Consider the following 57,671-nt stretch of genomic DNA (forward strand, 5'->3'; position numbering starts at 1 on the left):
GTTGTATCGTGGAAACGAGACACACGGTCCGAACCATTGCCAAGGAATTTGGCGTATCGAAGAGCACAGTGCATAAGGATTTGACCGAACGTTTGCCGGAAATCAATCCCGATCTGGCTGATCAGGTTAAGCACATTCTTGAATACCACAAATCGATCCGTCATCTCCGGGGAGGCGAAGCGACCAAGATTAAGTATAAAAAGACCAGCGGGAAAAAACGGGAAGCCGTTGCTTCCGCCAAAGCCTGACCATCTGGGCTTCCGGGCCCGGTTCATATGATCTTGCGGCAGGGCACACCTGTGCCCATTGTATCCCTCCCCTGAAGTATGATATGTTAAAAGATGGTATAAGGTCGACAAATGTGATCCCTTTTTCCCAAAAATACATAACTTCCTGCCACATCCTGTCGAAATGGGACTTCGATAAGCGGTAACAGGGACTCTTTTACCATAAAATAATACTTTGGGGGCTCTTTTCATGATGTTTAGCAAGGATATTGGAATTGATCTTGGCACAGCCAACGTGCTGATTCATGTCAAAGGGAGGGGGGTTGTACTTAACGAGCCTTCCGTCGTGACGATCGAAAGCGACACCAAAAGAGTCCTTGCCGTCGGGGAAGAAGCCCGGAGAATGGTTGGCCGCACGCCTGGCAATATCGTGGCGATTCGTCCGCTGCGCGACGGGGTCATTGCGGATTTTGCGATTACGGAAGCGATGTTGAAGTACTTCATCAGCAGTGTGGGAGGACGCAGCTGGAGCAGCCGGCCGCGGATTCTGATCTGCGCGCCTACGAATATTACCTCTGTTGAACAGAAGGCCATCCGGGAAGCCGCCGAGCGAAGCGGAGCTAAGGATGTATTTCTGGAAGAAGAACCGAAAGCCGCAGCCATTGGCGCGGGTATGGATATTTATCAGCCAAGCGGCAATATGGTCGTCGATATCGGCGGCGGAACGACGGATGTAGCCGTCCTGTCCATGGGCGACGTCGTTACCGCCTCTTCTATTAAAATGGCGGGGGACAAGTTCGACGAGGCCATCGTGAAATATATTAAAAATAAGTACAAGCTCCTGATCGGTGAACGCACCTCGGAGGATATCAAGATCAAGGTAGGCACCGTCCGTCCGGGCGGACGCCAGGATGAGATCGATATCCGCGGGCGCGATATGGTCAGCGGACTGCCGCTTACCGTGACGGTCTCTTCGAACGAAGTTCAGGAAGCACTGTGGGAGCCGGTCTCGATGATCGTGGCCGCTGCCAAGTCGGTGCTGGAACGGACGCCTCCCGAGCTGTCCGCCGACATTATCGACCGCGGCGTCATTCTCACCGGCGGTGGCGCTTTGCTTGACGGATTGGACGAGCTGCTCGCCGAAGAGCTGCACGTGCCGGTATTAATCGCGGAAGACCCGATGCACTGTGTCGTGAAAGGCACGGGACTCATGCTCGATCACTTGGACAAGGTGTCCAAGAAAGCATTCTAATAACTTATGGCCGGCCCCTGAGCCGGCTGCGGCAAAACCCTAAAAAAACCCAGGCCTATGTCCGATATATGTACTATGGATCGCGGGCTCTGAGGAGCCCGTTCATATAAATCAGCGATGTATTCTATATATATGAAGATAAAATTTTTATTACCCAACGAACAAGCACATGAAACAGGGAGGGACCCCATCTCAATGCTGAGAGGACTTTACACCGCCGCTGCCGGCATGATGACGCAGCAGAGCCGCCACGATACCGACGTCCAAAATATTGCCAACATCAACACCCCTGGGTACAAGCAGGTCAACAGCGTTGCCCGTTCTTTCCCCGAGGTGCTGATTTCGATGATCGGCGGGGGAGCGGAGAACCCGAACCCGCAGCTCGGCAAGCTGAACACGGGCGTTTTTGCCGAAGAGAGCTTGTCCATGTACCAGCAGGGTGTCATCACAGAGAGCGAGAAGCCAACCGACTTTGCGCTGGTGTCTGATATTGAAGTCACCGATCCGGCGACAGGCCAGAACATTCCGTTCGACCAATCCGGCAAGTATGTTGACCCGGACGGCAATGTGACCTACAAGCCTGAGGCGTATTTTACCGTCCGCAATGCGGATGGGGGAATCGGGTATACGAAAGACGGCAGCTTCAAGGTGACTCCGGACGGTTTGCTGCTGACTTCGGCCGGGTACCAGGTATTGGATGCCAATAATCGGCCCATTCGGTTGACAGGCTCGGTGGACAGCCTTAAAGTGAACGAGCAGGGGTTTATTTTGAATCCCGCAACGGGTGCGCCCGGAACACGGCTAGGTATTGCCGTCGTGGGGCAGCCCGGCCAGATGGTGCGTACGGGTGACGGATTGTTCAAGGTGGATGATACCGCAGCTGCCGGTGTCCGCGCGTTGGGTAACGCCGACCGCGTAGAAGTGCGGCAGCATTATTTGGAGCAGTCCAACGTGGATTCCTCCGCGGCGGTCGTAGACATGAACACGGCGCTTCGGGCCTACGAGGCCAATCAGAAGGTCGTGCAATTTTATGATAAAAGTTTGGACAAGGCTGTCAACGAGGTCGGCAAGGTATAGGATGCTACGGACTAGGGAGGGTGCACGTAAATGAATAACTCCATGATCAGCGCGATGGTATCCATGAATGCGCTGCAGCGGAAGCTGGACGTTATCGCGGATAACATCGCCAACATCGATACGGACGGATACAAGCGGAAGGATAGCTCCTTCGAGGACGTGCTGACGACGGTCACGCAGCAGCCGGACGGCTTCAAGCAGAACGGACGGGTGTCCCCGCTTGGATACAATAACGGTTTTGGCATGCGGATGACGGAAATCACCCGGGATATGCAGCAGGGACCGCTGAATCAGACGGGGAATCCGCTGGATCTCGCCATTGAAGGCACTGGTCTGTTTGCGGTTGAAGCGAACGGACGCACGGCCTACACCCGGGAAGGCGCCTTCCATTTTGTGCCCGATCCCGACCCTGCCAAGCAGAATAACATGGTGCTGGTCAACAATCAGGGTTACTTCGTTCTTGATACGAACGGCAGACAAATCTCCGTCGCCAACAATGCCAAGGTGGCCGTCGATCAGGACGGACAGGTCATTGTTAAGAATGCGGCGGGGACAAGCGCCGTGGCTACCATTCAGCTGGCATCGCCGGTCCGCCCCGATGCGCTGGTGCAGATGGACGGCAACCTGTTTGTTATTCCCGGCAACCTGACGAAAGCTCAGGTGTTCGGCAACGCCCCTTATACCGCAGCCGCCTCCGGGACAACCATCCGTTCGGGATATCTGGAACAGTCGAATGTCGATTATGCGCAAGAAATAACGGAAATGATGCAGGCGCAGCGCGCTTATCAGCTATCCGCCCGGGCACTGACATCCAGCGACACGATGATGAATCTGGCGAACAATATCCGTGGATAGGAGTTCTGCAATGAGTGAGAAAACCCAAGCAGCTGGCAAAGCGAAACCGGCCGTGCGGAAGACGGCAAGATGGAGAATCGTCATCCGCTGGATGATTCCGCTGTTTTTGCTGCTCGCTCTGGTTGGCGGGATGACCTTCGGTTATGTCTTTATCGGCAAACAGAGCCTGTCCGACGTGTTTCAATGGAAGACTTGGCAGCATGTGATCGATTTGGTATTTGCGCCCTGACGGGGCGTCTAACCGCTGACTTTTGACAGAAAACTCCTTCCATTCGGGAGTTTTCTTTTTTTGCTCGGAAAATGTATAATGATGGGGGACTTGCGAAACCCGTACAAAAGGGCCTCCCCCGTGCCGTTCATCAGGATCGGCATACCGGAGAAAGGCCCCTTATCTGAACCTTCACTTCTGCAGAGGGTGAAGGATAGTTTAGTTTTTTCCGAAATCTATGGATTTTATGCAGTATAACCCTTGAAAGTTGCGGTGATTCGCCTATTTTGAAAGGAGTTTGAGAGACGTGCTTAACGTGAAAGAAATTCAGGAGATCATCCCGCACCGGCCTCCGTTTTTGCTGGTGGACCGCATCATCGAGATGGAAGTCGGCAAGCGCGCGGTCGGGATCAAGAACGTTACCATTAATGAGCCTTTCTTCATCGGCCACTTTCCAGAATATCCGGTTATGCCAGGCGTGCTGATCACCGAAGCACTGGCGCAGGTTGGGGCAGCCGCTATTTTGAAGGAAGAGAGCAACCGGGGTAAAATCGGCTTTCTGGCCGGTCTCGACAACTTCCGCTTCCGTGGACAAGTGGTACCCGGCGATACGCTTCGCCTTGAGGTGGAAATTACCCGCCTGAAGGGAAGCATCGGAAAGGGACACGCCGTAGCCAAGGTCGACGATAAAGTCGTCGCAGAAGGCGACATCATGTTTGCCCTGTCCGACCCCGCACAATCTTAAGTACCCATCATTCTTATTATGGAAAGGAGAAGCAGTAATGACACAACAACTCAGCACTCAAGCAAGTGAGAATGTCAAGCAATGGCTTCAAGATCCTTCTATAGATGAAGAAACGAAACGGGAGCTCGAAGGGCTGTCCGATCAGCCGCTGGAGCTGGAAGACCGTTTTTACAAAGATTTGGAGTTTGGCACAGGCGGCCTCCGCGGCGTGATCGGTGCAGGAAGCAACCGTATCAACCGGTATACCGTCGGCAAGGCGACGCAAGGATTTGCACGCTACATACTGGAGCAGCACGGTTCGGCTGAGGGCACGCCTTCAGTCGTGATCGCCCACGATTCCCGCCACTTCTCGCCGGAGTTTGCGCTGGAGGCTGCTCTGGTGCTTGCAGGCAACGGCATCACAGCCAAGCTGTTCCCATCCCTGCGCCCGACGCCGCAGCTGTCGTTCAGCGTACGCCATTTGGGAGCGACCGGCGGCATCGTCATTACGGCGAGCCATAACCCGCCGGAGTATAACGGGTACAAGGTGTACAACACCGAGGGCGGACAACTCGTGCCAGACGAAGCGGAGAAGGTCATCTCGTACATCCAGCAGGTCGATTCCTTTGCTGCGGTCAAGCGGCTGGATCAGCAGGAAGCGGAAGCGAAGGGGCTGCTCGTGTGGCTTGACCAAGAGGATGACGATGCGTTTATCCGCACCGTAGCCGATGTCAGCGTTAACCGTGAGGCGATTGCTTCGACGCTTGGCAAAGATTTTAAAATCGTCTACACGCCGCTTCATGGGACAGGAAATATTCCGGTCCGCCGCGTGCTGGAGGAAGTCGGCTTTACGAACGTGCATATCGTAGCGGAGCAGGAGCAGCCGGACGCCGAATTTTCCACCGTGAAGTCTCCGAACCCAGAAGAGCGCGAAGCGTTCACGCTGGCCATGAAGGTAGGGCAGGATATCGGTGCTGATTTGCTGATTGGAACCGACCCGGATGCCGACCGCATGGGTGCGGTGGTGAAGAACCAGGCAGGAGAATTCGTCGTATTGTCCGGCAACCAGTCCGGGGCACTCATGATTTATTATTTGCTCAGCCAATTAAAAGAAGCCGGCAAGCTGCCAAACAACGGGGCGGTCATCAAAACGATTGTGACCAGCGAGATGGGAGCGACGATCGCGGAGCATTTTGGGGCGGAAGTGTTCAACACGCTGACTGGCTTTAAATACATCGGGGAGAAAATGACCCAGTTCGAGAAGACCGGCTCCCATACGTATCTGTTCGGATACGAGGAGAGCTACGGATACCTCGCTGGCAACTATGCCCGCGATAAAGACGCGGTATTGGCCTCGCTGCTCATCTGTGAAGCGGGTGCCTACTACAAGGCTCAAGGCAAGACGCTGTACGAAGTGCTGCAGGAGCTGTATGAGCAGTTCGGCTACTTCCAGGAGAAACTGGAGTCCCGCACGCTGAAAGGCAAGGACGGCCTGGCCCAAATCCAGGCGAAAATGTCCGATTGGCGCAGCAACCCGCCGCAGACGGTGGCAGGACAAGCCGTCACGCAGGTGCTGGATTATTCGAAAGGCTTGGACGGCCTGCCGAAGGAAAACGTGCTGAAATATATGCTGGAAGACGGTTCATGGTTCTGCCTGCGTCCATCGGGGACAGAGCCGAAGATCAAGGTATACTTTGCCGTGAGAGGCGATTCTCTGGATGATGCGAATGCGCGTATTCAGAAATTGTCGGATGAAGTGATGGCAAGGGTGGACGCCTAACATTTAAGAAATGGATATTCCGGGAGGCCGCGTGTTCGAAGAAGAACGCTGCGGATTCCCGGAGTTATTATGAGGAGGTACTTTTGGTGCATCAGAAATGGCAGCGTTGGAACACGGCATCCCGCAAATGGCTGTGGATTCTCGTCGTGCTGGGCATAATCGCCGCAATTCCGGTGATTTATGACCGCTACCGGACGGAGTCATCTTCCAATAACGTAGAGTTGGTGTATAACTATCGCGGACTGGTGGAGACGGCTTCGTATCAAGCCCATCCGGAGGAATACCTTCAGCAGCAGCTGGATCAGCTGAAGGCGGCGGGCGTGACGAGCATGGCGATGTTCGAGAGTACGCTGGACGATTTTAAAAAATCCCGCCGCATCATGATGTTTAATGCGGGGGACGTCGCCTCGATGACGAAGAGCGTCATCCCGACCAACGATAACTATACCTATATTCTGTTTACTAACGAAGAGAATGCTGGACGCTTGTCTCCCCTGATCGAAGACACCTTTACGGGGATCGGCATCGGCGTCAAGCCATGGGAATTCAACGGGCAGAAGGGCCTGATTCTGGAAACTTCCCCGGAGGATGCCGTGCTCAAGCCAATGCAGCCAGATCCGATTGCATTCGAAATGCTGCGCAGCAAAGGATTCAACATCGTGCCACGGATGTCCGACAGCCTTCCTTACAACCAGGAAGCGATGGACAAGCTGCTGGCCTACTATCAGGCAAACGGCGTCAAACGCGTATTGTTTGAGGGCGATTCCGTTAAAGGCTTCAATGACAATGAGGACATGAACAGCTTGCAGGGCTTTGCCAACCTGCTGAACCAATACGGGATCGGCATTGCGGCGATCGAGAACTTGAAGCAGCCGCAGAAGGGGCTGTCCAAGCTGGCTTACGATACGGATTACAACGTAGCCCGTCTGTACTCTCTAAGCGACCGTGATGCTGCGGCGCTGAGCCCGGAGACGATTGCCGACCGGTTTGCGCTGGCGACAAAGGACCGGAACATCCGGATGCTGTATATCAACGTCGCTCCATCCCGCAACATGACCAAAGCAACGATTACCGATTCGGTGGAAAACATCGTGAAAACCCTGCAGGAGCCGGGAAATGCGATCAAGCAGATGGAGAACAACGGCTTTAAGATGGGACAAGCGGGAGCATTCCATATTTATGATTCGGCGGGACAGCGTTATTTCAAAATGGTTGTCGTGCTCGGTGGGGTTGCCTTCGTCGCGCTCCTCGTTTCTTACTTTATCCCGGCGCTTACCCTAATTGCGTTTGTGCTTGGGTTAATCGGCAGCGCAGGACTGTATGTTCTCAAGCCGACGCTGTTTGAACAGGCGCTGGCTCTGCTTGTGGCGATCAGCGCACCTACGATTGCCGTGCTGCTGGCAGTGAGAAAGCTGAACGAGATGAACGCGGCCAACGCCGGGCTTACGTCTGGACGCCGGTTGGCTCATGCGGTCGTGACTTATATCAAGACGGCGATTATTTCGATGAGTGCGATTCCTTTTGTCATCGCGCTGCTGAACAACATTACGTACAGCCTGGTGCTGAATCAGTTCCGCGGCGTCAGCCTGCTGCATTTGGCCCCAATCGGTCTCATCGCGATTTATGTCGTGCTGTACCGCGGCGGCAAACCGCTGCAGCAAATCGGTAAATTATTCCGCACCCCGATTACGCTGACCTGGGTAGTGGCAGCAGGGGTCATTGGTGTGTTAGGCTTATATTATCTGAGCCGCACCGGCAACGGGGGAAGCGTCAGCTCGATCGAAATGACGTTACGCACGGTTCTGGAAAACACGTTCCACGTTCGTCCTCGGAACAAGGAGCTCGTTGCTCACGCGCTGTTCTTAATGGGCATCTTCGTGTCGCTTAGATACCGTAACGTCGTTTACTTGATGATCTTTGCGGTTATCGGCCAGCTGTCGATGGTGGATACGTTCGCGCATATCCACTCGCCGATGAAAATTTCGTTCGTTCGTGACCTGCTCGGTCTGGGTCTCGGATTTATCTTTGGCCTGATCGCCATTGGCGTATGGCAAGTACTGGAAGGGTGTTGGAAACGATGGGTACCACGTCTCAGAAGACCGTAGTCATCTCCGGATACTACGGGTTCCGGAACAGCGGGGATGAGGCGGTGCTCCAATCGATCTTAACCGCTCTGGAGGAGCGGGGGAAGGCAGCCGGCGTTCTGATTCGGCCGGTGGTCCTCTCCATCGATCCTGAGTGGACCAAGGCCACCTACGGTGTAGACGCGGTACACCGGATGAAGTTGGGCGAAGTAAGACAGGCGCTGAAGGAAAGCTCGGGCCTGATCAGCGGCGGCGGCAGCCTGCTGCAGGATGCCACCAGCTCCAAGACGATCCCTTATTATCTCGGGGTGATCAAGCTGGCCCAGTGGCTGAAAAAGCCGGTCTTTATCTACTCTCAAGGGATTGGGCCCGTCAACCGGAAGCTGTTTCACCCGTTCATCAAAAGCGTATTTAACCAATGTGAATATATATCGGTTCGGGATCAAGAATCGGCACACCTGCTGGAGCGCATGGGGCTGGGCTGGAACCGGGTTCAGGTCGTGCCTGACCCGGTGATGGGCCTGACGACTGGCGGCAAGAAGCCGGAATCGCTGCAGCAGGACGCCGAACGTCCGCTGCCGGTAATCGGCATCTCCGTCCGCTATTGGGATCCGGAGCGCCGGGAGCTGCAGGCGATGGCCGACGGGCTAAGCAAGCTGTGCCAGGAGCAGGCCGTGCACCTGCGTTTCCTGCCGTTCCATCTGCCGGACGATGTGAAAGCGTCGCAGGAAATCATCGACCGGATGGGCGATGTATCCGCAAACGGCAGCGTCGTGTCGGTGTCCCATGATGCGGTACACCCGCAGGAGATGCTGGCCGAGGTTGGCCGCTGTGACGTCGTTATCGGCATGAGGCTGCACAGCCTCATCTATGCCGCGAATCAGCTGGTGCCGATGATCGGCGTGTCCTATGATCCGAAGATCGATAACTTTTTGAAGCGGCTGGATCTGAAGCCTGTAGGGACAAGCGCTTCGCTGGCGCCTGAGGCGCTGAAGAACGAGGTGTCCCGCCTGCTAAGCGAGAACAGCCTCTGGCAGGAGGCGAACCGCGAGCGTATCGCGGTGCTGAAGGAAGAGGCGCAGGCTCCGGCGCAGCATATTATTGATTTTTTGCAGCAGCAATAAAGGATAAGGTGATTATAGCGTGAACCAACCAAGCCAAGTGCCCACGGTGCCGATTTTCGGCATCCCGGTGAGCCGATGGGGCATGACCGATACCGTTCAATATTTAACCGGACTCATCCAGTCGGGTGAGCGCCGGCCGCATCAGATCATTACCGCCAATCCCATTATGGTGATGACGGCCCTTCAGGACCCTGCTTACATGGAGGTCATGAGGGGAGCCGATCTGCTCGTCCCGGACGGGACGGGAGTGGTATGGGCGGCGGATAAAGCCGGATCGCCCGTGAAGGAACGCGTTGCAGGTTTTGACCTCCTACATGAATTGATGAAGGTCGGAGAAGACTATCACTGGAAAGTGTATTTGCTCGGATCGACGTCTGAAGTGATTCAGGCGACGGCGGAGCGGTTACATTTGCAGTATCCGGGGGTTCAAATCTCGGGATTTCGTGATGGCTACTTTTCCCAAGAGCAGGACGCCGATGTGATCGCGGCGATCCGCGAAGCGGAGCCGGACATTCTGTTCGTGGCACGCGCCGTAGATACGCAAGAGCCTTGGATCGCGCGTTATAAGGAGCAGCTCGGCGTACCGGTCATGATGGGCGTCGGCGGAAGCTTTGACGTCATTTCCGGCAAGTCCAAGCGGGCTCCCGAGCTGTTCCAGCAGCTGCGGGCGGAGTGGTTATACCGCCTGTTAAAGGAACCGACGCGAGCCAAAAGAATGCTTGCGCTGCCGAAATTCGTAGTGAAAGTGCTGCGGGATAAAGAAAACCTGACAAAACCCAGATAAAAAGATGAAATCGTCTTGAATAACCCGATATTTTGCGAAAAAACGGGATTGGTTTTATTTTTCGATCAGAGTATAATTCAATCCGGTAGAACAATTGGGGGTTGAACAATCACATGTTAATGCTAGCCATCATCGGATGTATCGTGTCGCTCATCCTGGCACTGATCCTGACGCCGCTCGTCAAGAAGCTGGCGGTGAAGATCGGAGCCGTGGACGTACCGAATGCCCGAAAAGTGCATACGCGAATTATGCCCCGGCTTGGCGGTTTAGCCATATATCTTGCTTTTATACTAGCCATGTTCGCAGTGCTTCCGTTTGTCGCTGAACATTTCTCCATGCGGGATTCGAACTTTATTAAGGCATTCCTGCTAGGCGGAACGCTGATCGTGTTGATCGGCGCACTCGACGACCGCTTCGAACTGTCGGCCAAGGTGAAGCTGCTCGGACAGATCATTGCTGCGTGCGTGGTCGTGTTCGGATTCGATATCAAAGTGGACTTTGTAAATATTCCTTTTGCTGATAACTATTCTTCGCTGGAAAACTGGATTTCCATTCCGCTGACCATCATTTGGATTATCGGCGTGACAAACGCCATTAACCTCATCGACGGTCTCGACGGCTTGGCAGCCGGCGTATCCGGCATCGCGATCGGCACCATCCTCGTGATGTCCCTGCTGATGGGCAACATGATGGTCGCTATGCTGTGTCTCTTGCTTCTCGGTGCCATCGTCGGATTCCTGTACTTCAATTTCCACCCGGCCAAGATTTTCATGGGGGATACGGGATCGCTGTTCCTAGGCTTCTGTCTGGCGATGCTCTCCTTGCTTGGATTCAAGCAGATCGCGATTATCTCGTTCATCACCCCGCTGATCATCATCGGCGTGCCGCTGTCGGATACGTTCTTTGCAATCGTCCGCCGCTGGATGCAGAAGAAACCGATCTTCGCCCCGGACAAGGGCCACCTGCATCACTGTCTTCGCGAAATCGGCTTCAGCCACCGCCAGTCGGTGCTGATCGTGTACGGTATCGCCGCGTTCTTCGGTGTACTGGCGGTCATCCAGTCCTCGGCGGCGATGTATGAAGCGAACTGGGTCACGTTCGTCGTAATCTGCGTCATGATGTTCTTCCTGCAAATCGGCGCAGAGATCATCGGCCTCGTCGGCAAGACGAAGCGGCCGATCCTGAATCTGATCGCAAGGCTGCGGATGAAGGTTAGTGAGAACCGTCATAATTAGGGTAAGATAAGAAGCGTTGTGCAATTATATATTAATAGTAGAAAGCACTCTTTAGAGGAGCTGATTAGCAGTCACTGCTGACCAAGCCCAATTCTAAAGGGTGCTTTTTCGTTTGCAAAAAACAGGAAAAAAATCCACGGATTGAAGGGGCTTTTTTCTGATTCTTATTCAAAATGAGGCCGGGTGGACCGATAAAGTAAGTAACATGAAGAAAAAGGAGAGATACGTTCCATGCAGCGAATGAAGAAATCATTCATATGGATGATTTTAATGGCATTAGTCGTTTCGATGGTACCTGGCTTCACACCTGCGGCTTCGGCTGCGGATGCGCCGACCAGCTTCTTTACCCCGGATATCAGCGGAATCCGGAATACGGTTGTACTGACGCAAGAAACCGGTACGAACCAAATTACTCGTGAAAAACTGTATCATGTTACCGATGCACAGTTGACGGTGACCGGTACATTTACCAAAGTATCCAGCTCCACCTTGGGAGTAACGGTACAACAGTTGAACAAAGAAGGTGACAACTGGGTAGGCAGCACGACTCACGTTACCCCAGGGGTCATTCAACCGGATGTTGAACGTCCGGATAACCGTTTTAAAGCGACATTGACCCTGTATCCAGGCGTCAACAAATTGACATTTTCCGGTTCTCAAGGACTGAATGAACGGTCCGAGACATTTTATGTCCTCTTTGATACCGTTCCTTATGTGGAACAGCTTCAAGTTCTGGGCGGCGCGGAAAAGCTCAACCTGAACGAGGGCGCTCAAATCGTTGTTCCGATTCAGCAAATCACCCTGCAAGGCAAAGCACAAAACGCAACGAAAGTGACGATTTCTGCTAACGGCGGAGCTGCGCTTGCCACGACCTTGCTCCAGGATGGAACTTTCTACACACCTCAGCTTCAGCTTAATGCCGGTCTGAATGACCTCAAGCTGGTTGTTCAGAACGCCTCGGATTCCTTAACATTTAGTTATCAGCTTCTCTATTATGATGAGAAAAATCCGATCGTCTCGATGTATCTCGCCGACTCTAAAGAAAACGGACAGGATCTCTTAACCGGGACGCCTACGTTTACTGAGGACTCAGATCAGGCTAAGCTTTATGTTCAAATGCTGATTCAAGATAATGGTAAGCCATTTGAAGGCAATGCTAATCTTCTGATGGATGATCAGCCTGCTCAAGGCGTTGAATATTTAAAGGACGTCAAGCTGGAATCCTCGCAAATTAAAGCCACCAAGGGATCTGAAACTTTGATTCCTTCCGTTTCGCAGAATACGCCGTCCTACCGATTGGTTACTTTTATGGTAGACCCGGTTGCCTTCAATAAGGATACGAACGGAAAGATTCTTCCAATGCAGACTCACAACCTGTCCATTACTTATGGAACGAAGCGGATCGATAAGCGGTTTGATTTTCAATATATGCAGGGCCAAACCGTCATTACCGATATCAAATATTTGACGGGATACACGGGAACAGGAACGATTCCTCCGGGCGAGCCATTGAATGGCGCGAAGGTAGACGCAAGTGATTTTTATATCATGGTAACGACCAACAGCGCTCCAGCCGATCCGAAGGATTTGGCTGCACAATACCTGCCGCTCGGTACGAAGAGTATTGCGGTTGACTATATCCAAACCATGCCTGACAGTACGACGCAATTTATTTACAAAATTAGCGGGTTCCAGAATGGTAACCAAACCGTTCGGTTTAATTTCAAAAATTCTAGTGCCTATAAGGACGTAACGATTTCGTTTGCATCCAAAAGCTATATCTATGTCTCCAACTTGACGGACGGACAGTCCTATACAATGGATTCCAATAAAACGTCGACATTTAAAATCGAAGGTCAGTATATCGACTTTGATTTGGACAGCCCGTATTTTACGGCTGAGATGTATATCAACGGTCTTAAGGTGAAATCCACAACCGAGACGACACAAAAGGATTGGCTTGACAGTAATGGTAAGTTCACTCAGTCGCTTAATGTTTCGGCTTCAACGGGTCCGTTAGTATTCGGTGAAAACCGCCTCGTCCTGACCGGTACGACTAAGGATGAGAAGGGGCAAACCCGTGAAGTGAAGAAGGAAATTCGCTTCTATATTGTGGACCAGAATGTATCGACGGTTACGAACTTCCAGCCAGCTTCTGTTAAGAAGCGTCCGACGTTCCCTCCGCGGGATTTAGCGTCGAGCGAAGCTATATTAAAGGAACTCTTTAATCTCACGACTGATTTCGTGTACAACAACAATCAATATAAAACCAGCTTGAAAAATTATGATCTGGTTTTTAGAGGTACCGGAGCGGTTAAAGCTAACCTGAAATTGGGCAGCCAGAACATTTTGTCGGTTGATATTCCGGTCAATAATACCGACCCTGAAACCGTGACTTACGCGGACCCGAACAAACGCTACAATTATAACTTTGCCGGTAATCGCAAAGATTTTGTGATGCGGGTTCAGGACTTTGTATCTGACATGCCGGGTACGTATGTCTATACGCTGGAGCTAATCAATGAAACAGGCGCCAAAACAAGCCAGAAACTTGAACTCGTTCGCGAAGAGAGCGCCTATCGCATCATTTCCCCGCAGCCGACGGTTGGCGGCAAATATGTCGTGACAAAGAACTTCGTTCATTTCGACATTGAAGCTGAGGGAGCAACAGCGGTTACGATCGGTAAAGAAAATGCTGTGAAGCGCGCCGATCTGGGTCCAAACCGCTTTGTTCTGGATTACGTGGGGCTGTCCCAGGATAAATCCAACAAGATTAAAATTACGATTACCCGCGGCAGTGTCAGCAATACGGATACGATTGAAATTTTCTACACAGGAACAGTAGCGGTAGACGCGGAATATATGGCTCCGAAAGTAGCCAATAAATATACCGTATTTAATAAAAAACTGGTTTTGAACTTCCCTAAAGGAACAGTCATGCAGAGTACGGATATCCGGGGAATTAAGAAGTACTATCCGGAAACGAAGCTGCTTTTCGGCATCGCCGATCCGGTAACGGGGATCGTTGAACACCGCAATGATTACGGCAACGTCATCGGCTTCCCGGGCACAGGTGAAGATAGCGGCGCACCAAGCTGGTCGATTCCGGACGAGTATTTCCTCCGGTTCGGATCGCCATCCAACACGAGCAATTTCAGTCGTGTATCTGATGTATATTGGATCAGCGGCGGTCTTGGAGAAACAACATCGCCTTCTATTGCAGCAACCAATGGATTGGTGCCATACTCTCCGAATGGATTGTTCGGTGACCCGACGATCCCGGCAGAACGTAAAATCACACCGTCACAGCGCGGAACCTTAACGCTTGGCTTTAACCCGAACGTGGTGGATGATGCAGGCTACACGGTCACGGTATTCCGGTATACAGACAAGCGTGAGTGGGAAAACATCGGTGGGGAAGTAGACTCCAAAGCACATACGGTCACGGTTCCTTTTGACGAGTTTGGCTACTACATGGTCATGAAGATGAGCCGGAGCTACTCCGATATTACGAACCATCAGTGGGCGCGGAACGTATTGAACGCTCTGTATTCCAAAGGTTTCATGAACAGTCTTCGGTTTGAGCAATTCGGAGCCGATGACCAAACTTCTAGAGGTGAATTTGCTACTTTGCTGGTGAAGGGACTCAATCTGCCTCTGAACTATGATAACAACAATACATTTACCGACCTGGTGCCAACTGCCAAGTTTACGACCTGGGATTATGCCCATATTGAAACAGCTGCCCGTGCGGGCATCGTATCCGGGTTATCCGACGGCATTTTTGCCCCGGATCAACCACTGACGCGTGAGCAGGCAGCAGTGATGATTGCCAGAGCGTTGAAACTTAAACTGGCTGTAACCGATCAAAAGCTGAAGGATGCGATGGCCAAACAGTTCCTGGATTCCGGCAAAATCGATCCATATGCCCTGGCTTCCATTCAAGCGGTGGTGAAGGCTGGCATTATGTCCGGTTCGCCAGTGACGCAGCCAGGCCAGAAGAAGCCGCAGTACAACTTCAATCCGAAATCAAATATGACCCGTGCCGAAGCTGGCAAGATTGCGGTAGAACTGCTGAAGAAAGGTACTAAGGTATTCCCTAAGAACCTGAGTTAAGAGCATTGTTAGAGGAGTTACAGAAGGAGACCCCCAAAATTTGGGGGTCTCCTCCTAATTTCATATCTTTGTAATTTGTCGGAAATTAGGATACAATGGCGTAGAACAATATTTTACTTTAGAGGGTGAAGGCAATCTTATGAAACCGATCTATTCCAAGGCGCAGCTGGATTATTTGAAAGCAAAAACCAAATTTGAGAATAAAGCTAATATTTTAGAGAAGAAAATCGAAACAACTCGCAAAACAAGAGAGATTACTCAAGAAGTAATGGAAGGCCTTGTGATGGAGACGGGCTTTCATGATGCTTATAACGAACTGGTCATTACCGAAAACGAACTCATTGAATGGTCTCATTCGACAATCAAGCACGAGAAAACATACCGTGAGAATAAACAACCCATTGAGCAAATGTACGAAAACCTCAATACTAGCCCGGAAATGCGCGCTCAGATCATTCAGCTTGCCATGAAAATTCGTTAATGTTTTGTAACTTTTGACTCATTTACAGCGACCAACAAGGTGCCGAACGGCGCCTTGTTTTTTTGTTTTCCTTGTTTCAAGCAAGTAAGAAAAGGTTAATGTCTTCCAGATATTTCTTGGACAAACAGGTCTTCTGACGTCTTTTATTCATGTACGGTAACAATTTTGAAATTTTTTTAAAAAAGGTGCAACTTTTTAGAAACACACGCGTCTAAGATGTAGAGTCAATTATGATGGGTGTTCAACCAACATTCACCACAGCAAGAAAGATGTCTATTTTTTAGAAAAATTATCTTTACGCTGTGAATGGCCCATTGTATAATACTTAGGTAGGATTAGGAATCTACTCTTTTTTTTGCCGCTTTTATAAAATAGTTTACCAGTTTCTGTGATATCGTCACAGACATCATTTATATGAACCATGCTCAACTCGGGAAAGGGGGTGCACTGGCTAATGAGTAACACGAGCTACCCATTTAAAGAAAACTCTAATGTGATGAATGTTCAAGGAGGAGAAAAAAAGGTTATGAAGAAAATTTTGACAGTCGCTCTGTCTACAGCAATGGCATTCTCCATGTTTGCATCTGTAGCATTCGGTGATACTGCAGTAACTCCGCAACAAAAATTCGACGCTCTGGCAGCTAAAGGTATTTTTAACGGCTACCCAGACGGATCTGCTCATCTTGAAAAAGAAATGACTCGCGCTGAGTTCGCGAAAGTCATTACTAAGCTTCTTGGACTTAAAGAAGTAACTGGAACTCTTTCTTACAAAGATAAAGGTTACGACGCCAAGAACTGGGCAGTACCTTACATCGAAGCAGTAACAGCTGCTGGTATCATGCAAGGTCAAGACAACGTGAAGAAAATCTTCAACTACAACGGAAAAGTAACCATCCAAGAAATGGCGACTGTTCTGACTCGTGCGCTGAAACTTGAAATCCCTGCAAACCCTAACAACAACGCAGCTGACTGGGCTAAAGGATATGTTCAAGCAGCAATCGACAAAGGCCTAATCTCTAAAGATGCTAACTTCAAAGCAAACGCTAGCCGCTCCCAACTGGTTGAAGCTGCATACGCAATCGACCAAGCGACTAACATCACTTTTACTTACAAAGTAGTTGACCCAAGCAACGTTGAGTTCACACTTTCTACTGGTGAAGTAGTAAAGGTTAAACTTGACAAACCGCTTGAAGCCAACAAGGAAACTGAAGTGAAATTCAAGGACGCAGCTGGTAACGAATACACAGCTAAAGTAACTTGGGTATCCACTGCAGCAACTAAAGTTTCCTCTGTTTCGGCAGCTAGCTTGAAACAAGTGGTAGTTAAATTTGACGGAACTGTAGACGAAGCTTCTGCAGAAAACGTAAATAACTACACACTGGGAACTGCTGCATTTGAAAGTGCTACACTTTCCGATGACAAAACTACAGTAACATTGTTGATTGCTGAAAACTCTTCGGCACTGACTAACCAAAAACAAACTACATTGAAAGTAAACAACGTTAAAACAGGAGACGGTACAAAAACGATCTCTCAAAACGTTGACTTTACACCAATCGATGTAGCTGTTCCAGAAGTTGCTCAAGTGACTGGTCTCGGAACAAAAGCCTTCAAAGTTAAATTCAGCGAGCCGGTTAAGGCTTCGACTGTAAATGCAACTTCTTTCCGCATTGATGGAAACGTAATTGCGGCTTCTGTGAAGTATGTATATCCTGATACAGCTATCGTAACAACTTCTTTGGCTGTCGGCGACCACACGCTTCGCGTAAGTGGAGTTCAGGACTACTCGGGCCTGCAAATCGTTCCTGTTGAAAACAAATTCACTGTAGCTGAAGACACTGCAGCTCCTACGGTAGTTTCTGTTAAATCTAACGACTTGAAAGAAGTAACTGTCGAATTTAACGAAACGATCAAGAGCGTAAGCAGCGCGTATGCTAACGTATCTTCCAACACAGCTACAATTTCCAAAATCAGCGATAACAAAGTCACTCTGACTTTTGCTAATCCATTGAACTACACTGAAAACACGCTGCACCTCGCTGGTGTTACCGACTACAGTGATAACTCTGGAAACGTTGATACTACTGTAACTCCGACATTGGACACAGTACGTCCAACAGTAGTAAGCAGCAACTTCTACAAAGATGGTGCTAACTACTACGTGGAACTGCAGTTTAGCAAATCGCTGAAAGCTTCTTCCGCTACAGATTCTAATAACTATGTTCTGAAGAAGTCTAATGGAGATGTAGCAAACGTATCTAGTGTTGATTCTAACGGACACCCAGTAATTAAGCCTGCATACACAGAAAGTACAAAAACGGTTAAAATTAATCTTGGCAGCAGCTTGAGTTCTACTGAAACTTACACTTTGACAGCATCCGGTATTGCCGACACAGCTTATGTAAGTAATGTTCTGCTCCCTTACACTGCAACATTGACTCCAAACACAGTTCAAAACGGAAACATTTCTCGTGTATGGGCTGATGTAGCAAGTGGTAAGCCGAACTTTATTTACCTTCAATTCAATAAGACTTTGGCAACTACAGGTAACGGAAGCGCGCTTGATGCGGCTAAATACAGTGTTAAATTGCCTAACGGTAACACTTACCAAATCACTAAAGACAACAACGACATCGATCTGATCAGCACAAATACAGTTCGTATTGCAGTAACTAATGTTCCTTCCGATGCTTCTTGGAATGGAGAAGTATTCGTGAATGCGAGCTATGTAGCTGATGCTGATGGTAACTACTTCAACAATGGCTCTTACACTGTCACTGGTAAGCTTGGATCTTCACAAGTAACTGTAACTGGTGACGTTTATGCAACAAGCACAAGTCAAGTAAAAGTTAACTTTACAGCTGCTTTGTCTAACGTTAACTTGGGCGACTTTAAATTGACAAATGGTGCAGTTCCAACTTCTTATACTTTGAGCGGTGATAAAACTACACTTACCCTGAACTTTGAAAGTGGTACACTGCAACCAAATGTATCTGGAGTAACACTTAGCATTACTAATCCATCTACACAAGATGCTTATGGTAATACTATTGTAGCTACTACTAAACCAGTAGAGGATGGAATTGCTCCAAGTGCAACTGGCGTTGCATGGACTAAAGCTGGTAAGATTTATACTGCTACAATCACAGCTAATGAGAATCTGACTATTACTGACAACGCTAGCCTTGACTACATCAATAAATTGTTTACATTTAGCATTGATGGAACAGATGCTAAAGTAACAAAAGTTGCAAAAGGCACAGAAACAAATCAAATCGTTATCACAGCTGAAGCACAAAATAAAGGTGATATCGGTAACGATGCATTCGTATCTATCAAACTTGATGGAACGAAAAACAGCGCCGTTAATGCAATCACAGACGGTAAAGACAATGCATTGAATGCATTCAGCTATGCAACGACGAACAATAATATTGCTGCTGAGTAATATTACAACAACTTGATTTGAATCAATATCCAAAAGGTCTCCCATGGAATTCCATGGGGGACTTTTTACTAAGAATTCACATTATTTGTGGAATAGTAACCGGAGGGACAATGAAAAAATCTCTACAAGTGATGTCCGCTATCGTTTTAATAGGTGTAGGCATAGCCCTTGGCTCCATCTTTGACATCACCGCACAAGGCGCAGGTGTGACAGGCCAAGCAGGCACAGCCGATGATCCAGTCGTGACGAAGAGCTACGTTGACCAACAGATCCAAAAAGCGTTGGGCGGAGGAACAACGACGCCAACTACGCCTACAACACCAACGGATAATGGAAACAACAATTCCGGGAATAATAATTCATCGTCTTCTAGTGACCAAGTCACCATCGTCACCGTAAAACCAGGCGAGAAGCTGATCGCAGCTGCGGGTGCCGAGTTTATCGTTCGTAATGGACATGCGGTCATCTACAGTGCCGACTCCAATGGCGTTGCCGACCTTACGGATGGCAAAGACGTAACCAATGGACAAGCGGTCGGAAATAACCATCTCATGTCCTACCCGAGAGCCGGACGCGGCATCATGGTACAAGACGGCGTGAAATCCAGCCTGACGGTTATGGTTCGTGGCGGTTATTCGATCCAATAATCGCGCTACATGAGCTTATTTTTGCCAGAAGTAACAATGATTTATACGTCTAGAGACGGCCGGATGACAAATACTACTCTTGCAAGACCATATTTGCAGGAGGTGTATCCATCATGGCAAGAAGTAATCGTAAAGTGGTACCGGAAAGCCGGAATATGCTGAATCAAATGAAGTACGAAATCGCTGCCGAGTTTGGGCTGGGTGCAGCGTACGGATCTGCAGGTTTTAGCGGTGCGGACACTGAGTTTGCATCCGACCTAGGTGAAGCTGGAGGCGTTGGATTTGGCCGTGTGAACGGGGCTCATCTGACATCCCGGGAGAACGGTTCGGTGGGCGGCGAAATGACGAAACGCCTCGTTCGTCTGGCGCAGCAAAACCTGCTGTAACCAGCCATTTCAACGCTGATCAGAGAAGCACTCATGCAGCTTTTTTCGAGGCCCATGTTCCCTCTGCGTTGATTGACATGGGTTGACAAATACGTTAATATGACATACGAGGATTGTAGAACAACCTTTTCCTTTGCGGAAAAGGTTCATTTTTTGTTTAGAACTTATCTGCCGTTGTTATAATACCCTTATAGGAGGTTGATACAATGTCTGTAAAAGGACGTCATCTGTTCACATCCGAGTCTGTTACGGAAGGACATCCGGACAAGATTTGCGACCAGATCTCCGATGCGGTTCTTGACGCTTTTCTGGAAAATGATCCGAATGCCCGTGTGGCGTGCGAAGTGTCGGTTGCGACCGGCCTGGTGCTCGTCATCGGTGAAATCAGTACGAAATCCGAATATGTGGATATTCCAGCTATTGTTCGAAATACGGTAAAAGAAATCGGCTATACTCGAGCCAAGTATGGCTTTGACTCCAACACGATGGCCGTGTTGACATCGCTCAACGAGCAGTCGGCCGACATCGCACAAGGCGTTAACGCTGCTCTGGAGAGCCGTGACCCTGCCCAGGTGGATAAGGAAACCGAAAACATCGGTGCCGGCGACCAAGGTTTGATGTTCGGTTTTGCGACCAACGAGACACCAGAACTGATGCCGCTTCCGATCGCGCTGTCTCACCGCATTGCCCGCCGCTTGGCTGAGGTCCGCAAGAACGGTACGTTGGACTACCTGCGTCCGGACGGTAAAACGCAGGTGACGATCGAGTATGTGGACGATAAGCCTGTCCGTGTCGATACGATCGTCGTTTCGACGCAGCACTCGGAAGACGTGACGCTGGAGCAAATCCAGAAAGACGTGAAAGAGCAAGTCATTCTGCCGGTGGTTCCTGCTGAACTGCTTGACGCCGAGACAAAGTATTACATCAATCCTACGGGGCGTTTTGTCATTGGCGGACCTCAAGGGGACGCTGGTCTGACAGGACGTAAAATTATCGTCGATACGTACGGTGGATATGCCCGTCACGGCGGCGGTGCCTTCTCCGGTAAGGATCCGACGAAAGTGGACCGTTCCGCCGCATACGCAGCGCGTTACGTAGCGAAGAACCTCGTTGCTGCAGGACTGGCTGATAAATGCGAAATCCAATTGGCTTACGCCATTGGTGTAGCGACTCCGGTATCGATAAACGTCGATACGTACGGAACGGGTAAAGTGAGCGATGAGAAGCTCGTTGAGCTGATTCGCTCCAACTTTGATCTGCGCCCAGCAGGCATCATCCGCATGCTGGATCTGCGCCGTCCGATTTACAAGCAAACCGCAGCTTACGGGCACTTTGGCCGTACCGATGTGGATCTGCCTTGGGAACGTGTCGACAAAGCCGAAGAGCTGCGTGCGCAAGCTGGTCTGTAATCGAAGCAGTTATTTATAATAGAAGAAATTTTAAAATCTCAGTTTGGCTAAATGGCCGGGCTGAGGTTTTTTGCGTGCCTACCACCTAGCGTTTCTAGCCATAGGCTAAACTTCCTTTCCATTTTAACCGACATAGAAGTATAAGCGCGTGCCTATGAAAAGGGCGCGGTATGTTTCTTTTCACAGGTCGGAATACGAGGAAAGGTAGGTTTAAGCCATTCTATGAAAAAAATAACGGCATGCATGCTAGCACTCGCCATGGCATTGGACATAGGAATCACAGGAGGGATGGGAGGAAGCCCCGTATCAGCTGCAGCAACGGCAGTGCAGGCTCAAATGAGCGGACCGCTTGTCTCCACGCTGCCGGCAGATGAGGCAGTGGAAGTTGGGAGACGTCCGGACTTTCAGCTGACCTTTGACCAACCCATACATATTGCCGATCCATCTGCCGATCCAGCGTCGGACCCAGTGGTTCGGATCATCGATCCGGAAGATAATCAGATCAAGCTCAGCCTAAGCGAGTTGAAGGCTATGAATTCAACGAATCCAGCGCCCACCAATAAACTCACCTTTCAGCTGCCAGCAGGCAAATGGCTGTCCTATAAGACGGACTATCAGGTGAAAGTCGAGGCAGGAGTTCTAAAGGACGCTTCTAACCAGACGTTGAACGACGTGTCGATGTTTACGTTCACCACACTAAGCAAGCTGGCTGTTGTGGACTATACGCCACAAGTTGGCTCCATCGGAGCCAGTCCTTCCAACGCGCTGCAGCTTACTTTTAATGAAGAAATCCAAACGGGGACCGGCAGCGTGCAGATCAAACGCGTATCAGACAACCAAGTGGTGGACTCCATTACGCTGACGCAGGGGCAGACGAACTCGCGGGTTCAAGTGGATGGGAAGAAGATAATCTTCACGTTGTCCCGTTCGTTGGACAAAAACACGACGTACTACGTGTATATCCCTGCAGGTGCGATCACCACGTTGGATGGACAAGCGTTCGGCGGGTTGACGACGGGCGGGCAGTGGTATTTTACGACGCAGGGTGATACCGCCATTACGGCCAAAACGCCGCAGAGCGCCGCGAACGGGATCGCCACGAATAGCAAGCTGCAGCTGACTTTCAACAACCCGGTATATCCGGGGCAGGGCACGATTGACCTGTTCAAATCAAACGGTACCAAGGTAACTTCGATTAACGTCCAATCCACCGAGGTGACAGGCGGCGGCTCGACGGTCGTGACGATCGATCCGGGGAACGTGTTGACGTACGGGACGTCGTATTATGTGATCGTGCCGACGGGCGCTTTTCAGGACGGGGAAGGCAAGAATGTACCGGGAATTACATCGACCAACGGCTGGACCTTCGCCACGGTAGCGGCGCCAGGCAGTACGACTCCGCTGTCCGTGACCAGCTTGTCCCCAACAAGCGGAAGCACGAACGTGGCGGTGGACGCGACGCTGTATATGAATTTTAACCGGGAAGTAGTTCGTGGTTCGGGGAATGTACTGCTCCGCAAATCTTCCAATGGTGCCAGTGTTCCGGTGACAGTCACAGTGAGCGGGACCCAGGCCAAAATCCAGCTCCAGTCCGGTTACACACTCGACAGGGACGCGTCCTATTATGTGACCGTAGAGCCGGGGGCTTTTTACGACAAACAGAACACTGGCATGAACTATGCCGGAATTACAAGCAGTACGGGGTGGACGTTCCAGACGAACACGTCGGACAAGCAGGCTCCAGTGCTGCAGAGCAGTGAGATGTACAGCAACACGACCATCCGGCTCGTGTATAATGAAGCTTTGTATTCGGACTCCTGGCCATCGACGGCCAATTTTAACGTGACGGTGAACGATGAAGCACGGCGGATCAGCTACGTGTATACTTCCGGTGACAGCGTCTATGTCATTCTGGAGACCGGCGTCGCCGTCGGGCAAAATGTAAAAATCAGCTACAGCGGCGGCTCCAGCCCGATCCGCGATGCGGCGGGGAATGCGGCGGCAGCTTTTGGGGCCCGCGAGGTCGTGAATGGCGTGGACTCCGCGCTGCCAAAGCCAACCAGCGGCACGATTTCGGGCAGCACGGTGGTGCTGTATTTTAGCCAGTCGCTGAAAAGCCCATCTGCCTATGCCTACGAGCAGTTCACGGTAACGGCGGACGGAACGAGCATGGGCGTCAAAAACGCGACTCAGAGCGGCCAGTCCTTGACGCTGTCCCTGAACTCGTCCGTCGGCGACGGGCAGGTGGTGCGGGTCAGCTACAAGCCGGGGGCGTATCCGATTCAGGATTACCGCGGACAAAATATCGCTGGATTCACGGACTACATCGTCCGCAACTATTGGGACACAAAGCCTCCGGTCCTGGACAAGGCGGAAGGCGGCGGCACCAAGCTGGTCCTGACGTATAACGAGCTGCTCAGCACGACCAATGTGCCGATGAAAAGCCAATTTTCCGTACTGGCCAACAATGTGCCGAATTACGTGACTGCAGTGGAGATCAAGGGCAGCCAGGTAACGCTGACATTGACGTCTGCACTGAGCAAAGATAACAAAGTGACGATCTCGTATGTACCCGGTACCGCGCGCCTGACGGACCTGAACGGGAACTCGGCCGGATACCTGAATCTGGAGCCGGTTACGGTTACGACACTGCTCGATATGGGTGACATCCAATCGGCGGTAGTGCAGGGAGATACCATCCAGGTCGTGTTCAATAAAACGCTGGTGTCCCAGTCCTCCGTCACAGTAACCCAATTCCAAGTATTGGTGGACGGAACGGCAAGCTCCCTGTACAGCGCCTCGGTCAATGGCAGCACACTGACGATCAAGCTCAGCAATCCGGTCATCAGCGGCCAAAAGGTGGAGCTGTCTTACTTTCCAGGGGCAGCGCCGCTAAAGGACAGCGCAGGCAATGATCTGAAGTATTTTAGCAAAATCCCGGTCAGCAGTACAGGAACGACGGGCAGCAGCGGATCGACCGATCCGAATCGTCCTTCTTACCTGACATTTATGGAGTCATCTGAGTTTGGACAGGCTATGTTTGCGCTTGGCAACCAGGTGACGGCCGTCTCGGATGTGAAGTCCCGCAACAACCAATATATTAAGCAGTACCGAGTCGATGGCGAGAAGCTGAAGCAGGCCTACCAATATATGCTGAACTCCGGTGAAAAGCTGCACACGCTTGTTGTAGATGCGGCCGTCGGGCTAAGCTCAGCATCGGTTACGTTCCCACTAGACACGCTCCAGCAAGTCTATAACATCGATCGCAGTGCCGTGCTGGCGGTAAAAGCCGGGGACGCCGTGTATATGGTACCTTTTAGCAAAATGAACCTGCCAGACATTTCCCGCAGTCTCAATACAAGCAGCTCTTCCGTCTCGCTTAATATCACGGTAGAGAGGCTGTCAGCAGAGGCAGCAGCGGAATTGAGCAAGAAGGTGAATGCCGGTTCGACGCAAAAGATCACCGAGCCTGTAGACTTCTATGTATCCGCCGTGAACAACAGTTCGCCGAACAATCCGCTAGAGCTGAAGCTCAGCGGGGAATATCTCGTCCGGATGAGCAGCGCGCTGCAGGACAGCCGGTCCAGCCTGGTACGCTTCGACAATGTAGCGAATAAGCTGACCTACGTTCCGGGCGTAATCAACGCGGCAGGCAGCCGTGGGATATTCCATGCAAAGGTGAAGGGAAATTTTACCGTTTTCGGAGCAACAACTTATAAATATTACAGCGATCTCGGCAACCATTGGGCGAAAGACGCGATTAATACGCTATCCACCAAGCAGGTGATTGAGGGCCGAACGAATACGCTTTTTGCCCCAGATAAGAATATTACCCGTGCTGAGTTCGCGGAGTATATCGCCCGGGCTCTCGGACTGGAAGGGGATGCGCAGAGCGCGGACCGCTTCTATGACGTGGTCAACATCGGCTCCAGCGCCTATATCGGGGCGGCCGCCAAGGCCGGTATCGTCACCGGCAATACGGACGGATCGTTTAAGCCGAACAGCTCGATTACGCGCGAGCAGATGGGGATCATGATGGTCCGTGCCATGAATTATGCGGGATACAACTCGACGCTGAGCTATCCGGCGTCCACGTACCTGAAAGTTTTTAAGGACAGCAAGCAAATTCAGTATCCGGATTCCGCGGCACGCGTGCTAAAGGAAGGCATTATCCAGGGTGTCACAGTGAACACGTTCCAGCCACGGGGAAATGCGACCCGCGCCCAGGCGGCCGTCATGCTGCAGCGTCTGCTGGAGAAAATCGGGTACATGTAACCAGAGCAGTGAACAGGTTAAATCTCTCATAAAATCATAGAGTTTCCATTTCGGTACGTCAGCCCTACTTCGGTGGGGCTTTTTTTGTGGGATTTTTCGGTGGATTTTGCTAAAAAGATTAATTTTCCGTAACTTTTTTGGATAATTTCAGTCTATTTAATAGGGAGTTCATACTGGACCTAGATAATAGAGTCTGTGAACTCATGCTGTAACGTGTATAGTCGGTTGGTCCTGTTTATGAACGAGCAACGATAGAATAGCATTGCGTATGAAGAAGATGGGAGAGTTAACAGTACATGAAATGGCATAATGATCGCATGGGGAACGAGCACAAGAAGGGTGCAGGCAAGAAGTGGATGGTCGTATCGCTGGCTGGCCTGCTGTTTATTACGCCGGTTATCGGCAGCGGCATCCCGCTGAACGGACATTCTATAGCTTCGGTGGCCAGCGCCGCCACGGCGGCGACCGTAACGAAGCTTAGCGAAAGCCCGGTTACGTCTGGGGCGATAATGACCAAGTACAAATTTACGACGACACGCTCCGGCAAACAGGCGACGGCACTGGCCGACGTCATCAAAGTCGACTTGCAGAATCCGAACGTCAAGATTGACGTCATGAACGGCCAGGACGGTCAGTTGACCACGAAACAGAGCACCGGCGGCATGGTCAAAGAGACCGGCGCGGTAGCGGGCGTGAATGGTGATTATTTTAATACGGCCGGAGACGGGGCACCAATTGGGGGGCAGGTTACCAGCGGGGAACTGGTATCGACGCCTTCGGATCTGAAGGGGATGTATTCCTTTGCGGTAACCAAGAGCGGCACGCCGGTCATCGATCAATTTTCGTTTGACGGAACGGTGACAGCCCAAGACGGCTCTACGTTCCCGCTGGCTGGTGTCAATAAGGCATCTTACACGCCGGAGAGCGGTACTTCGAATTACAGCCATGCGAATGCCATGTATATTTATACAAGTGCCTGGAAGTCGCCGGTTCGTCCGAAGAACAGTTCCACCACTCCGGTTGAGGTCCTGGTGCAAAATAACGTGATTACGCAAATTTCCGAGCCGGGTGGCTTCGATTTCGCAGTGCCGGAGGACGGGTACATTTTGCGGACCCACGGAACGGCAGCGCAGTTCGTAACCAACCATATGGCGGTTGGCCAAACGATCCAAACCGACTACAAGCTGCTGTCCAAAACGTCCGGACAGTCGCTTGATCCGGCCAACCTGCAGATGATGATCGGCGGGCACACGATTCTCGTGAACAATGGAGCGGCGTCGGCCTTTTCGCGCGACGTGTCCAGCATTGGAGGCTACCGCGCCCGTACGGCGCTCGGATATTCGAAGGATCAGCGCTACGCGTACATCGTAGCCGTTGAGAAAAATGACAACAGCTCCGGCATGTCGCTGTCTGAGCTGCAGACCTTTATGATCAAAGTCGGTGTCTGGAAAGGCATGAACCTGGACGGTGGCGGCTCCACAACGATGGTGGACCGGCCGCTCGGCGAAACGGGCACGAAGCTGACGTTCGACACAGAATACGGCAAGACCCAGCGCAGCGTCGTCAACGCTGTCGGCGTGTACACCGAGGCGCCGCAGGGCAGCCTGCTCGGACTGAAAATCAGCGGCTCTTCCGCGATCCTGATCGGGCAGCAGGCATCGTTCCAGCTGAAAGGCTACGACACCTACTACAACCCGATCGACGTGTCGAGCATTACGCCGACCTGGAAGTCGAGCAACGGCAACATCGTCGTCAGCGGGCAGACGGTGAAGGGCGTGAAGCCGGGAACATCGACGATTACCGCGGTCAGCGGCAAAGCCAACGCCAGCATGCAGGTGAAGGTTATCGGCGGAGACGACCTGTCCGCCCTGAACGTCGGAACGGCAACGGCTCCGCTGAAGGCGGGAAGCACGGTATCGGTGCCGGTTACGGCGGTGACGAAGGACGGGCACAGCATTACGGTCCCAGCCGGCTCCCTGAAATGGGAATTCATCGGCTTTAAAGGCAGCGTGCAGGATGACAAGCTGACCGTCGCTTCGGTAAATGCGAATACGAAGGTTGGTTATGCCATCGCCCGTTATAACGGCTTCAGCACCGTCGTCGTGCTGTCGGCGGCAGGCGAAGACATGTGGGAAAACTTTGAAAATGTCACATACCCGGTCGATTTTACGACGAACAGCGGCAGCCAGGTGACCGGATCGGCGCAGGTGACGCAGGGAACCGGCGACCATGCGAATTCCAAAGTGCTTCAGCTGCAGTATGACATGACGGCCGGCAGCGGCAAAATGTATGCTTATGCACAACTGAACGGCACTTCGGGCAAAGGCATCAACGCAGCGGCCACGTCGATGTCGATCGACGCAATGGGCGACAACAGCCTGAACTGGATGCGTGCCGAGCTGACGGACGCGAAAGGACAGACGGTATACGTCGACCTGGCCAAAGCCATTGACTGGACGGGCTGGAAGACGATCAACGTGGATCTGAGCAGCCTGGGCATTGCCTTCCCGGCCCAGCTGAAGCGCCTCTACGTCGTCAATGTCGAAGAGGGTCAGGACGAGCGGGCGAAGACGGGTACGGTCGCTTTTGACAACATTAAATTCACGATGCCTTCGCTGTCCAGCGATGCCGGCCTTCCAACCGGCAAGGTGATCATGGCGGTCGGGCAGAAGTCCTATATGTCGAACGGGCAGAAGAAATCTATGGATGCTGCGCCGGTCATGAAGAACGGTACGACCTATATTCCGGTGAAATACGTACTGGATACATTTGGCGGACAAGCGACATGGGATTCGGCCAATCAGCGGATCAGCGTCCTGCGGGGCGGCAAGCTGATGGACTTGACGGTCGGCAAAAAGGAATATATCCTAAACGGCAAGCGTAAAAGCGCAGAAGTTGCTCCATTCATCACCCAAGGTCGTACTTTAGTCCCACTTCGGCTCGTTTCCGAGCAATTAGGATTACAAGTAAATTGGGAACAAAACACGAAGACCATTACCATCCAATCATGATATGGTATGATATGTATAGAATTGAACTTAGGAAATGCGACTGCAGCTCATTCTATGTAGAACTGTAATGGTTAGAAATGGAGTAGAACATTCGTGGATTTTCAAGCCGATGCGATAGACCGAGTCATTAAGAATGCCATCCAGGTGGTTGAAAACAGCAAATATCAGATGTTCGAGATTCTCGAGACGGCCCGGGACGAGCTGCTCACGTTGAATCAGGAACTGCAGTTAGTGATGAAGGAAACCGTGGATACGCTGCAGAAGGTGGATCAGCTGGAGCTGAACTACCGGCGTTCCCGGATCCGGCTGACCGAGGTCAGCCGGGACTTCGTCCGGTACAAAGAGGATGATATTAGGCAGGCCTACGAGAAAGCGACGCAGCTGCAGCTTGATGTGATGATTTATCGTGAGAAGGAAATGTATTTGAAAGCCAGACGCGATGAACTCCAGAAGCGGGTGAGAAGTGTCGAAAATTCGATAGAACGTGCCGAATCCATCGGATCGCAGATGGGCGTTGTCATGGAATACCTGTCGGGAGAGCTGGGACAAGTGACCCGGATCATCGAGACGGCCAAGAACCGCCAGGTGATCGGTCTGAAAATTATTTTGGCGCAGGAAGAAGAGCGCAAACGCATCGCCCGTGAAATCCATGATGGTCCGGCGCAGCTGCTCGCTAACCTGGTCCTTAGAACCGAAATTGTGGAAAGAATGCTGCTGAAGCAGGAATTTAAGATGGTGCAGGACGAAATAGTAGATTTGAAGGGGCAGGTACGCTCCAGCCTTGAAGAAATGCGCAAGGTCATTTTTAATCTGCGTCCTATGGCACTCGATGATTTGGGACTGATCCCGACGCTGCGCAAATACGCGCACGATTACGAGGAGAAGACCAAGATCCGTACCATGTTCGAAACGAGAGGGAAAGAGCATCGTCTTTCTTCTGCAATGGAGGCGGCGATCTACCGTCTGGTCCAGGAAGCACTGAGCAATGCGGCGAAGCATGCCCACCCAACCTATGTGTTAATTGAGATTACATATCAAGCGCAGATGGTTAAAATTGTCGTTCAAGACAATGGACTTGGATTCCGAGTCGAGCTTCTGGAACAGAAGAGCAAGGATCATTTCGGTTTAATCGGAATGCGCGAGAGGGTAGAGCTTCTCGAAGGGAGAATGGAGATCGAATCGGCTGAGAACCAGGGCACGAAGATCATTATCCATATCCCAACGAACGTGGAAAAGGGAAAGGAGTAGTTGGATGGAAACAAGAGATTCCGGCAAAACAACCATTAAGGTCCTCCTAGCTGACGATCATCAACTGTTTCGCGAGGGTCTGAAGCGTATTTTGAACATGGAGGAAGACATTGAGGTCATCGGGGAATGCGGCGATGGTATTCAGGTGCTCGAATTTTGCAACGATATCAAACCCGACATTGTCCTGATGGATATTAATATGCCTGTGGAAAATGGTGTGGAGGCCACGGAGAAGCTCCGCGAGCTGTTTCCGGATGTAAAGGTCATTATTCTATCCATTCATGATGATGAGAGTTACGTATTCGAGACGCTCCGCAAGGGCGCGAACGGATACCTGCTCAAGGATATGGAAGCCGAGTCGCTGATCAATGCGATCCGTTCGGTTCAGGAAGGCTATGCATTTATTCATCCTAAAGTGACCGGCAAGCTGATTCAGCAGCTGCGGCGCATGACCTTCCTGAACGAAACGGGTGCCATGACCGAGAGCGGCGTCCGCGAAGCAGGCGTCAAGTTCGTGGCCGGCGAGAACAATCCGCTGACCCGGCGGGAAGCTGAAGTGCTGCGCCTGATGGCGGAAGGCAAGAGCAACAAGATGATCGGAGAGTTTTTATTCATTAGCGAGAAAACGGTCAAGAACCATGTCAGCAGCATCCTGCAGAAGATGGAAGTCGACGACCGCACGCAAGCAGTTATCAACTCGATTAAATACGGTTGGGTAACGCTCTAATACCATAATTTTGGGATAGCTGCTTGCCTCTGCCAAAGTTTGTGAAAAATTCCACTGTACGCTCGCTCATGCCCCTCTCGTCAGAGGTGTGGGCGATCCGGCCTTTATCATTCACCGTCCGGTTTGTACCCGCATATAGTGTGGGTATACAGGAGGTGAGTCTGCATGATGATTCCGCTTTTGTGGATCACGGCGGTATACGTGCTGGCGGCTGCGGCGGTTCACTTATTTCATGCTTGGCAGAAGCGCAAAAGTTCACCCTGGGTTCACTATACGCTGGTGACGTCCAACCATGAAGGACAGATCGAATGGTACATCCGGGCATTCGGGTGGTATTCGTTCATTTCAGGCAAGAAGCTTCGTCTAACGGTGATGGATGCAGCTTCCACGGATCAGACCGTGGAAATTGTCCACCGAATGCACGGAACCGCGGGTATGGAATTGTCCGTCGTCCCGATGCAGTCCTCCGTGGAGCACGGAGACATCGAAGGAACCTTGGTGCTGGCTGACGGCATGATTTCCGAAATGATTGATTTGAGAAAGCCGCATGAAGCGGAGCGCATCCCTTATGTCTAATACGCAGGGAACTGCGTTCATGCCGGGAGGCGGCATAATGCAGAATACAGAGTGAAGCACACTCCAGAGGCGACAAGCCGGGGGTGTGCTTTTTTGCGTTGGGCGGAGGATCGTCGGTGGTTTCTACTGAATTCTAATTACTTCTATAGATTGAATTAAATTCTGAACTACCTGTTATACCGGCCCAATAGCAGCCTATAAACATTCATTTTTTTCATTTCTTAAGTTCGTTCTATGTAGTTCTACTTATCACTCGCGCTGAAAAGAGTCTTGAAGAGATTGAGATTTTCCGTAAGAGGACAGGATATTCGGCTTTTACGTTTCAACGAAACGGGAAGGGAGAAAGGAGGCGGGCGCATGCGTGTCGCCGTATATGCCATCCGGCAAGGGCAGCGGTGGAAGATGAAGACTTCGCTGGACCTGCGTATTGACATCGTATGGTGGGAGTACATGTGTAGGAATGCCGGAATAGATGGAACGATGGTTTTGCTGTCAGGGGACATGCCTTTAGGCTGGGCTTGCAAGGTGGTTAAGGATTTTGTGGGTGCGCCGGAGATGGTGTACTGGAAGATGCAGCAGTGGAAGGGGTGGTTGGAGGCGGAGCTGAGGGAGGAGATGGAGCGGGAACAGACCGGCATTGGTAGGTCTCGGCCGGGAATGAATGGGTGGACGTCTGTTGACGGGGAAAAACAAGATGCTAGAACAAAGGGCAGTTTGCGGGGGATGAAGGATCGGGGGAGGGGAGTTTGGAACAGTTTCGAACCCAAGGACCATGACGGTGCGGCATGGGGTGGATTAAAGTCCAAAGGCAATGACAGATCGATACAGGATGAATTCAAAGCTAAGGGACATGACAGAGCAGCACGGGGTGGACTCAGGACCAAGGGCTATGACTGGGCGTCGAAGGATGGGATCAAATCCAAGGGCAACGACAGAGCGGTGCGGAATGGACTCAACCCGAAGGGAAATGATGGATCGGCGCGGGATGGGTTCAACACAAAGGGCAATGACAGAAAGGTTGGGGATAACTGTTCCGGGATGTGGCGCTGGGGGCTTGGCGAGCCGCTACCACCTGCCGTATGGCAGGAGTTGATGCGTCAGCCGGAGGAAGGGCAGTGGGCAGGAGACGTAAGGGACCCCGCAGTGCTCGGGGAACTTGCGGAGCAGGCCGGGCAGCTGGTGGACAGGCTGCGTGGCAGGTCGCTGCTCGCAGCGGAGGTCGACTCGCTGCTGAGCGACCGGGCGCCGGGGCTTGCCAGCGCCTGGCACAGTGCGGCGCAGCTGGCCTACCTGCAGGGCCAGCTGGCGCTCGACGCGGGCGTGGCTACCGCCAGCCCGCGAAAGGGGCCCCGCGGCGCGCTTCGCGCCGGCCGCGGCCAGGCCCCCCGCTGCCGCCGGTGCGGCAGCGATGCCACGGGCCGCACGGCATGCGCCGCGTGCGGCCTCGCGGCCTGCGCCTACTGCGAGGCATGCCTCGCGCTTGGGCGTAGCCGCGCCTGCTCGCTGCTGCTTCGCACAGCAGCGAATCCGGCCGTGCGGGGCACGGCCGGGGAATCCACCGCCGCCGTTGCGGGGCGGTGGGGATTGAGCGCAGCCCAGGGCGATGCCGCCTGGGCTGCGCTGGGGTTCTTGGCGGAGCCGCCTGAAGGGGGCTCCGCGGCAGGCGGCCGCACCGGCTGGATGCGGCCGAGATGGGGTGCCGCGCAGAGAAGCGGCACCAGCACCGCGCCCTCCCGCTTCCTCCTGTGGGCCGTGACGGGCGCGGGCAAAACCGAAATGATCTTCCCGCTGCTGGACTCCGTGCTGGCGGTGGGTGGGCGCGTGCTTGTGGCCACGCCGCGCCGGGATGTGGTGCTCGAGCTCGCCCCACGCCTTGCAAAAGCGTTCAGCGGTGTCCGGATCGTTACCCTGTACGGCGGCAGCGCCGAGCGCTGGGAAAGCGGCGCCTTAACGCTCGCGACCACCCACCAGTTGATGCGTTTCTATCACGCCTTCGACCTGGTAGTGATCGATGAGCTCGACGCATTTCCCTATCATAACGACCCTATGCTGGCCTATGCGGCGCAGCATGCCTGCAAACCGGACGGGAAATTTGTGTATCTGTCGGCGACGCCGCCGCGCCCACTGCAGCGGGAGGTGTCCCGGGGCACGCTGCCGCATGCCAAGGTACCCGTAAGGTACCACGGCCACCCGCTGCCAGTGCCGAAGCGGATCGCCATGCGCAGCGTGGAAACCTGCCTGCGGCAGCCGAAGCTGCTAGGGCCGCTTGCCGCGGAGCTTCGCCGGTCGATCGACCGGGGAGCGCAGATCTTTTTGTTCGTTTCCCGGATACGTCATATCGGACCGCTCGTCGAGATTTTACGCCGCCGGTTCAAAGATATTGCGGTGGAAGGGACATCCTCGGAAGACTCTGGGCGGGGTGAGAAAGTCATGGCCTTCCGGAAGAAGGACATCTGCCTGCTCGTCACGACGACCATTCTGGAGCGGGGTGTCACCGTTCCACGCAGCGACGTATATATTCTGGACGCAGACAGCAGCCTGTTCGACGAGGCGTCGCTCGTCCAAATGGCCGGCCGGGCCGGGCGGTCTTCGGAAGATCCGGCAGGAAGGGTCATTTTTGCCTCATCCCAGTGGACATTGTCTCAAAAGCTGGCTGTGAGCCAGATCAAGGCGATGAACAGGATTGCCGGCAAGCACGGATATTTAAAGGAGCAGCCTTTTAAGTCATAAGCCGATAGGGGATGATAAGTTGAAGTCCAGTAGTTCATTGTTACAGATGATGCAGTATTTGCTGTCTCCACCCGGCGAAACGTGCCTGACCTGCGGCGGCGTTAGCCGTCTTGTGCGCGAATGGCCGGGCATTTGCCGATCTTGTGCGGAGGCGATCCCCTGGATTCATAAGCCCCGCTGCCTCTGCTGCGGCCGTGCCATCGGCTGCCCGGATTGTCTACGGGAAGAGATGAGGCGCCGGTCTTTTGTCTGTAACCGGAGTGCTGTCCAGTATAACGAAGTGATGAGGGAGTGGCTGGCCCAATATAAGTATCGCGGGCATGAGAAATACGCGGATCTGATTGTCCATATGCTGAATCAAGCTTTTGTGCAGATGCAGGAGGAACTGAGCAGCCTGCTGCTCGGTCTTAACCCTAAACAGGCGCAAGGAAAACTTTTGTCTTCTTCTGGGGATTCAATTTCGTCAACTGGAATTTCAGCATCTTCGCCAGGTCTATTTTCAACGAGAAGTTCAGGCACTGTACCAGGCCACACATTTCGCACATTCCACCCCCAAAATCAGCGTATTCAATCGGATGCCTCCATTGGATTCTTTTCAGCGGTTATTTCCAAGGTTATTTCAAGGGTCGATTTCGTTTTGCCAGAGGTGCCCCTTTTCCATAAATTAAGAGAAACTTCGCAACAGGCTTTATGGAAGCCGGATGTGATTACTTATGTACCAGTAAGCGACGTCCGGTTGAAGGAACGGGGATTCAATCAGGCGGAGGTGTTGGCGAGAGGGCTTGGAAGCAAGCATCGGATTCCCGTCATGCCGCTTTTGGTCCGCAGGGAGCACACCGCCAAGCAGAGCTATAAATCCCGTCAGGAGCGGATCGATTCGATGAAGAATGTGTTTGCTGTACATGAGGAGGGGGTGACAGCAGCCTTATCGTTGTATATGCGTACATATGGGATGCCATTTAAAGCAAGTCATAGTAGTAGCGAGATGACTCGTCATGAAAGCCATGGACATGCTATAACGGCTCAGGATGCCCCTCTGCCCATGCAAATTCTTTTAATAGACGACATTTATACGACGGGGAGCACGATCAATGCGTGTGCAGAGGTGCTGCGGGATACTTTGCACCAAGGATTGGGGCTTGCCTCTGAAGTGTATAGCCTGACGTGGGCCAGGTCGTAATAACGACAAAAATCATGTCAAGATTTACCGAAATTCGTAAATTAAGATGGACGAGGGGAGCCGGAATAAGGTAATCTAGAACCATATCATCATGGCTTGATTTGGTATTCGATAAGGGGAGAGTTATTGTGGAACTTGCGAATTGCCCTCGCTGCGGTAGATTGTTTACTGCCAATTTTAGAGATATTTGCCCGAACTGCATCAAGGAGATCGAACGCGAATACGAGATTTGCGTGGATTATCTGCGAGAGCAGAAGGGTGCCAATATACAAGAGCTGTCGGAAGCGACGGGTGTTTCCGTCAAGCAGATTACGAGTTTTGTCCGTGAGGGGCGGATCTCGGTTATGAATGCACCGAACTTGATGTATCCGTGCGAGGTTTGCGGTACACTGATTCGTGAGGGGCATATGTGCGACTCTTGCCGCACCCGTCTGACCCGGGAGCTCAGCCAGGCTGCACAAGCAGGTCAAGATCAGGATTCCGGTCCTAGAAAACCGGGCGAAGGTGCCTACCGCGTCGTGGATAAATTCCACAAATAACCGACTGCCGCACTAAAAACGGCAGCAGCTATTAATAATGTTTCAGTGACGACCGATAAACTTAGTAAAGATTATCGGTTGTTTGCATTTTGCATGCGAACGGGCTGACGTGTCGGCTTGGGAGGCCGGGTGAGTACCCGGCGGAGCAGCCCGCATATTGTGAAAGAAGGTGGAAGATATGAAAATTAATGATACCGGCAGAATTGGTGGAGTTAACCCTTATCAACGGAATATGGAGACGCAGCGGCAGGAAGCGCAAAAGCCTGCACGCAAGAAGGACCAAGTTTCCATTTCCTCGGAGGCGATTGAAATGCTTGAGGCCCAGAGCCGTGCCAATGACCCGGAGAGAGCGAAGAAGCTCGAGGATCTGAAGCAGAGAATCGCATCCGGCACCTATCAAGTGGATGCAGGTAAACTGGCCGATAAGCTGATGCCTTACGCCAAGTCGTCTTTTTTAGATAAATAGGGGGCCCTGAATGTCAATACAGCCATTACTTGACACTTTGGAAAGACTAGTGGAAACCCATCATACAATGCTGCAATTAGGGAAAGACAAAAAGAATGTCGTAATCAAAAATGATATTGACGGACTGATCAAACTATTGAATCAAGAGTCGCGGATCATGAAGCAGATTGAAGTGCTTGAAAAAGAACGTCAGGAGGCATGCCAGCTTTTTCTCAGGGAACGGGGCATTAAATCCCTTCTGCATTTAAATCTGACTGAGATTTCAAGATTGGTTTTTGATCCTGAGGATAAAGTCGAGCTTAGAAAAGTCCAACTAGAGCTATCGGATGTTTTGTCCGAGCTTAAACAGACCAATGAATTGAATCAGCAATTAATCGAGCAAGCCTTAGCTTATATAGATTACTCTTTGGATTTATTCCGTACTCCTTCTGAAGAGTTCACCTACCAGCACCCATCTGGAAATTCTGGAGGTTCTAATCGGCCCGGTATTTTTGATGCAAGGGCATAAAATTGAGGAGGAGCTATGACTTCTACGTTTCACTCATTAGAAACCAGCAGACGAAGTCTGTTCACCCAGACGTCAGCTTTAAATACAACAGGACATAATATTGCCAATGCGAACACTCCAGGCTTCACCCGTCAGCGGGTTAATATGTCTGCATCCAAGCCTATGGAAGCGTATGGGATGACTCACTCAACTGTTCCAGGCCAACTGGGTACAGGGGTGGAGGTAACTTCCGTTGTGCGTATTCGCGAGTCCTTTCTGGATGAACAATACCGTAACGAGAACAAAGGGCTTGGAAGCTGGAATGTACAGTTTGACACATTAGACAAGCTGCAGACGATTATTAACGAGCCTTCGGATACAGGGATCAGCAGTTTGGTGAATAGTTTTTATAAAGCATGGTCTGACCTGAGCAAGGATCCTGAGAATATCACGGGAAGGAAAATTGTTAAAGAAACCACGCTAGCGCTAACCGACGCGTTAAATCATACCAGCAAGCAGTTAAGCGATTTGAACGCAGACCTCACGAATAGCATTGAATTAAACACGAGCAAAATCAATAGTATTTTATCCAGTGTATCTGATCTAAACCGGCAGATTACCCGTATTGAGGGCTCTGGGAGCGATAATGCCAACGATTTGAGGGATCAGAGAGATTTGCTGGTGGATCAGCTATCTGGTTTGGTCAATATTCAGGTTACTGAATTGCCTGATGGTTATCAGATCAATATGGGAAATACGACCTTAGTTTCAGGAGATACCCAAACAACGCTGACATCACAAGTGCTGCAGGATGCTCACGCTTCCGGTGATTTAAATAGCGGTGAGGTCTATGGGACGTTCTTATCTCGTGATAAGTATGTAGCGGATTACCAGAAGCAGCTGGACTCATTTGCTAATACACTGGTCAATGGTGAGTTCCAGGTCGCCCTTCCTGCCGGCTCTGTTCTGCCCGCAGGGACGGTGCTGAACGGGGTCACTTATAACGATCCCAATCGAACGCTTGCAACCGACTTAACGGTGACCGTTCAGGGAATTAATGGCTTGCATAAGCTTGGGTATGGTATCAATGACGGGCAGCCTATTGCGGGCGGTGACTTTTTTTCTACCACTGATGGTGGGGCTGTAACGGCAGCGAATATTACGTTGAGTCGGGCAATCGTTAACAACCCAAGTTTGATCGCAACCTCGTTACGGACGACGGGAAAAGCGCCTAACGAACAAGTTGTCAAAGGGAATAATGGACTTGCTATCCTGATGTCCGATCTGAAAGATACCAAATTTAATTTTGGCGGCAATTTAACTTCTCCCGTGACGGTTGATGATTATTTTAAAGCTATTGTAGGCCAGGTTGGCGTGCAGGCCAACGAGGCTAAACGTCAGGCGGATAACGCACAGGTACTTACGAATCAGGTGGATGAGAAGAGGCAATCCGTGAGTGGCGTGTCACTTGATGAGGAAATGTCCAACTTGATCATGTTCCAGCACGCTTATTCGGCAGCAGCACGAGTCATGACGACCTTTGATGAAATGCTGGACAAGCTCATCAATGGAACAGGTACCGTTGGCCGGTAATTCGAAGGAGGTTTTTTAATTGTCGTTACGTATCACTTCCAATATGATGAATACGCAGCTGCTTCATAATTTGAACCGGAACCTGAGCTCCATGTCAGAGCAGCAGAATCAGCTGTCCACGGGCCGCAAAATTAACAAGCCTTCCGATGATCCGGTTGGAGTTACTTACGCTCTGAGATACAGATCAGAATTATCTGCGAATGATCAATACCAACGTAATGTCGATGCAGCCCTTGGATGGCTCGATACAACGGATTCCGTCATGTCTTCGGCCGAAGCTGTTATGAAACGTTTAAAAGAATTGACGGTTCAAGCGAGTAATGGAACGAATCCGCAAACCGCATTGGACAGTGTCGAGTCAGAACTCCAGGAGTTGAAGCAACAATTGGGGCAGCTAGGTAATACGCAATATAACGGCAAGTATATTTTTAATGGCCAGACCTATGATATCAAACCTTATGATACTACCAATCCAGACACAATGAAATCGGTCCAAACGGATGGTGCACCTGTGGAGTATACCGTGGGACAAGGGGTTACTTTCCAAATCAATACCTCGGGAAATGAGTTTTTTGGTGAAAAAGATGGCGAGGATAACGTATTTAATATTATCGATAAGATATCCGCCGCCTTGAAACAAGGACAGTATGATGCAGTTTCGAAAGAAACGGAAAACATAGATTCCAGGTTGAATAAAATGCTTTCAGTTCATGCGGAAGTCGGCGCTCGGACCAATCGCGTTGAATTGATGCAGAGCCGCCTCGGCGATGAGGAATATGGGTTAACCCAACTCCAGTCCAAAACGGAAGACGCAGACATGGCAAAATTAATGATTCAATCCAATATTGCGACGAATATCTACCAAGCCTCCCTTTCAGCAGGAGCTAAAATTATTTCACCTACACTCGTAGACTTTATCCGTTGATTGTAGTGAATACACGTATACGTCATAATTAGCTATGAACTGGTAATCGTTCGTAGCTCTTTTTTATACATCAAAAGGAGTTGTGTGCTTAATGAATATCCAGAAAGATACCTATGATATACAGGCCGTACCCGAAGAGGTATTTGAGTTTAAGAATGGTATTCCTGGCTTTGAAGGGTATACGAAATTTGTGATTCTTCCGCAGGATGAGCATTTCTCTATTCTCCAGTCCTTGGATGACTCGAATGTGGCATTTATAATTACGGACCCCTTTATATTTTTTAAAGACTATGAATTTGAATTAAGTGAAAGTGATCAAGCCCAACTCAACATATCCGACTCTGCGCAAATTATGGTCCGTGCCATCGTGACTTGGGGGAATGACTTAACCAAAGTCACGGCAAATCTGGCGGCGCCACTGGTCTTTAATTTAAAGAACAAGTCCGGTAAACAGATCGTGCTGTACCCAACCTCCTATCAATCCAAGCATCCCCTGCTGGGTCCCCAAACTCCAGAAGAAAGCGGGAATGATTAATGCTAGTTCTGACAAGAAAAAAAGGTGAATCCATTGTCATATCGGAGAATATTGAGATCATCATTCTGGGTGTAGAAGGAGACAATGTCAAAATTGGCGTGAATGCGCCGAAACATATTGAAATTCACCGTAAAGAGCTGTACTTGGCCATTCAGCAAAGCAACGAGGAAGCGTCCTCCGGACGTGACGATCTTCTGCGTAAAATTTCAGAATGGAAGAAAAATGATTCAGCGTAATTTTTAATATAAATTTGCTGGGATAGCTATTAACAAACCTCCCTGGACTTCCGATATATCTTATAGAACGGTTTGAACCGGGCGGCCGACCTTCAAGCCATTCACCACAAGGACGTGGGATACTTATAATTCAGGGAGGAAATATCCAATGATTATCAACCACAATATTCCAGCTTTGAACACTCAACGCAATTTGGCTCTGAACACAACTGCAGCCAGCAAAAATATGGAAAAACTGTCTTCCGGTTTGCGCATCAACCGTGCAGCTGACGATGCAGCTGGCCTGTCCATTTCCGAATCGATGCGCGGACAAATCCGCGGTCTGGAGCAAGCACAACGTAACGCTCAAGACGGGATTTCTTTCGTACAAACGGCTGAGGGCGCAATGAACGAAGTTAGCTCCATGCTGACTCGCATGAAAGAACTGAACGTTCAAAAATCCAGTGGTACTTACAGTTCAAATGATAAGAATAATATCAATGAGGAACTCAAAGAATTGGGTGCTCAAATTGATAATATCATGACCAAAACTACGTTTAACGGAATCAGCATCACAAAGGGAGCAACAATCACCGTAAACGATAAGGCTACTGGGTCTATTACAATTGGTACTATTGATACAACTAAGTTCAAGAATCTGGGATCTAACTCTAAACTTTCTGATATTGAAGATGCTATCACTGGTGTTTCTACAGAGCGTGCTAAATTGGGTGCGGTGCAAAACCGTTTGGAGTACACTTCAAACAACATCGGAACAACTGTTGAAAATCTTTCTGCTGCTGAATCCCGTATCCGTGATACAGACATGGCGAAAGAAATGGTTGCATTGTCCAAGAACAACATTCTCCTTCAAGCATCCCAATCGATGCTGGCACAAGCAAACTCCGCCCCACAAGGCATTCTGTCTGTGCTTCGTTAATCGATTCAAGTTATCCGAAAGAGGCCTTGTTATCAAGGTCTCTTTTTCATTTTTATCTTCATTTCGCCGGATAAATTTCCGATATATATAGGTAACAACTTGAATCGAATTGGCATGCATAGACCGTTCTAAGGACAAGGGGGCACCGTTTGTGGACAATCGAATATCGGGCAGTATTCCCATGGGATCCATACCACCCAAAGTAACCTCAGGTGACACGTCAAAAGCTGAATCAGCTGAGTTAGGATCAACAATTAAGACTGGCCAATTATCCGCAGACCAGGAGTTGGCTGTACAGCAGCTGGAAAAGGCGATCAGGGCTGTTCAAGGACCAGAGAAAAGTTATGAAATTAAGATCCATAAGGAAACTCATACATTCGTTGTAAAAATCTTCAATAAGGATACAGGGGATTTAATTCGTGAAATCCCTCAGGAAAAGTTGCTTGATGTCGCTACGCGAATGATGGAATTAAACGGAATTATTGTGGATAAGAGAGCTTAAAGTAGGAGGGAAACGATGAGAATTTCAGGTCTTGCTTCAGGTCTTGATATTGATGCTATGGTCAAACAGTTAATGACGGCAGAGCGGGTTCCGCTGAATAAACTAAATCAACAAAAGCAGTTAACCGAATGGAAGCGCGATAGTTACCGGGAGGTCAGCACGAAACTGGTTAGTTTTAACGATAAAATCACCAATTCGTTTAATCTAAGCAGCGCCATTGATTCCAAAAAGGCCTCTATCACGGGTGCTTCCAATGTATTAACAGCAACCGCTACCGGAGCAGCTGGAAACTCAGTGTTAAACATTGGCGTCAACAACTTGGCTACTGCTACCAATGTGATCTATAAAGGTACAACTGGGGCTACGACGATAAAAGAAATTTATTCTGGTTCCGAGACCAGCGTGAAGATTGGAAATGCAACGATTGATTTTAATCCTGATGATACGATCGATTCATTCGTCAAGAAAATCAATAGCAATAAAGACGCTGGGGTTACTGCGGTATATGATTCAAAGACGGGGAGCCTGTCGCTGACCAATAAACAGACGGGAGATTCAGCCATCTCTTTAACAGGAGAATTGTTTAATGGTAACGCCCAATTTACGACAACAGGGCAAACCATGGGTAAAGATGCGGAGGTTGTTATTAACGGGATTACGACAAAACAAGCTTCCAATCGCTTTACGGTCAATGGTGTTGAAATTACTCTGACCGGTGTTACTCCGGCTGGACAATCCACCCAGGTTGAAGTCAATCAAGACGTCGACAAGATGATGGACACCATCAAGGCGTTTGTGGACGCATATAATGATAGCCTTTCCCTCATGAATCAAAAGACTAGCGAAGAAAGATATAGAAAGTATCTGCCACTAACAACGGAACAGAGGGCGGATATGAAAGACGATGAAATCAAGCTGTGGGATGAGAAAGCCAAGAGCGGTATGCTGAAAGATGACTCTATAATCTCTAAAACGGTCAGCGATATGAGAGCAGCTTTGACGGCTGATGTCGTCCTTCCGAATGGAGAAAAGGTCAATTTAGCCCAGTTCGGTATCACTACGGGAAGCTACAGTGAAAAAGGAAAACTCCACATTGACGAGACGAAGCTGAGAGCAGCATTGGAGGCAAGTCCTGAAAAGGCTACAGCATTGTTTGGTCAAACGGATTCAGCAGCTACGATCAGCAATAATTCTGCAGATGGCCTTTTTAACCGAATTAAAAAGATCAATCAAACGGCATTGCAAAGTATATCGGACCGGGCCGGAACATCCAAATACAGCAGTGATTTAACGACAGCCTTCCTTCCGAAGAGTGAAATGGGGGATCAGCTTTCCGCTCTGGACAGAAGGATTGATGAAATGAACGATCGATTGACGATGATCGAAAATCGATATTACCAACAGTTTACGGCGATGGAGACTGCAATGAACAAATATAACAGTACCTCCTCTAGTCTCGCCAGCTTGTTATCCTAACCAAAGGAGAGAACATGTTGTGATTAATACACCTTATCAAAAATATCAGCAGACACAATTACAAACAGCTTCCCCTGCTCAACTTTTATTAATGCTGTATGATGGGGCGATCCGGTTCGTTCGGTTGGGGATTGCGGGCATAGAAGAACAAGACTATGAAAAGGCAAACACGTACCTATGCAAAACGCAAGCGGTTATTCATGAGCTGATGGCTGCCCTCAACTACGATTATCCCATTGCAAAGACGCTGGAGCAGGTCTATGAGTATATGCTTTACCGATTGATCAATTCCAATTTAAAGAAAAATTCAGCTCCAGCCCAAGAGGTATTATCTTATTTACTTGAACTTAGAGAGGCCTGGGACACTGCGAGTAAATCATTAAACAAGAATTCGGAGCAGCAAGCATAATGGTCTTGGTTCGAGTGCTAATCGACGAATTGGAGCTTTTGACCAGCGGCATCGTTGATCGACTGGATGATGTCAGCTATGAAGAACTTTCAAGGTTTTCCGATCGCAGGGCTGAGCTGGTGAATCAGATGGTGGGGGCAGGGTTGGTCCTTAATGAAGAAGATAAACAAAGGCTTCACAGTTTAAGCGCTCATGATGGGGCGATTCTAAATAAAATGCGGCTTTACAAGAAAGAAGCGAGCGAATGGCTATTTCGGCAGGGGAATATCAAGGAACAACGGTCTGCTTATCATGCAGGATTCACGCCGGAGAGCTTCTTTTTTGACAAAAGGAAATAACGAATGAAGGGCTGAACAGCACATGAAACGACTTAGTGTATGCATGATTGTCAAGGATGAAGAGGAACTGCTCTCACGCTGTCTGGACAGCGTTCAAGGAATAGCGGATGAAATTATTGTGGTAGATACAGGTTCGTGTGATAGCACCAAGGATATTGCGCGCAAGTACACCGATAAAGTCATTGAATATGATTGGTCCCACGATTTTTCCGCAGCCCGTAACGAATCCTTGCGGCATGCGACCGGGCAATGGATCCTTGTGCTGGATGCAGATGAGTATTTATCTATAGATGAACACCATGAATGGCTGCAGTTTCTTGAGTCTGAACCGCCAATGAATTACTTAGCTTATACATTGCCTATTATAAACTTTACAGGCGAGAAGGTGTATGACGACGAAATATCGGCATCTCCTGTGACCCGGTTATTCCCTAATTATCAAGGAATCTATTTCGAACGCCCCATTCATGAGCAATTAACGCGCGGAAGCGATAAAAAGTTATTCCATAAAAAAATTGATTTAAAAATTTATCATACCGGCTATCAGACCCAACGAGTGAATGAAAAGGATAAGCACGAACGGAACATGTCCATTTTTAATGAAATGATGAAAAATCAGCAGATGAGTGATTACGATTGGTTTACGCTGGGGAATCAATACCGTTACGCTCAGGAGGATCAGCAAGCGCTGGATTGTTATGAAAAAGCGATTAAAGATACTGATACTCATTCTGTTTGGTATCCCCATTGTCTGGTTGGTCTCATCAGCCTTTATTTCAAGCAGGATCGTCTACTTCTTTCTTGGAAGTGGACGGAAGAACGGCTTTCTCAGTTTGACAATTACGCGGAGTACTATACGTTAAAAGCGATTCATTACGAAACCCTGGGTTTTTATCCACAAGCGATAGAGAACTACCAGAAAGCCATAGAAATCGCTGAAGTCAGAGCGGAGAATGATCAAGAAATTTGGCTTGTAGATCCGATGTATAGCTTTGAGATGCCAGTTCAACAATTAATTTCAATCTATTTTAGTTTACAGGACAACCAGAAAGCGATTTACTGGCTCTCCAAGCTGCTGAACAAAAATAGCAAAAATCCAAGGGTTTTATTAAAAATGACAGATTGGCTTAGTCACAATGAGCAATCTGGGTCTGTAATTCAGTTTCTTAATCAAATCTATGACACAAATAGCAAAACGGATAGCAGTTTATTATTTAAAATTGGGCTGGCTCTTGGACAAAAGGAACTAGTTGAACACTATTCAGAGCATACTCCGGCAAACTTGACACTCAGTCCGGCCGAAAATTGCCGTTTGGCACTGGTGCAATTAGATCAAAGGAGTTTCAACCAATATGGACTCGAACTGCTGCATGAGGGAAAAGAGCTTGATCTTCATTCTTGGATCCAAATTGCCGTTGGTTCGTTTATTTGGAAAGATACGCGTTTACTTCAAAAGTCAATAGGGATTTCCGGACAGAATACAAAGCTCGGGGAATTGAGTGCTTTGATGCTTCAAGTTATTCAAGATCAGGAGCCTGAAGAGGGAGAGTTTGCGAGTAAATATACAGATGAATGGTTTACGATCGCTAAGGAACTTTTTGTTTTGAAGCAATATGAATGTTATGACCAATTCGTAAATAAGGTTCAAACAACGGACCTTGTTAATAAACTGGCCAATTATTTTTATAGTGTCAATCGTATGCAGATATCGTTAGATTACTATTCGATTCTCCTTAAGCAAGAAGCATTAGATATTCATAGCTTAATTAATTTAGGCTTATATCACTCCAGTCACGGATATACCAAAGAAGCAGTAGATTTTTTAGCTTTAGCCGTCCAAATGCAGCCTAAACAGCGGGGGTTGTACTATTCACTAATAAATTGTGCAGACCCTACTGATAGAGAGAAATATGTAGCTTTATTCCATGAAGAATTTCCTGATTTCGGTAAGATATCATTTGTTAGGGAATTTATCGGGCAGATTCATGTGTAGAAGATTTACCTTATAAATTTTCGGAAAAGATTGTAGCTACTAAAAAAACACGTCCTCTGGGAACGTGTTTTTTTGTTTAAAGGGAATGCTGAAGCCCACTTTTAATGGACGTCGTTGAAATATCGGGAGTTCGTGCAAGGTAGATCACCTCACATTGGGATCTTAATTCATCAAATTTCCCTTCCCAGTCGTTGCCCATGACAAAAACCGATATGCCTAAGCGTTGAATATCAGAGGCCTTTTGTTCCCAACAGGTCTCAGGAATCACTTCATCCACGTACTTGATGGCTTCCAGCATCATTTTGCGTTTCTCATAGCTAAAATAAGCGGCCTTGCCCTTGAGCCTATTGAAATCATCAGTGGATAGGGCGACGGTTAAATGGTCCCCAAATGCTTTGGCCCGCTGAAGCAATAGGATATGGCCGTAATGAAGCAAATCGAATGTACCGTACGTGATCACTTTTTTCATCATGATTACCCCTTAATAGCACCAAGTCGCTGTATGATCAAAGATTGGAGCTCAGGTTTGCCCGTCATTTGAAGAGCCATTTGGTAATACGCCCTTGCAGCTTCTGCCTCACCAATAATCTCATGTACATAACCCAAGTTATACACCAGGTCCTCATCCCATGGAAAGTGTTGATATCCCTTCTTGAAAGAGAGAATAGCCTCCCGAGGGTCACCATTCAGCAAATGCAGCATTCCATTCATCGCAAAAATATCCTGGTCTGGCGAATTGGATTGCAGGTAATGCTCAATGGCTTCATTGGCTTGGGCTAGCTGATTTCGTTCGATCATTCCCTGAATGGTGTTCTTAACTTGTTGTTGGAGCTGTTTGTGCTCTTGCTGTATCTTTCTTCTCTCCATAATGAGATCACGCTGCTCTTCAATGTAGCTGTCGATGAGGTCCCAGATTCGCTCTGAGGCTTTATTATCTTGATAATGATGGCAGATATTCCTGATCCGTTCTCTTTCGGCTTGGTACAATAACGGATCCTGGATCATTTGACAAATAACTTGTTGAAGTTCTGATTGTGAGTAAGCCTTTGGCCCCGGGGTCCAAAAATCGTAGGGCTCTAATAACAGTCCTCGATTCCCCTTATATTGTTCAAGATCAACCGGCAAAAACATGACCGGCCGATTTAGCAATAAAAAGTCAATGTATACAGAAGAGTAATCTGTAATAAGCATGTCAGCTGCACCTAAAACATCGTACAAATCCATTTGGTTCTGTTTGAGCAGATCATCATTTAAAATTAAAATCCGTTGAGAAGACATGTTGGATAACTCTTCGCTAAAAAAGCTTTCTTCAAAAGGATGCAGTTTCAAAACGAGAGTGATTTGGTTTTCGTCCAGAAAGGCAGTAAATTGTTGTTTATCAAATTCAGAAAAACCAAACACATTACCTGCCTCTTTGGCACCTTCCAGCTTGCCTGGAGTCATCATGGATTTCCGGAAGGTTGGCATGAAAAACACGATGTTATTATTCTCTGTATTCAGTTCAGGGAAAATCGATTGAAGCCGATCCTTGGCACTGCCGACAAACAAGGCGTCATTTCGTGGTACACCAGTAACTCGGTATTGTGAGATATTCGCTCCATTGCATGCATTCATTGCCGTGTTATACAACGCTGAGTAGGACATGATCATATCGACTTTGGACCAATGTTGATGGACATGCTCATCAGGGGCTTGTTCCTGTTTGTCCATTTTGGCCATGCCTTTGAGAGGAAATCCATGCCATAAGTCGATGTTAATTTTTTCATAATCACAGGAATATTCCCCATGGGTTGTAATATAGACGTCGCTTTGGTCAATATGGCGATGATATCGAAACTGTTCCTCGCTAAGAAGTTCAATATCGTACTTATTTCGAAGATCCTCGGATGCAGCTCGGTATAAGTAATAATTGTTTGAGCCGGATGATGACAAGTGGAACATGGTGATTTTAATTTTTTCTTCTGTCATAATCGTTTGTTCCTTCCTCTTTGCTTATATAATTTAATTATCGGATTTTTTTAATAGAAACAACACCAAATTGTAATAAAATTCCTCATATATATTTATAGTATTATCTCTATAAATACCTAATAAAGGACGATAATATATATAAGCTAAGAAAAAAGGTTTTATTTAAATCTTGTTTTAGGAGAATTGTTTATGAACAAATTAAGTATGATTCTACTAGCCGGTGGTCATGGGACCCGAATGCAACAAAGTATTCCTAAGCAACACCTATTGTTATACGGGCGGCCATTAATTATCCATGTACTAGAAAAAATAGAACATATTAAAAATATAGACGAGGTTATTATTACATGTCCTGAGGATTATTTAGAAAAAACAAGAGGGTTAATTGAAATTTATGGCTTAAAGAAAACCATCTCTTGCATTGTTGGGGGACAAACAAGACAGGAATCCACAAAAAAAGGACTTGAATGCGTAAATAATACTTCTGTATTGATACATGAAGCAGCAAGACCATTTGTTTCAGTAAAAGACTTTGAAAGAATTATCGATATGGAAAATCAAAATATAACTTATGCTCTTGATATCCCTTTCACAGTATTAAAAGGAACAGAACATATAGAAGAGAATCTTAACAGGTCGGAGCTTTTTAACGTTCAATTGCCTCAAAAATTTAATACAGAATTATTAAAAGCAGCTCATCGTTGGGCTGAGAAAAACGATAGAAATACTTTTACAGAAGATGCAAGTCTACTGTTTGAGTATAGCAATGAGAAAATAAAGATATTAAAAGGCTCGGATTATAATATTAAAATTACTACACCTTTTGATTTCAAAATAGCACCAACAATATACCAAGAATATTTTATTGGGGACTGAGTGTATGAAAACATGTTTAATTACTGGTGCAAGTAGAGGTATTGGTAGAGCTATTGCAATAGAACTAAGTTATAAGAGGGGAGAAATATCAAAGTTTATATTAGTTGCACGAGACATTATGGAACTAGAGAATACAAAAAGACTGATGAGTTTATCACCCAATATAGAAACGTTCGTTATGGACCAAGCTGATTTAAAACAAGTTGAAGAACAACTAGGAATTATTCTTGAAAATAATACTATTGATATACTAATCAATTGTGCAGGATTTGTTGAGCCTTCTTCACTTTTAGAAACCACTGTTGAAAATTGGGAGTCTACCTTTACTGTAAATGTTGGGTCTGTCTTTTTGATCACAAGAGAAATTGTGAAAAAAATGAAAAGTTACGGGGGGAAAATTATAAATATTTCATCAACTGCGGGGCTGGGTGCAAGACCAGGATGGAGTGCGTATTCTGCTTCTAAGGCAGCTATCATTAATTTCTCTCTAACTCTCTCGGAAGAACTTAAAGAATATGGTATTAAAGTATACTGTATTTCACCTGGTAGGTGCGCTACAGATTTGAGAAAGAAATTAGCTCCAGATGAAGATCCCGCATCAATTATGCAGCCGGAAGAGATTGCTTATGTTGTAAATAATCTTATATCCAAGAGCGGTAATTCTCTTGATGGACAAAATATTGTCGTTAGACAACAGATAAATGAGAAAATAATATAAGGTGGTAAGCAACATGACTTCTGATTTTAAGCCGCGCATTAGACTATTAACCCATACACGTTCCGGATGCAACTGCAGGGCTCTTTATGAAAAAATACCTAGTTACATTTCGGAAAAATATGATGTTCAATTATTAGATAGTGATTATTATTCAGAGATACCGGAAGAAGTAGCTGATAGTGAAATTGTAGTTACTACGCATAGAGATTTTTATCCCAGAAAACACCAATTTAACATAGAATTATGGCATGGATTCGGGCCTAAAACTACAGGAGCCATGGAAGTACCTATTAAGTCCATGATGAGCAGTAGAGAGTATCTTTACTCATATTTCAAACATATCAATGCAATAGCTTCTTATTCACCTTTTTGTAGTGCAATGGTTAATGCAGGATTTCATGCTATAGGAGAGGTTTATCAAGTAACTGGTATGCCCAGAAATGACGTGTTATTTACTTCCAAAGGCCATGAAAAGCTAGAAGTAATTTTCAATCGTAGTTTTAAAACCAATAAACTGGTTTTCTACATGCCAACATGGAGAGATCAGTATGTAAATCTAAATAAAAGCGATGGAGAAAGGGTATGGAATAATATTTTTGACTTATTAGAATTTGACTATGACTCATTTGATAATTTCTTAAAACAAAATAAAATTATATTAATAGTAAAATTGCATCCTTTTGAGGAAAGTCTAGTTCTAGAGAAAATTAATAATTTACCTTCATCCAATATTCTCTTTTTAACCTCTACACTTCTTGAAATAAATGACTTACAACTTTATGAACTTTTAAACGCTAGTGACTTATTAGTTACTGACTACTCATCAGTGTATATGGATTACTTGTTGTTAGATAAACCAGTAATGTTTATTCCTTCTGATTATAAAAAGTACGAAGAAACAAGGGGCTTTTGGCTTACTCCATATGAATTTTGGGCTCCAGGACCAAAAGTTACAACTCAGTCAGAGTTTGAAAATGAACTTGTAAAATCATTAGAAGATAAATCTTACTTCAAACAACAAAGAAATTATGTAAAATCTATTGTACATCATTACAAAGACGATCAATCCTCTACGAGAGTCTGGAAAGTCATTGATGATTTATGGGAAGGTGAATTAAAAATACAGGATCCTGTGTTTAATTATGTCGATAAAGATATTCTCCTTCTTAGGGAAACAATTAAATCAAAAATTAACGATATGCTTAACAATAACTTTTTAGACAACGCTGCTCAATCCATATTAGAATATGAAAACGAAGTCTCTAACGATCCAGAAATCCTTACATTAAAAGCATCTTTAAACTACCTAAAAAGCAATATTAACGAAGCTATATTATTTTTGCGTGAATCTTATGTAATTGATCCTAAAAATATCGATAATTTATTTAACTTAGGATTTATGTATAAAGTTGATGGAGATATCCGCAAATCAACATTCTATTTTGAAAAATTCATTTCCAATGCAGCACATAACAACAAATATGAAGAATTAATTATCCAAGCAGGCGAGCATTTGAAGGAAAACCATAACTTGGTTTAAGAGGAGCTTTAGATTATGAGTGAGTATGAATTCTTTATAAATAATTGTAACAGTCATTTGGTAGAACAGTACTCATTCAGCAAGAAGAAAAAGGTTATTATTGATTTTAGAAATTCATCGGACACTCTCCTTATATTTTTTGGGGGTATAAGTAAAGGGTTACACAGTGGAATGGGAATTCCATTGTTTGAGTATCTTAAAATATCGGAATCCTTAGATAGTAAGAAGGTTTTTATTAGAGATTTTGACCAAGCTTGGTATCATAAAGGTTTGGGAGTATCTAATATATATAATATGCACACTTTAAAGACCTATTTAGAGGGGCTTATAAAAATTTCAAGAACAGAGAATGTCGTATTAATAGGAAATTCAATGGGGGGATATGCTTCAATTTTGCTTGGGAGTTTAATAAATTATCCGATTAAGGTACTAGCTTTTAGTCCCCAAACCTTTATTGGAAAAGTGAACTCTGAGGTAAATAATGATAACCGTTGGTATAACGAAATGCAAAATATACCTGAAGGACTACCAGAGGAATATCTAGATTTAAACAAAATGTTTAATAAGAGAAAAAATGATAGTCATTTTAAAAGATACATTATTCATTTCACGCAAATTGATAGCAGCCATGCATATAATCTAATAAAATTTGATAATGTGACACTTTTTGAACATACAAACAATGATCCAGAATCAGGTCATGAACTGGTGAAAATTTTGAAAAATAATGGGAAACTTATTGAAATACTAAAAAATGTCCAGTTTGAGATGTAGCACAAGGGGGGGATGAGACCAAAATGGGAAAAAGATTGTCTTTAATTATGATTGTCAAAAATGAGGCCGTTTTGTTACAACGTTGCCTTGAGAGTGCGGCAAAGTATGTGAACGAAATTGTAATCGTTGACACCGGTTCGACGGATCACACGAAGGAAATTGCCTTAGCTTTTAATGCAACGGTATATGATTATGGTTGGAACAATGATTTTTCGGCAGCTCGTAATTTTGCTTTGGACCGATCTACGAGTGATTGGAACCTTGTGCTGGACGCAGATGAGTTTATATCTAATGATTGCGCTGAAGCAATCCGTGATTTTATTGAGAATAAAGAAGCAATTGGAAAAATAAAAAGGGTCGATAAATTTAGTGGTCCTGATGGAATCAATTATGAGCAAATTTACATTTCTAGATTATTTCCGTCGTCCTGTCGGTACTCAGGAAAAATACATGAGCAAATCATTTCGGATTTGCCGAGGGTGATTATCGATGTGGAAATCCAGCACGATGGGTATTTTCATCAAAGCAAGAATGAAAGAAACATCCCCATTTTGCTCGAGGTGATCAAGGAGAACCCTTTAGATCCGTACTTTCATTTTCAGATTGCAAAGGAATACCGTGGATTAGAGAGACAGGAGGAAGCGTTAGCTCACTTGAAAATAGCTTATACAAACATGACTCACCAAGAGAGTTACGCTCCTAGTATTATAGTGAATTTAATATATGCGATTATAGCTACAGGTCAGCTGGGTGAAGGGATCCAGATTATCGATCGTGAATTGGAATTTTTAAATGAATATCCCGATTTCTTTTTTGTTTCGGCGCTTTATTTGCTGGAGCTGATTTCGAGCGATCCTGAACAATATGGAGGGCTTGTTTCGTTAATCGAAAAGTACTACAAAAAAGCATTGGAAATCGGTGACAATGGTCGTGAAGGAAGTGTGCTGGGTACCGGTTCTTATGCGACACTGCATAATCTAGGAGTTTTTTACGAGGTCACAGGAAGAATGGTCGAGGCTAAGGACTGCTATGCGCAAGCCGCTGAAATGAATTATCCCCCTTCCATCGAACGGCTTGCCGGCATGCAGTAGTAAAATGATCCAAGCCATAAATTAACACCAAAAGGAATAGGGTATTGGGAAGGAAATCGAGTCAATTTCATAACCAAACAAAATGTGTAAAAATTAATTCCCTGCTCAGGTTGTCTACCAAACAATACACCTTCATGAGAATGCAACCATATCGAAAGATATGGAGGCAAACATGAAGGTGTTTTTGTATTAACAACAGTAAACAGTTATCCCTTAGAGATGAAGCAGAATATGGTTGGTACACAGGTTATTTATTCATATAATTCTGTGAAAAACAGTTAAATCGCAGTATTACATCTAGAACCTTGCCAAGAATACTGCAAGATTATGGCTCGGTTTAGAAAGAGCATGCATCACACGATTAACTACAAAACCAAATGACTGTCGCCGGAAACACTGTCGCTGGCAGCTTAGACTTGAAAGGTTCGTAGTTCCCTACTTCATACGGAACGAAGACTATTCTAGTCTTATTTTGTTTTCTTGATTCAGCCTAGGAATGAAAAAAAATTAACAGGAAACAAAAGGAACAAAAGTATAGATTTTCTTTGTCTAAATATGGTAGGATACAAGAAGTGTTGATAGTCTTTAAGTCCTGGTTCTAATGTTATAATTTTTCTGATTTTTGAGGAATGGAGGTCTGACAAAGCGATTTTGGATGAAAATAATGTCGATTTAGTTCATATTTTTTGTTTTAACGTATAATAACATAAGTCTTAAGGAGGATATTCTTGTGAAAAAAGGTTTGCATGGTACATTAACCGGATTGCTAGGTTTGGGAATGACTTTGGGGGCTGTCAGTCCCGCATTTGCGGCACAACCCGCAAAGGATATCAACGGTCACTGGGCTGAAAAACAGCTGCAGGAGTGGGTTAACCAAGGAACTTTGAAAGGTTTTGAGGATGGTACGGTTAGACCGAATCAATCGATTACTCGGGCTGAATTTATTGCGTTGGTCAATCGTATTTTTGGATACACCGAATCTGCTCAAGTTCAATTTAACGATTTGTCGAGCAGCAACTGGGCCTATACAGATGTGGCCAAAGCGGTTAAAGCTGGATATGTTCAAGGTTATCAGGATCAGACGATTCACCCTTCTGCTGATGTCACCCGTCAAGAAGCTGCAGCTATGATTGCCAAAGTTGTGGGACTGACAGCGGGACAGACGGATTCGTTGTCCACTTTGAAGGATGCCGACCGCATCTCTGCGTGGAGCAAGCAAGGTGTCGCCGCAGTCCTGGAAAGTAAAATCATGAATGGATACCCGGACCAAACTTTTGAACCGCAGAAAAGTTTAACGAGAGCGGAAGCGGTAGTGCTGATTGACGCAGCCTTTGCAAAGAAGATAGCTGAGACCGTAACCTTTGATCAGGCTGGCACCTACGGCGGAACTGATAAAGAAATCCAGGTGATTCATGGAAACGTTGTCATCAGCGCTCCAGGAATAACACTCCAAAATGTAGAGATCCAAGGAAACCTGACCCTTGCCGAAGGAATTGGCAGCGGAGATGCCACCCTGAAAAACGTCAAAGTTCATGGAACCACAAACGTTGAGGGCGGCGGCGAAAACTCGATCCATTTCGTTGATTCCGTGCTAGTTAATATTGTTGTTAACAAGAAAGACGGGACCGTACGTATCGTTGCTGAAGGATCTACGGTTACCCAAAGCGTCGTTGTAAAGTCGTCGGCCAAATTGGAAGAAGACCATGCCAGCGGCGAGGGCTTTACAAATGTTGAATTGTCCAAGGATCTCCCGGCCAATGCAAAAGTAACGCTGAACGGAACATTCGATGATGTTGATGTTTTCGCTGCATCCATTTCTGTTCAATTGGTTAAAGGTTCCATCGAAAATGTTCAAGTTGATGGTTCTGCAGGAAATACATCGATCGAACTGAGCAGTGAAGCGAAGATCGTGAAACTGGTTTTGGATGCGGTTGCGAAACTCCTCGGTTCCGGCCAGATTCAAACTGCAACGATTAACGATGGCGCCAAAGGCTCTGCTTTCCAAACTAAACCGAACCAAATGGAAGGCTCTCAAAAGGACTCCATTCAAGTGAACACTCCTGCTTCTTCCGGAAGTTCCGGCGGCTCCAGTAGTGGGGGCAGCAGCGGCGGGTCTTCCGGTGGATCGAATGGCGGAGGGAATAATGGTGGGGGAACGACGACTCCAACGGATACAGTAGCTCCTGCTATTACCCTGAAAGGCGAGTCTACCGTAACTCTGGCATATGGCGCAGAATATTTCGATGAAGGTGTTACCATTACGGATAACAAAGATACTGGTTTGAAAGCAAATGTCACTTATTCCAAGGATGGTAAGGTTGTAGATAAGATTGATACCGAAGTAGCTGGTACCTACACGATTCACTACAACGTGAGCGATGCAGCAGGGAATGCAGCAAAAGAAGTGACGAGAACAGTAATAGTGAAGGAAGAGCCAGACACCGAAAAGCCAGTGATTGAATTGAAAGGTGAAGCCAGCGTATGGGTAGACTTCGGTGCAAAATATGAAGATGATGGCGTAAGTGTCACAGACAACAAAGATACGGAATTGAAAGTTACAGTGACCTACACCAAAGATGATCAAACGATAGATAATATTGATACTACCGAGGCAGGTACTTATATTATCCACTACAACGTAAGCGATGCAGCAGGAAATGAAGCGAACGAAGTAACGAGAACAGTCATTGTAAAAGAAGAGGCTGACACTGAAAAGCCGGTGATTGAACTGAAAGGTGAAGCGATCGTATCGGTAGACTTCAGTGCAGAATACGAAGATGCTGGCGTAACAGCAACAGACAACAAAGATTCGGAACTGGAAGTCAAAGTTACCTATACCAAAGAGGGTCAAGCGGTAGATAGTATCGATACTACCAAAGCGGGAACTTATACCATCCACTACAATGTAAGCGACGCAGCGGGGAATGCAGCGGACGAAGTAGTGAGAACGGTCATTGTGAAAGAAGAGGCTGACACTGAAAAGCCAGTGATTGAACTGAAAGGTGAAGCGATCGTATCGGTAGACTTCGGTGCAAAATATGAGGATGCCGGCGTAAGTGTCACAGACAACAAAGATACGGAATTGGAAGTTACAGTGACCTATACCAAAGAGGGTCAAACGGTAGATAGTATTGATACTAGCGAGGCGGGCACTTATATTATCCACTACAACGTAAGCGACGCGGCAGGAAATGCAGCTGACGAAGTAACAAGATCGGTTATTGTAAAGAATAACGACGTTTCGAGTGTTAATACCCTGGATGAATTGATTGAGGCATTGTCAGATGAAACAAAGTCAACCATTGATATTACTTCCAATATTGAAACCGATCAGAAAATCACGGTTACTCGGCAGGTATCTATTAATGGGGGAAACCATAGCATTGCTTTTAAAGGGGATGCTGTTGACTGGCAAGGCAACTACGTTCTGCACGTCTACAACACTTCAGGCGTAACGATCAGCGACCTCAATTTAACAGGTGGAGACGCTGGATTACTGGTGAACGGATCTGGCGTAACTTTAGAAGGGGACGTTAATGTAGGCGGAAACGAATTTGGCGGCATTGAGGTATCTAAAGGTGCAGCTCCCGGGCTTAATAATTCTCTGTTAAATGTTGTTGGAACTTTAACGAACGAAACGGAGTCCTATGGCAAGCCAACCATTTGGGTCATCGATGGCCAAGGTGAAGTAGATAATGCTCCTACAACAAGCACCACTACAATTGAGCCGGGACAAACACAGTATTATCTAGAAGCAATCCATGGATCACCGATAATTACAAGTACGATTAAGGATGCGGCGTATACTGATGTCGAACAGGACGTGGAGGTTAGTACTGCAGCCAATGGGAAAGCAGGTTCAAATGTAAAAGTGGTCATCACGCTTGATGACTCAACCCAAGCTGAAAATCTAGATCTTCAATACTTTGAAGTCAATGACCGAAACTACCATCCGTTGAACTTTAATAGTGGAGTAGCCGTTTACGGACCTGCTTCCGGATTTCCGCTTAAGGATGCTACGAGCAAGTTTAAAGTTACGTATAACCAAGAAGGTACGTATGGCTACAAGCTTGAATTGGTTGAAGTCGAAAGTAATAAGGTGCTCGCGACTTCTAAACACGAGGTAGTTGTAACGGAAGCGCCAAAACCGGAGGATTTTGTTATTGCCCAAGATTTTGGATACTGGACGGATTACCAAGCGTATAATGTTGGCTTCCAACTTCAGCTAAACAATATTAGCTACGACGACATTGATAAAATTGAAGTGGCTCTAGAAGATGAGGAAGGTAAGCCATTAGCGACCCGCACGGCAACGGGCGCCCAAATTGAAAAATTGGCATCGGATGACATGGAATACGGTGGTCTGGACGGTCAATTAAGCGCAGCTTTCACAGATCGTGAAGAAGAAGGCTCCAACGAATGGTGGAGCAGCACTCCGTATGACATTACACAAAAACCGTCTAAAGCAAAAATAACGATCACATTAAAAAATGGAGAAAGTTATTCAGTCTACAACACGAACTTGGCTGGGGAATACGTTCCTGAAACTCCAGAAGAGCCTGTAGTGACTGGGGAACAACAAGAGTCCGGAGAACCACAACAACCACAAGACACTCAACCGACCGGAGAGCAACAAGGGCCGCAAGACACACAAGAACTGGGAACAAATAATTAATTATTTCCCCGTTTCATTCGTATT

General features: G+C 47.9%; 45 protein-coding genes (1 of these 45 cut by a window edge). 43 read left to right on the plus strand and 2 right to left on the minus strand.

Translation table 11 applies throughout. The annotated features are described in order from the left end of the window. The 37 genes from spoIIID to ABID47_RS23605 form a co-directional block, all read left to right on the plus strand. Positions 1-248 carry the 3' portion of a sporulation transcriptional regulator SpoIIID gene (gene spoIIID, locus ABID47_RS23425; RefSeq protein WP_089549722.1) on the plus strand. The gene continues 40 nt to the left of window position 1, outside the view, so only the last 248 of its 288 coding nucleotides appear in the window; its start codon lies off the left edge, out of view; it ends in the stop codon at positions 246-248. 232 nt (positions 249-480) lie between these two features. Then, positions 481-1,479: a rod shape-determining protein gene (gene mreB, locus ABID47_RS23430; RefSeq protein WP_163882780.1), complete on the plus strand. Its 999-nt coding sequence runs from the start codon at positions 481-483 to the stop codon at positions 1,477-1,479. A gap of 195 nt (positions 1,480-1,674) precedes the next feature. Further along, entirely contained in the window at positions 1,675-2,556 is an 882-nt protein-coding gene (locus ABID47_RS23435) for a flagellar hook-basal body protein (protein ID WP_354500271.1), read from the plus strand. Positions 2,557-2,586: 30 nt separating this feature from the next. After that, positions 2,587-3,411, plus strand: a complete 825-nt coding sequence (locus ABID47_RS23440; protein ID WP_354500273.1) for a flagellar hook-basal body protein — start codon at positions 2,587-2,589, stop codon at positions 3,409-3,411. Positions 3,412-3,421: 10 nt separating this feature from the next. Continuing rightward, the gene (locus ABID47_RS23445; protein WP_076174647.1) at positions 3,422-3,640 is read left to right on the plus strand and encodes a DNA-directed RNA polymerase subunit beta; all 219 of its coding nucleotides are present in this window, start codon (positions 3,422-3,424) and stop codon (positions 3,638-3,640) included. Positions 3,641-3,926: 286 nt separating this feature from the next. Further along, the gene (gene fabZ, locus ABID47_RS23450) at positions 3,927-4,364 is read left to right on the plus strand and encodes a 3-hydroxyacyl-ACP dehydratase FabZ (RefSeq protein WP_076174644.1); all 438 of its coding nucleotides are present in this window, start codon (positions 3,927-3,929) and stop codon (positions 4,362-4,364) included. 37 nt (positions 4,365-4,401) lie between these two features. Further along, positions 4,402-6,123, plus strand: coding sequence for a phospho-sugar mutase (locus ABID47_RS23455; RefSeq protein WP_354500276.1), 1,722 nt, complete (start codon positions 4,402-4,404; stop codon positions 6,121-6,123). A gap of 86 nt (positions 6,124-6,209) precedes the next feature. Continuing rightward, entirely contained in the window at positions 6,210-8,228 is a 2,019-nt protein-coding gene (locus ABID47_RS23460) for a DUF5693 family protein (RefSeq protein ID WP_354500278.1), read from the plus strand. Further along, positions 8,201-9,331 (plus strand): polysaccharide pyruvyl transferase CsaB, encoded by a 1,131-nt coding sequence (gene csaB, locus ABID47_RS23465; RefSeq protein ID WP_354500280.1) that lies wholly within the window; start codon positions 8,201-8,203, stop codon positions 9,329-9,331. The genes ABID47_RS23460 and csaB overlap by 28 nt, the downstream gene beginning before the upstream one ends. A gap of 19 nt (positions 9,332-9,350) precedes the next feature. Further along, positions 9,351-10,115, plus strand: coding sequence for a WecB/TagA/CpsF family glycosyltransferase (locus ABID47_RS23470; RefSeq protein WP_354500282.1), 765 nt, complete (start codon positions 9,351-9,353; stop codon positions 10,113-10,115). Positions 10,116-10,228: 113 nt separating this feature from the next. Further along, positions 10,229-11,350 carry a glycosyltransferase family 4 protein gene (locus ABID47_RS23475; protein WP_354500284.1) on the plus strand — a complete coding sequence of 374 codons (1,122 nt, stop codon included), beginning with the start codon at positions 10,229-10,231 and terminating at the stop codon, positions 11,348-11,350. 270 nt (positions 11,351-11,620) lie between these two features. Continuing rightward, positions 11,621-15,466 carry an S-layer homology domain-containing protein gene (locus tag ABID47_RS23480; RefSeq protein WP_354500286.1) on the plus strand — a complete coding sequence of 1,282 codons (3,846 nt, stop codon included), beginning with the start codon at positions 11,621-11,623 and terminating at the stop codon, positions 15,464-15,466. 139 nt (positions 15,467-15,605) lie between these two features. Next, positions 15,606-15,947 (plus strand): hypothetical protein, encoded by a 342-nt coding sequence (locus tag ABID47_RS23485; protein ID WP_145139561.1) that lies wholly within the window; start codon positions 15,606-15,608, stop codon positions 15,945-15,947. Between the two features lie 454 nt (positions 15,948-16,401). Beyond that, the gene (locus ABID47_RS23490; RefSeq protein WP_354500289.1) at positions 16,402-19,395 is read left to right on the plus strand and encodes an S-layer homology domain-containing protein; all 2,994 of its coding nucleotides are present in this window, start codon (positions 16,402-16,404) and stop codon (positions 19,393-19,395) included. A 110-nt stretch (positions 19,396-19,505) separates the two neighbouring features. Next, positions 19,506-20,042 (plus strand): hypothetical protein, encoded by a 537-nt coding sequence (locus ABID47_RS23495; protein WP_354500291.1) that lies wholly within the window; start codon positions 19,506-19,508, stop codon positions 20,040-20,042. Between the two features lie 113 nt (positions 20,043-20,155). Next, positions 20,156-20,428, plus strand: a complete 273-nt coding sequence (locus ABID47_RS23500; RefSeq protein WP_089549734.1) for an alpha/beta-type small acid-soluble spore protein — start codon at positions 20,156-20,158, stop codon at positions 20,426-20,428. A 206-nt stretch (positions 20,429-20,634) separates the two neighbouring features. Then, entirely contained in the window at positions 20,635-21,837 is a 1,203-nt protein-coding gene (metK, locus tag ABID47_RS23505) for a methionine adenosyltransferase (protein ID WP_263881096.1), read from the plus strand. Between the two features lie 288 nt (positions 21,838-22,125). After that, positions 22,126-26,112 carry an Ig-like domain-containing protein gene (locus tag ABID47_RS23510; protein ID WP_354500294.1) on the plus strand — a complete coding sequence of 1,329 codons (3,987 nt, stop codon included), beginning with the start codon at positions 22,126-22,128 and terminating at the stop codon, positions 26,110-26,112. Positions 26,113-26,408: 296 nt separating this feature from the next. Next, positions 26,409-29,123 (plus strand): stalk domain-containing protein, encoded by a 2,715-nt coding sequence (locus ABID47_RS23515; RefSeq protein ID WP_354500296.1) that lies wholly within the window; start codon positions 26,409-26,411, stop codon positions 29,121-29,123. A gap of 93 nt (positions 29,124-29,216) precedes the next feature. Then, complete coding sequence (locus ABID47_RS23520; RefSeq protein WP_089549739.1) at positions 29,217-30,371, plus strand: sensor histidine kinase; 1,155 nt, start codon at positions 29,217-29,219, stop codon at positions 30,369-30,371. 4 nt (positions 30,372-30,375) lie between these two features. Further along, on the plus strand, positions 30,376-31,098 hold the full coding sequence (locus tag ABID47_RS23525; RefSeq protein WP_076174607.1) for a response regulator transcription factor: 723 nt from the start codon (positions 30,376-30,378) through the stop codon (positions 31,096-31,098). Positions 31,099-31,263: 165 nt separating this feature from the next. After that, positions 31,264-31,674, plus strand: coding sequence for a hypothetical protein (locus ABID47_RS23530; RefSeq protein ID WP_076174604.1), 411 nt, complete (start codon positions 31,264-31,266; stop codon positions 31,672-31,674). A gap of 357 nt (positions 31,675-32,031) precedes the next feature. Then, entirely contained in the window at positions 32,032-34,404 is a 2,373-nt protein-coding gene (locus ABID47_RS23535; RefSeq protein ID WP_354500298.1) for a helicase-related protein, read from the plus strand. Between the two features lie 19 nt (positions 34,405-34,423). Next, complete coding sequence (locus ABID47_RS23540; RefSeq protein WP_354500300.1) at positions 34,424-35,584, plus strand: ComF family protein; 1,161 nt, start codon at positions 34,424-34,426, stop codon at positions 35,582-35,584. A 128-nt stretch (positions 35,585-35,712) separates the two neighbouring features. Further along, the gene (locus ABID47_RS23545) at positions 35,713-36,123 is read left to right on the plus strand and encodes a TIGR03826 family flagellar region protein (protein ID WP_145028100.1); all 411 of its coding nucleotides are present in this window, start codon (positions 35,713-35,715) and stop codon (positions 36,121-36,123) included. Positions 36,124-36,301: 178 nt separating this feature from the next. After that, complete coding sequence (gene flgM / locus ABID47_RS23550) at positions 36,302-36,589, plus strand: flagellar biosynthesis anti-sigma factor FlgM (protein ID WP_354500302.1); 288 nt, start codon at positions 36,302-36,304, stop codon at positions 36,587-36,589. Between the two features lie 10 nt (positions 36,590-36,599). Beyond that, the gene (locus tag ABID47_RS23555) at positions 36,600-37,097 is read left to right on the plus strand and encodes a flagellar protein FlgN (RefSeq protein ID WP_354500304.1); all 498 of its coding nucleotides are present in this window, start codon (positions 36,600-36,602) and stop codon (positions 37,095-37,097) included. A 15-nt stretch (positions 37,098-37,112) separates the two neighbouring features. Beyond that, positions 37,113-38,669 carry a flagellar hook-associated protein FlgK gene (flgK, locus tag ABID47_RS23560; protein ID WP_354500306.1) on the plus strand — a complete coding sequence of 519 codons (1,557 nt, stop codon included), beginning with the start codon at positions 37,113-37,115 and terminating at the stop codon, positions 38,667-38,669. A gap of 19 nt (positions 38,670-38,688) precedes the next feature. Continuing rightward, on the plus strand, positions 38,689-39,594 hold the full coding sequence (gene flgL, locus ABID47_RS23565) for a flagellar hook-associated protein FlgL (protein ID WP_263881087.1): 906 nt from the start codon (positions 38,689-38,691) through the stop codon (positions 39,592-39,594). A gap of 91 nt (positions 39,595-39,685) precedes the next feature. Then, positions 39,686-40,129 carry a flagellar assembly protein FliW gene (gene fliW / locus ABID47_RS23570; protein WP_354500308.1) on the plus strand — a complete coding sequence of 148 codons (444 nt, stop codon included), beginning with the start codon at positions 39,686-39,688 and terminating at the stop codon, positions 40,127-40,129. Continuing rightward, positions 40,129-40,365: a carbon storage regulator CsrA gene (csrA, locus tag ABID47_RS23575; RefSeq protein ID WP_354500310.1), complete on the plus strand. Its 237-nt coding sequence runs from the start codon at positions 40,129-40,131 to the stop codon at positions 40,363-40,365. Before fliW ends, csrA begins: the two co-directional genes overlap by 1 nt. 148 nt (positions 40,366-40,513) lie before the next feature. Next, a complete protein-coding gene (locus tag ABID47_RS23580) occupies positions 40,514-41,284 on the plus strand; it encodes a flagellin N-terminal helical domain-containing protein (RefSeq protein WP_354500312.1) in 771 nt (256 codons plus the stop codon). Positions 41,285-41,435: 151 nt separating this feature from the next. Continuing rightward, positions 41,436-41,786: a flagellar protein FlaG gene (locus tag ABID47_RS23585; RefSeq protein WP_354500314.1), complete on the plus strand. Its 351-nt coding sequence runs from the start codon at positions 41,436-41,438 to the stop codon at positions 41,784-41,786. 15 nt (positions 41,787-41,801) lie between these two features. Continuing rightward, positions 41,802-43,262: a flagellar filament capping protein FliD gene (gene fliD, locus ABID47_RS23590; RefSeq protein WP_354500316.1), complete on the plus strand. Its 1,461-nt coding sequence runs from the start codon at positions 41,802-41,804 to the stop codon at positions 43,260-43,262. Between the two features lie 19 nt (positions 43,263-43,281). After that, positions 43,282-43,671, plus strand: coding sequence for a flagellar export chaperone FliS (gene fliS / locus ABID47_RS23595; protein WP_354500318.1), 390 nt, complete (start codon positions 43,282-43,284; stop codon positions 43,669-43,671). Next, positions 43,671-44,009 carry a hypothetical protein gene (locus tag ABID47_RS23600; RefSeq protein WP_354500320.1) on the plus strand — a complete coding sequence of 113 codons (339 nt, stop codon included), beginning with the start codon at positions 43,671-43,673 and terminating at the stop codon, positions 44,007-44,009. The genes fliS and ABID47_RS23600 overlap by 1 nt, the downstream gene beginning before the upstream one ends. A 22-nt stretch (positions 44,010-44,031) precedes the next feature. Further along, positions 44,032-46,002 carry a tetratricopeptide repeat-containing glycosyltransferase family 2 protein gene (locus ABID47_RS23605; RefSeq protein ID WP_354500322.1) on the plus strand — a complete coding sequence of 657 codons (1,971 nt, stop codon included), beginning with the start codon at positions 44,032-44,034 and terminating at the stop codon, positions 46,000-46,002. A 76-nt stretch (positions 46,003-46,078) separates the two neighbouring features. On the opposite strand, the gene tagD is transcribed toward ABID47_RS23605, so the two are convergent. Both tagD and ABID47_RS23615 read right to left on the minus strand, forming a co-directional pair. After that, a complete protein-coding gene (gene tagD / locus ABID47_RS23610; RefSeq protein WP_354500456.1) occupies positions 46,079-46,471 on the minus strand; it encodes a glycerol-3-phosphate cytidylyltransferase in 393 nt (130 codons plus the stop codon). A 5-nt stretch (positions 46,472-46,476) separates the two neighbouring features. Next, positions 46,477-47,970 carry a CDP-glycerol glycerophosphotransferase family protein gene (locus tag ABID47_RS23615; RefSeq protein ID WP_354500324.1) on the minus strand — a complete coding sequence of 498 codons (1,494 nt, stop codon included), beginning with the start codon at positions 47,968-47,970 and terminating at the stop codon, positions 46,477-46,479. Positions 47,971-48,162: 192 nt separating this feature from the next. Between ABID47_RS23615 and ABID47_RS23620 the strand changes: the two genes are divergently transcribed. The 6 genes from ABID47_RS23620 (at position 48,163) to ABID47_RS23645 (ending at position 57,647) form a co-directional block, all read left to right on the plus strand. Next, on the plus strand, positions 48,163-48,849 hold the full coding sequence (locus tag ABID47_RS23620; RefSeq protein ID WP_354500325.1) for an IspD/TarI family cytidylyltransferase: 687 nt from the start codon (positions 48,163-48,165) through the stop codon (positions 48,847-48,849). A 4-nt stretch (positions 48,850-48,853) separates the two neighbouring features. Beyond that, complete coding sequence (locus ABID47_RS23625) at positions 48,854-49,567, plus strand: SDR family oxidoreductase (RefSeq protein WP_354500327.1); 714 nt, start codon at positions 48,854-48,856, stop codon at positions 49,565-49,567. A 13-nt stretch (positions 49,568-49,580) separates the two neighbouring features. Further along, the gene (locus ABID47_RS23630) at positions 49,581-51,107 is read left to right on the plus strand and encodes a CDP-glycerol glycerophosphotransferase family protein (RefSeq protein ID WP_354500329.1); all 1,527 of its coding nucleotides are present in this window, start codon (positions 49,581-49,583) and stop codon (positions 51,105-51,107) included. Positions 51,108-51,122: 15 nt separating this feature from the next. Then, positions 51,123-51,881, plus strand: coding sequence for a hypothetical protein (locus ABID47_RS23635; RefSeq protein ID WP_354500331.1), 759 nt, complete (start codon positions 51,123-51,125; stop codon positions 51,879-51,881). A 23-nt stretch (positions 51,882-51,904) separates the two neighbouring features. Then, the gene (locus ABID47_RS23640) at positions 51,905-52,972 is read left to right on the plus strand and encodes a glycosyltransferase (protein WP_354500333.1); all 1,068 of its coding nucleotides are present in this window, start codon (positions 51,905-51,907) and stop codon (positions 52,970-52,972) included. A 730-nt stretch (positions 52,973-53,702) separates the two neighbouring features. Continuing rightward, the gene (locus tag ABID47_RS23645; protein ID WP_354500335.1) at positions 53,703-57,647 is read left to right on the plus strand and encodes an immunoglobulin-like domain-containing protein; all 3,945 of its coding nucleotides are present in this window, start codon (positions 53,703-53,705) and stop codon (positions 57,645-57,647) included. Positions 57,648-57,671: the final 24 nt, after the last annotated feature.

The sequence above is a fragment of the Paenibacillus favisporus genome (genome assembly GCF_040545415.1).
GTDB classification, from domain to species: Bacteria; Bacillota; Bacilli; order Paenibacillales; family Paenibacillaceae; genus Paenibacillus_AQ; species Paenibacillus_AQ favisporus.

Bases quoted from the DNA above. Each gene is read 5' to 3' on its own strand.
- ABID47_RS23510 (WP_354500294.1), top strand. From the start codon at position 22,126: ATGGGAGGAAGCCCCGTATCAGCTGCAGCAACGGCAGTGCAGGCTCAA.
- ABID47_RS23615 (WP_354500324.1), bottom strand. From the start codon at position 47,970: ATGACAGAAGAAAAAATTAAAATCACCATGTTCCACTTGTCATCATCC.
- ABID47_RS23440 (WP_354500273.1), top strand. From the start codon at position 2,587: ATGAATAACTCCATGATCAGCGCGATGGTATCCATGAATGCGCTGCAG.
- csrA (WP_354500310.1), top strand. From the start codon at position 40,129: ATGCTAGTTCTGACAAGAAAAAAAGGTGAATCCATTGTCATATCGGAG.
- ABID47_RS23500 (WP_089549734.1), top strand. From the start codon at position 20,156: ATGGCAAGAAGTAATCGTAAAGTGGTACCGGAAAGCCGGAATATGCTG.
- flgM (WP_354500302.1), top strand. From the start codon at position 36,302: ATGAAAATTAATGATACCGGCAGAATTGGTGGAGTTAACCCTTATCAA.
- fliW (WP_354500308.1), top strand. From the start codon at position 39,686: ATGAATATCCAGAAAGATACCTATGATATACAGGCCGTACCCGAAGAG.
- metK (WP_263881096.1), top strand. From the start codon at position 20,635: ATGTCTGTAAAAGGACGTCATCTGTTCACATCCGAGTCTGTTACGGAA.
- ABID47_RS23635 (WP_354500331.1), top strand. From the start codon at position 51,123: ATGAGTGAGTATGAATTCTTTATAAATAATTGTAACAGTCATTTGGTA.
- ABID47_RS23600 (WP_354500320.1), top strand. From the start codon at position 43,671: ATGGTCTTGGTTCGAGTGCTAATCGACGAATTGGAGCTTTTGACCAGC.
- ABID47_RS23485 (WP_145139561.1), top strand. From the start codon at position 15,606: ATGAAACCGATCTATTCCAAGGCGCAGCTGGATTATTTGAAAGCAAAA.
- ABID47_RS23630 (WP_354500329.1), top strand. From the start codon at position 49,581: ATGACTTCTGATTTTAAGCCGCGCATTAGACTATTAACCCATACACGT.
- ABID47_RS23455 (WP_354500276.1), top strand. From the start codon at position 4,402: ATGACACAACAACTCAGCACTCAAGCAAGTGAGAATGTCAAGCAATGG.
- ABID47_RS23490 (WP_354500289.1), top strand. From the start codon at position 16,402: ATGAGTAACACGAGCTACCCATTTAAAGAAAACTCTAATGTGATGAAT.
- ABID47_RS23435 (WP_354500271.1), top strand. From the start codon at position 1,675: ATGCTGAGAGGACTTTACACCGCCGCTGCCGGCATGATGACGCAGCAG.
- mreB (WP_163882780.1), top strand. From the start codon at position 481: ATGTTTAGCAAGGATATTGGAATTGATCTTGGCACAGCCAACGTGCTG.
- tagD (WP_354500456.1), bottom strand. From the start codon at position 46,471: ATGAAAAAAGTGATCACGTACGGTACATTCGATTTGCTTCATTACGGC.
- ABID47_RS23445 (WP_076174647.1), top strand. From the start codon at position 3,422: ATGAGTGAGAAAACCCAAGCAGCTGGCAAAGCGAAACCGGCCGTGCGG.
- ABID47_RS23625 (WP_354500327.1), top strand. From the start codon at position 48,854: ATGAAAACATGTTTAATTACTGGTGCAAGTAGAGGTATTGGTAGAGCT.
- ABID47_RS23525 (WP_076174607.1), top strand. From the start codon at position 30,376: ATGGAAACAAGAGATTCCGGCAAAACAACCATTAAGGTCCTCCTAGCT.
- ABID47_RS23480 (WP_354500286.1), top strand. From the start codon at position 11,621: ATGGCATTAGTCGTTTCGATGGTACCTGGCTTCACACCTGCGGCTTCG.
- ABID47_RS23605 (WP_354500322.1), top strand. From the start codon at position 44,032: ATGAAACGACTTAGTGTATGCATGATTGTCAAGGATGAAGAGGAACTG.
- flgK (WP_354500306.1), top strand. From the start codon at position 37,113: ATGACTTCTACGTTTCACTCATTAGAAACCAGCAGACGAAGTCTGTTC.
- ABID47_RS23555 (WP_354500304.1), top strand. From the start codon at position 36,600: ATGTCAATACAGCCATTACTTGACACTTTGGAAAGACTAGTGGAAACC.
- ABID47_RS23580 (WP_354500312.1), top strand. From the start codon at position 40,514: ATGATTATCAACCACAATATTCCAGCTTTGAACACTCAACGCAATTTG.
- ABID47_RS23515 (WP_354500296.1), top strand. From the start codon at position 26,409: ATGAAATGGCATAATGATCGCATGGGGAACGAGCACAAGAAGGGTGCA.
- ABID47_RS23620 (WP_354500325.1), top strand. From the start codon at position 48,163: ATGAACAAATTAAGTATGATTCTACTAGCCGGTGGTCATGGGACCCGA.
- ABID47_RS23475 (WP_354500284.1), top strand. From the start codon at position 10,229: ATGTTAATGCTAGCCATCATCGGATGTATCGTGTCGCTCATCCTGGCA.
- ABID47_RS23640 (WP_354500333.1), top strand. From the start codon at position 51,905: ATGGGAAAAAGATTGTCTTTAATTATGATTGTCAAAAATGAGGCCGTT.
- fliD (WP_354500316.1), top strand. From the start codon at position 41,802: ATGAGAATTTCAGGTCTTGCTTCAGGTCTTGATATTGATGCTATGGTC.
- ABID47_RS23530 (WP_076174604.1), top strand. From the start codon at position 31,264: ATGATGATTCCGCTTTTGTGGATCACGGCGGTATACGTGCTGGCGGCT.
- ABID47_RS23495 (WP_354500291.1), top strand. From the start codon at position 19,506: ATGAAAAAATCTCTACAAGTGATGTCCGCTATCGTTTTAATAGGTGTA.
- csaB (WP_354500280.1), top strand. From the start codon at position 8,201: ATGGGTACCACGTCTCAGAAGACCGTAGTCATCTCCGGATACTACGGG.
- ABID47_RS23535 (WP_354500298.1), top strand. From the start codon at position 32,032: ATGCGTGTCGCCGTATATGCCATCCGGCAAGGGCAGCGGTGGAAGATG.